56 protein-coding genes are annotated in these 54,326 nt (G+C 69.1%); 17 read left to right on the forward strand and 39 right to left on the reverse strand.

The features are described from left to right. Window positions 1–155 precede the first annotated feature (155 nt). The 6 genes from glnK to A8M77_RS25400 all read left to right on the forward strand — a co-directional run bounded on the left by glnK (window position 156) and on the right by A8M77_RS25400 (window position 6,026). A complete protein-coding gene (gene glnK, locus A8M77_RS25375) occupies window positions 156–494 on the forward strand; it encodes a P-II family nitrogen regulator (RefSeq protein ID WP_077000246.1) in 339 nt (112 codons plus the stop codon). A gap of 26 nt (window positions 495–520) precedes the next feature. After that, the gene (locus tag A8M77_RS25380) at window positions 521–2,047 is read left to right on the forward strand and encodes an ammonium transporter (RefSeq protein WP_192871677.1); all 1,527 of its coding nucleotides are present in this window, start codon (window positions 521–523) and stop codon (window positions 2,045–2,047) included. A gap of 147 nt (window positions 2,048–2,194) precedes the next feature. Beyond that, the gene (locus A8M77_RS25385) at window positions 2,195–3,094 is read left to right on the forward strand and encodes an SMP-30/gluconolactonase/LRE family protein (protein ID WP_086924293.1); all 900 of its coding nucleotides are present in this window, start codon (window positions 2,195–2,197) and stop codon (window positions 3,092–3,094) included. 29 nt (window positions 3,095–3,123) lie between these two features. Further along, window positions 3,124–4,221 (forward strand): glycolate oxidase subunit GlcE, encoded by a 1,098-nt coding sequence (gene glcE, locus A8M77_RS25390; protein ID WP_086924360.1) that lies wholly within the window; start codon window positions 3,124–3,126, stop codon window positions 4,219–4,221. Window positions 4,222–4,284: 63 nt separating this feature from the next. Continuing rightward, complete coding sequence (gene glcF / locus A8M77_RS25395; protein WP_086924294.1) at window positions 4,285–5,514, forward strand: glycolate oxidase subunit GlcF; 1,230 nt, start codon at window positions 4,285–4,287, stop codon at window positions 5,512–5,514. Between the two features lie 86 nt (window positions 5,515–5,600). Continuing rightward, window positions 5,601–6,026 (forward strand): carboxypeptidase-like regulatory domain-containing protein, encoded by a 426-nt coding sequence (locus A8M77_RS25400; protein WP_086924295.1) that lies wholly within the window; start codon window positions 5,601–5,603, stop codon window positions 6,024–6,026. A 1-nt stretch (window position 6,027) separates the two neighbouring features. Here the strand turns inward: A8M77_RS25400 and A8M77_RS25405 are convergent, their stop codons facing one another. From A8M77_RS25405 to lplT, 3 genes are read right to left on the reverse strand one after another with little or no spacing between them, the layout of a single operon-like run. Continuing rightward, window positions 6,028–6,513, reverse strand: coding sequence for a glutathione peroxidase (locus tag A8M77_RS25405; protein WP_086924296.1), 486 nt, complete (start codon window positions 6,511–6,513; stop codon window positions 6,028–6,030). After that, window positions 6,510–7,421: a DMT family transporter gene (locus A8M77_RS25410; RefSeq protein WP_086924297.1), complete on the reverse strand. Its 912-nt coding sequence runs from the start codon at window positions 7,419–7,421 to the stop codon at window positions 6,510–6,512. The genes A8M77_RS25405 and A8M77_RS25410 overlap by 4 nt, the downstream gene beginning before the upstream one ends. A gap of 20 nt (window positions 7,422–7,441) precedes the next feature. Further along, window positions 7,442–8,746 carry a lysophospholipid transporter LplT gene (gene lplT, locus A8M77_RS25415; RefSeq protein WP_086924298.1) on the reverse strand — a complete coding sequence of 435 codons (1,305 nt, stop codon included), beginning with the start codon at window positions 8,744–8,746 and terminating at the stop codon, window positions 7,442–7,444. Window positions 8,747–8,907: 161 nt separating this feature from the next. Between lplT and alr the strand changes: the two genes are divergently transcribed. From alr to A8M77_RS25435, 4 genes are all read left to right on the forward strand, one after another. Then, window positions 8,908–9,996, forward strand: a complete 1,089-nt coding sequence (gene alr / locus A8M77_RS25420) for an alanine racemase (RefSeq protein ID WP_086924299.1) — start codon at window positions 8,908–8,910, stop codon at window positions 9,994–9,996. Window positions 9,997–10,012: 16 nt separating this feature from the next. After that, window positions 10,013–10,735, forward strand: a complete 723-nt coding sequence (locus A8M77_RS25425) for a hypothetical protein (protein ID WP_086924300.1) — start codon at window positions 10,013–10,015, stop codon at window positions 10,733–10,735. Between the two features lie 161 nt (window positions 10,736–10,896). Continuing rightward, window positions 10,897–11,610 carry an NYN domain-containing protein gene (locus A8M77_RS25430; protein WP_238136966.1) on the forward strand — a complete coding sequence of 238 codons (714 nt, stop codon included), beginning with the start codon at window positions 10,897–10,899 and terminating at the stop codon, window positions 11,608–11,610. A gap of 26 nt (window positions 11,611–11,636) precedes the next feature. Beyond that, window positions 11,637–12,998: a Fic family protein gene (locus A8M77_RS25435; protein ID WP_086924302.1), complete on the forward strand. Its 1,362-nt coding sequence runs from the start codon at window positions 11,637–11,639 to the stop codon at window positions 12,996–12,998. A 53-nt stretch (window positions 12,999–13,051) separates the two neighbouring features. Here A8M77_RS25435 and A8M77_RS25440 read toward each other — a convergent pair whose 3' ends face one another. From A8M77_RS25440 to A8M77_RS25550, 23 genes are all read right to left on the reverse strand, one after another. After that, window positions 13,052–14,029 carry a 2-dehydropantoate 2-reductase gene (locus tag A8M77_RS25440; protein WP_086924303.1) on the reverse strand — a complete coding sequence of 326 codons (978 nt, stop codon included), beginning with the start codon at window positions 14,027–14,029 and terminating at the stop codon, window positions 13,052–13,054. 10 nt (window positions 14,030–14,039) lie between these two features. Then, on the reverse strand, window positions 14,040–14,831 hold the full coding sequence (locus A8M77_RS25445) for a class II aldolase/adducin family protein (protein ID WP_086924304.1): 792 nt from the start codon (window positions 14,829–14,831) through the stop codon (window positions 14,040–14,042). A gap of 19 nt (window positions 14,832–14,850) precedes the next feature. Continuing rightward, on the reverse strand, window positions 14,851–15,846 hold the full coding sequence (locus A8M77_RS25450; protein WP_086924305.1) for a Bug family tripartite tricarboxylate transporter substrate binding protein: 996 nt from the start codon (window positions 15,844–15,846) through the stop codon (window positions 14,851–14,853). 28 nt (window positions 15,847–15,874) lie between these two features. Then, window positions 15,875–17,599: a dihydroxy-acid dehydratase gene (ilvD, locus tag A8M77_RS25455; protein WP_086924306.1), complete on the reverse strand. Its 1,725-nt coding sequence runs from the start codon at window positions 17,597–17,599 to the stop codon at window positions 15,875–15,877. A 4-nt stretch (window positions 17,600–17,603) separates the two neighbouring features. Further along, the gene (locus tag A8M77_RS25460; protein WP_086924307.1) at window positions 17,604–18,413 is read right to left on the reverse strand and encodes an aldolase/citrate lyase family protein; all 810 of its coding nucleotides are present in this window, start codon (window positions 18,411–18,413) and stop codon (window positions 17,604–17,606) included. Window positions 18,414–18,434: 21 nt separating this feature from the next. Beyond that, window positions 18,435–19,238, reverse strand: coding sequence for a 2-oxo-hept-4-ene-1,7-dioate hydratase (hpaH, locus tag A8M77_RS25465; RefSeq protein ID WP_086924308.1), 804 nt, complete (start codon window positions 19,236–19,238; stop codon window positions 18,435–18,437). Window position 19,239: 1 nt separating this feature from the next. Then, entirely contained in the window at window positions 19,240–19,647 is a 408-nt protein-coding gene (locus A8M77_RS25470) for a 5-carboxymethyl-2-hydroxymuconate Delta-isomerase (RefSeq protein ID WP_086924309.1), read from the reverse strand. A 12-nt stretch (window positions 19,648–19,659) separates the two neighbouring features. Further along, the gene (gene hpaD, locus A8M77_RS25475) at window positions 19,660–20,538 is read right to left on the reverse strand and encodes a 3,4-dihydroxyphenylacetate 2,3-dioxygenase (protein WP_192871678.1); all 879 of its coding nucleotides are present in this window, start codon (window positions 20,536–20,538) and stop codon (window positions 19,660–19,662) included. Window positions 20,539–20,540: 2 nt separating this feature from the next. Further along, window positions 20,541–21,998: a 5-carboxymethyl-2-hydroxymuconate semialdehyde dehydrogenase gene (gene hpaE / locus A8M77_RS25480; protein WP_086924311.1), complete on the reverse strand. Its 1,458-nt coding sequence runs from the start codon at window positions 21,996–21,998 to the stop codon at window positions 20,541–20,543. A gap of 8 nt (window positions 21,999–22,006) precedes the next feature. After that, a complete protein-coding gene (locus A8M77_RS25485; RefSeq protein ID WP_086924312.1) occupies window positions 22,007–22,984 on the reverse strand; it encodes a Bug family tripartite tricarboxylate transporter substrate binding protein in 978 nt (325 codons plus the stop codon). 41 nt (window positions 22,985–23,025) lie between these two features. After that, window positions 23,026–23,778, reverse strand: a complete 753-nt coding sequence (locus A8M77_RS25490; RefSeq protein ID WP_086924313.1) for a fumarylacetoacetate hydrolase family protein — start codon at window positions 23,776–23,778, stop codon at window positions 23,026–23,028. Next, window positions 23,775–24,398: a fumarylacetoacetate hydrolase family protein gene (locus A8M77_RS25495; RefSeq protein WP_086924314.1), complete on the reverse strand. Its 624-nt coding sequence runs from the start codon at window positions 24,396–24,398 to the stop codon at window positions 23,775–23,777. Before A8M77_RS25495 ends, A8M77_RS25490 begins: the two co-directional genes overlap by 4 nt. Next, on the reverse strand, window positions 24,395–24,826 hold the full coding sequence (hpaR, locus tag A8M77_RS25500) for a homoprotocatechuate degradation operon regulator HpaR (protein ID WP_086924315.1): 432 nt from the start codon (window positions 24,824–24,826) through the stop codon (window positions 24,395–24,397). Before hpaR ends, A8M77_RS25495 begins: the two co-directional genes overlap by 4 nt. 250 nt (window positions 24,827–25,076) lie before the next feature. Further along, window positions 25,077–25,682, reverse strand: coding sequence for a glutathione S-transferase (locus A8M77_RS25505; RefSeq protein WP_086924316.1), 606 nt, complete (start codon window positions 25,680–25,682; stop codon window positions 25,077–25,079). Continuing rightward, window positions 25,679–27,403, reverse strand: a complete 1,725-nt coding sequence (locus A8M77_RS25510; RefSeq protein WP_086924317.1) for an FAD-binding protein — start codon at window positions 27,401–27,403, stop codon at window positions 25,679–25,681. The genes A8M77_RS25505 and A8M77_RS25510 overlap by 4 nt, the downstream gene beginning before the upstream one ends. Beyond that, window positions 27,400–28,128 (reverse strand): SDR family NAD(P)-dependent oxidoreductase, encoded by a 729-nt coding sequence (locus A8M77_RS25515; RefSeq protein ID WP_443272493.1) that lies wholly within the window; start codon window positions 28,126–28,128, stop codon window positions 27,400–27,402. Before A8M77_RS25515 ends, A8M77_RS25510 begins: the two co-directional genes overlap by 4 nt. A gap of 13 nt (window positions 28,129–28,141) precedes the next feature. Beyond that, window positions 28,142–28,894 carry an SDR family NAD(P)-dependent oxidoreductase gene (locus A8M77_RS25520; protein WP_086924319.1) on the reverse strand — a complete coding sequence of 251 codons (753 nt, stop codon included), beginning with the start codon at window positions 28,892–28,894 and terminating at the stop codon, window positions 28,142–28,144. Between the two features lie 30 nt (window positions 28,895–28,924). Next, the gene (locus tag A8M77_RS25525) at window positions 28,925–29,635 is read right to left on the reverse strand and encodes an ABC transporter ATP-binding protein (protein WP_086924320.1); all 711 of its coding nucleotides are present in this window, start codon (window positions 29,633–29,635) and stop codon (window positions 28,925–28,927) included. Between the two features lie 4 nt (window positions 29,636–29,639). Beyond that, entirely contained in the window at window positions 29,640–30,407 is a 768-nt protein-coding gene (locus tag A8M77_RS25530) for an ABC transporter ATP-binding protein (RefSeq protein ID WP_086924321.1), read from the reverse strand. Further along, entirely contained in the window at window positions 30,404–31,399 is a 996-nt protein-coding gene (locus A8M77_RS25535) for a branched-chain amino acid ABC transporter permease (RefSeq protein WP_086924322.1), read from the reverse strand. The genes A8M77_RS25530 and A8M77_RS25535 overlap by 4 nt, the downstream gene beginning before the upstream one ends. Then, window positions 31,396–32,298: a branched-chain amino acid ABC transporter permease gene (locus A8M77_RS25540; RefSeq protein WP_086924323.1), complete on the reverse strand. Its 903-nt coding sequence runs from the start codon at window positions 32,296–32,298 to the stop codon at window positions 31,396–31,398. Before A8M77_RS25540 ends, A8M77_RS25535 begins: the two co-directional genes overlap by 4 nt. Before the next feature lie 34 nt (window positions 32,299–32,332). Beyond that, window positions 32,333–33,541: an ABC transporter substrate-binding protein gene (locus tag A8M77_RS25545; protein ID WP_086924324.1), complete on the reverse strand. Its 1,209-nt coding sequence runs from the start codon at window positions 33,539–33,541 to the stop codon at window positions 32,333–32,335. A gap of 50 nt (window positions 33,542–33,591) precedes the next feature. Further along, window positions 33,592–34,449 carry an SDR family NAD(P)-dependent oxidoreductase gene (locus A8M77_RS25550; protein ID WP_086924325.1) on the reverse strand — a complete coding sequence of 286 codons (858 nt, stop codon included), beginning with the start codon at window positions 34,447–34,449 and terminating at the stop codon, window positions 33,592–33,594. A gap of 174 nt (window positions 34,450–34,623) precedes the next feature. On the opposite strand from A8M77_RS25550, the gene A8M77_RS25555 reads away from it, so the two are divergent. The 3 genes from A8M77_RS25555 to A8M77_RS25565 all read left to right on the forward strand — a co-directional run bounded on the left by A8M77_RS25555 (window position 34,624) and on the right by A8M77_RS25565 (window position 37,359). After that, a complete protein-coding gene (locus A8M77_RS25555) occupies window positions 34,624–35,352 on the forward strand; it encodes a GntR family transcriptional regulator (protein WP_086924326.1) in 729 nt (242 codons plus the stop codon). A gap of 58 nt (window positions 35,353–35,410) precedes the next feature. Beyond that, window positions 35,411–36,808, forward strand: a complete 1,398-nt coding sequence (gene radA / locus A8M77_RS25560) for a DNA repair protein RadA (RefSeq protein WP_086924327.1) — start codon at window positions 35,411–35,413, stop codon at window positions 36,806–36,808. Between the two features lie 71 nt (window positions 36,809–36,879). Then, complete coding sequence (locus A8M77_RS25565) at window positions 36,880–37,359, forward strand: glycerate kinase (protein WP_086924328.1); 480 nt, start codon at window positions 36,880–36,882, stop codon at window positions 37,357–37,359. A gap of 5 nt (window positions 37,360–37,364) precedes the next feature. On the opposite strand, the gene A8M77_RS25570 is transcribed toward A8M77_RS25565, so the two are convergent. Then, window positions 37,365–38,348 carry a recombination-associated protein RdgC gene (locus A8M77_RS25570; protein ID WP_086924329.1) on the reverse strand — a complete coding sequence of 328 codons (984 nt, stop codon included), beginning with the start codon at window positions 38,346–38,348 and terminating at the stop codon, window positions 37,365–37,367. Window positions 38,349–38,469: 121 nt separating this feature from the next. On the opposite strand from A8M77_RS25570, the gene A8M77_RS25575 reads away from it, so the two are divergent. Together A8M77_RS25575 and A8M77_RS25580 are read left to right on the forward strand one after the other, a co-directional pair. Continuing rightward, a complete protein-coding gene (locus A8M77_RS25575; protein WP_086924330.1) occupies window positions 38,470–39,408 on the forward strand; it encodes a branched-chain amino acid transaminase in 939 nt (312 codons plus the stop codon). Window positions 39,409–39,426: 18 nt separating this feature from the next. Then, window positions 39,427–39,636 carry a zinc-finger domain-containing protein gene (locus A8M77_RS25580; RefSeq protein WP_086924331.1) on the forward strand — a complete coding sequence of 70 codons (210 nt, stop codon included), beginning with the start codon at window positions 39,427–39,429 and terminating at the stop codon, window positions 39,634–39,636. On the opposite strand, the gene A8M77_RS25585 is transcribed toward A8M77_RS25580, so the two are convergent. From A8M77_RS25585 to A8M77_RS25625, 9 genes are all read right to left on the reverse strand, one after another. Then, a complete protein-coding gene (locus tag A8M77_RS25585) occupies window positions 39,602–40,876 on the reverse strand; it encodes an O-antigen ligase family protein (protein ID WP_086924332.1) in 1,275 nt (424 codons plus the stop codon). The genes A8M77_RS25580 and A8M77_RS25585 overlap by 35 nt on opposite strands. 46 nt (window positions 40,877–40,922) lie before the next feature. Then, window positions 40,923–42,107: a sensor histidine kinase gene (locus A8M77_RS25590; protein ID WP_086924333.1), complete on the reverse strand. Its 1,185-nt coding sequence runs from the start codon at window positions 42,105–42,107 to the stop codon at window positions 40,923–40,925. An 8-nt stretch (window positions 42,108–42,115) separates the two neighbouring features. Then, a complete protein-coding gene (locus A8M77_RS25595; RefSeq protein WP_086924334.1) occupies window positions 42,116–42,832 on the reverse strand; it encodes a response regulator transcription factor in 717 nt (238 codons plus the stop codon). A 150-nt stretch (window positions 42,833–42,982) separates the two neighbouring features. Then, window positions 42,983–44,602, reverse strand: a complete 1,620-nt coding sequence (locus A8M77_RS25600; protein ID WP_086924335.1) for an NAD(P)/FAD-dependent oxidoreductase — start codon at window positions 44,600–44,602, stop codon at window positions 42,983–42,985. 5 nt (window positions 44,603–44,607) lie between these two features. Then, complete coding sequence (locus A8M77_RS25605) at window positions 44,608–45,411, reverse strand: beta-ketoacyl synthase chain length factor (protein ID WP_086924336.1); 804 nt, start codon at window positions 45,409–45,411, stop codon at window positions 44,608–44,610. Then, complete coding sequence (locus A8M77_RS25610; RefSeq protein WP_238136967.1) at window positions 45,408–46,604, reverse strand: beta-ketoacyl-[acyl-carrier-protein] synthase family protein; 1,197 nt, start codon at window positions 46,602–46,604, stop codon at window positions 45,408–45,410. Before A8M77_RS25610 ends, A8M77_RS25605 begins: the two co-directional genes overlap by 4 nt. An 86-nt stretch (window positions 46,605–46,690) precedes the next feature. After that, window positions 46,691–47,134, reverse strand: a complete 444-nt coding sequence (locus A8M77_RS25615; RefSeq protein WP_086924337.1) for a type II toxin-antitoxin system VapC family toxin — start codon at window positions 47,132–47,134, stop codon at window positions 46,691–46,693. Then, complete coding sequence (locus A8M77_RS25620; RefSeq protein WP_086924338.1) at window positions 47,131–47,448, reverse strand: FitA-like ribbon-helix-helix domain-containing protein; 318 nt, start codon at window positions 47,446–47,448, stop codon at window positions 47,131–47,133. The genes A8M77_RS25615 and A8M77_RS25620 overlap by 4 nt, the downstream gene beginning before the upstream one ends. A 24-nt stretch (window positions 47,449–47,472) precedes the next feature. Then, window positions 47,473–48,837 (reverse strand): AmpG family muropeptide MFS transporter, encoded by a 1,365-nt coding sequence (locus A8M77_RS25625; protein ID WP_086924339.1) that lies wholly within the window; start codon window positions 48,835–48,837, stop codon window positions 47,473–47,475. A 36-nt stretch (window positions 48,838–48,873) separates the two neighbouring features. On the opposite strand from A8M77_RS25625, the gene A8M77_RS25630 reads away from it, so the two are divergent. Beyond that, window positions 48,874–49,710 carry a M48 family metallopeptidase gene (locus tag A8M77_RS25630; protein WP_086924340.1) on the forward strand — a complete coding sequence of 279 codons (837 nt, stop codon included), beginning with the start codon at window positions 48,874–48,876 and terminating at the stop codon, window positions 49,708–49,710. 13 nt (window positions 49,711–49,723) lie between these two features. Further along, window positions 49,724–50,635 carry an AraC family transcriptional regulator gene (locus A8M77_RS25635; RefSeq protein WP_086924341.1) on the forward strand — a complete coding sequence of 304 codons (912 nt, stop codon included), beginning with the start codon at window positions 49,724–49,726 and terminating at the stop codon, window positions 50,633–50,635. A gap of 14 nt (window positions 50,636–50,649) precedes the next feature. On the opposite strand, the gene A8M77_RS25640 is transcribed toward A8M77_RS25635, so the two are convergent. The 3 genes from A8M77_RS25640 to A8M77_RS25650 are packed head-to-tail and all read right to left on the reverse strand — an operon-like array spanning window position 50,650 to window position 54,210. Further along, window positions 50,650–52,446 carry a cytochrome c biogenesis protein DipZ gene (locus A8M77_RS25640; RefSeq protein ID WP_086924342.1) on the reverse strand — a complete coding sequence of 599 codons (1,797 nt, stop codon included), beginning with the start codon at window positions 52,444–52,446 and terminating at the stop codon, window positions 50,650–50,652. Between the two features lie 24 nt (window positions 52,447–52,470). After that, window positions 52,471–53,787: an ATP-binding protein gene (locus A8M77_RS25645; RefSeq protein WP_086924343.1), complete on the reverse strand. Its 1,317-nt coding sequence runs from the start codon at window positions 53,785–53,787 to the stop codon at window positions 52,471–52,473. A gap of 6 nt (window positions 53,788–53,793) precedes the next feature. Beyond that, window positions 53,794–54,210, reverse strand: a complete 417-nt coding sequence (locus A8M77_RS25650; protein ID WP_086924344.1) for an organic hydroperoxide resistance protein — start codon at window positions 54,208–54,210, stop codon at window positions 53,794–53,796. Between the last annotated feature and the right edge of the window lie 116 nt (window positions 54,211–54,326).

A 54,326-nucleotide genomic window follows, 5' to 3' on the forward strand; every position in this document is an offset into this window, starting at 1 on the left:
CCCGGGCATCGACCTGGGCTTCGGGCCCATCGGCGAACGCACATGGTCGCCCAACAAGGCGCGATTCATCGTCACGCTGACCAAGACGCTCTGAACGCAGCGCCGGCAGCCATCCATCCTGAGGAGCAACACATGAGATCGACGGGGGAACCATCATGAAGCTGGTCACAGCCATCATCAAGCCATTCAAGCTCGACGAGGTGCGCGAGGCGCTCTCCGCCATCGGCGTGCAGGGCATCACCGTGACCGAGGTCAAGGGCTTCGGCCGCCAGAAGGGCCACACCGAGCTCTACCGCGGCGCGGAGTACGTGGTCGACTTCCTGCCCAAGGTCAAGATCGAGGCTGCCGTGGCCGACGACCTGGTCGAGCGCGTGATCGAGGCGGTCGAGGCTGCCGCGCGCACCGGCAAGATCGGCGACGGCAAGATCTTCGTCTACGACCTGGAGCAGGTCGTGCGCATCCGCACCGGCGAGACGGGACGCGAGGCGCTTTGATCCGAGGCAAGAAAGAAAACACGCAAATGAAAAAACTCCTCGTCTCTCTGGCTCTCGGCCTGAGCCTGCTGGCGGCCGGCACGGCCGGCTTCGCACAGACCCCACCCGCGCCGGCCGAAGCACCGGCGGCCTCGGCCCCGGCGGCGGCCGCACCTGCCGCGCCCGCCGACGCCGCGGCGGCACCCGCGCCCGCAACGGCCGCAGCCGCAGCCGCGGCGCCCGCGCCCTCGTTCAACAAGGGCGACACCGGCTGGATGCTGCTGTCGACGCTGCTGGTCATCATGATGACCATCCCCGGCCTGGCCCTGTTCTACGGCGGCCTGGTGCGCAGCAAGAACATGCTGTCCGTGCTGATGCAGGTCATGGTCACCTTCTCGATGATCGTGGTGCTGTGGATGATCTACGGCTACAGCCTGGCGTTCACCGAGGGCAACTCCTTCATCGGCGGCTTCGATCGCCTGTTCATGAAGGGCATCTTCGATCCCGCTGCCGGCACCTTCGCGCCGGGCGCGACCTTCAGCAAGGGCGTCTACATCCCCGAGCTGCTGTTCGCCGCCTTCCAGGCCACTTTCGCCGGCATCACCTGCTGCCTGATCGTCGGAGCCTTCGCCGAGCGCATCAAGTTCTCGGCCGTGCTGCTCTTCATGGTGCTGTGGTTCACCTTCAGCTATGCGCCGATCGCGCACATGGTCTGGTTCTGGATGGGCCCGGACGCCTACGCCAGCAAGGACGTGGTCGATGCGATGAACGCCAAGGCCGGCCTGATCTGGCAATGGGGCGCGCTGGACTTCGCCGGCGGCACCGTGGTGCACATCAACGCCGCGGTCGCGGGCCTGGTCGGCGCCTTCCTGGTCGGCAAGCGCATCGGCTACGGCAAGGAAGCCTTCACGCCGCACTCGCTGACGCTCACCATGGTCGGCGCCTCGCTGCTGTGGGTGGGCTGGTTCGGCTTCAACGCCGGCTCCGCGCTCGAAGCGGGCACCAGCGCCGTGCTGGCCTTCATGAACACCTTCTCGGCCACGGCCGCGGCGGTGCTGGCCTGGTCCATCGGCGAAGCGCTGATGCGCGGCAAGGCATCCATGCTGGGTGCCGCCTCGGGCGCGGTCGCCGGCCTGGTGGCGATCACCCCGGCCGCCGGCAACGTGGGCCTGATGGGCGCCATCGTGATCGGCTTCGTCGCCGGCTTCGCCTGCCTGTGGGGCGTCAACGGCCTCAAGAAGATGCTGGGTGCGGACGACTCGCTGGACGTGTTCGGCGTGCACGGCGTGGGCGGCATCGTCGGCGCGCTGCTGACCGGCGTGTTCAACACCCAGGCGCTGGGCGGCCCCGGCCTGGTGGGCGACTGGGTCACGGCCAGCGTCACCTCCAACGGCATCGGCGAGCAGGTGTGGATCCAGCTCAAGGCCGTGCTGCTGACCGTCGTGTGGTCCGGCGTGGTCTCCTTCATCGCCTACAAGATCGTCGACCTCACGATCGGCCTGCGGGTCAGCGAAGAGGAAGAGCGCGAGGGCCTGGACATCTCGGCCCACGGCGAAACCGCCTACAACCGCTGAGCACGGCGCGGGCCGCCAACGGGCGGTCCCGCACGCGGCACACGACAAAACGAACCGATTTCAGTTTCATCAAGGCAAGTCTCCTTTGGATGTTCGGCCCGCAAGCGCATGCGCAAGCGGGCCATTTTTTTGACCTAAGCTGCGGGCATGTGGACTTCCCTGAACGACAGCCTCTGTGAACTCGGCGAATCGCCCTTCTGGCATCCGCATGAGCGCGCGCTCTACTGGCTGGACATCCCGGGTCGCGCGGTGCTGCGCACGCGCGGCGAGACCGGCAGCGCCACGGTCGAGCGCTGGCACCTGCCGACCGAGCCCGGCTGCATGGCCCCGGCGGCGCGCGGTGGGCTGGTGATCGCGCTGCGCGACGGCATCTATCGCGCGCATGAGTGGGGTGGGGCCATGACGCTGCTGGCGCGCGTGGACCATGACGTGCGCACCATGCGCTTCAACGACGGCAAGTGCGATCCGCTGGGGCGCTTCTGGGCCGGCACGATCAACGAGGCCAAGGACCGGGCCAGCGCCGCGCTCTACTGCCTGGATGCGCGCGACGGAACGCCGCGGCTCGAGCGCATGGCGGAGGGCGTCACCACCGCCAACGGCCTGGCCTTCGCGCCCGACGCGCACACGGTCTATTGGGCCGACACGCCCGCGCACCGCGTGAACGCATGGGATTGGGAGCCCGAGGCCAACCAGCTTTCGCGTGCACGCGTGTTCCGCCAGTTCGAGCCGAAGGCGGCAGGTTCTCCCTATCAGGGCCGGCCCGACGGCGCGACCGTCGATGCCGAGGGCCACTACTGGGCCGCCATGTTCGAGGGCGGCCAGCTGCTGCGCTTCTCGCCCGCCGGCGAGCAGGTGGCGGCACTGCCCGTGCCCGCGCAATGCCCCACCATGCCCTGCTTCGGCGGCGATGATCTGCGCACCTTGTTCGTCACCAGCGCGCGCCGCGGCCGGCCCGCGCAGGAGGTGGAACGGTTACCCGCGTCCGGCCACGTCATCGCCATGCGAACCGAAGTGTCAGGACTGCCCGTCCATTTCTTCCAGGAATGACCCTGGCCGCGGGCGGTACGATCGCCCGCATGGATCCAGCCCTTCGCCAGATCAGCGAGCGCATCCGCGCCGCCGCCGCCGAGCGCACCGTGCTTCGCATCCGTGGCGCCGGCACCAAGGATTTCTATGGCGAACCGCCGCAAGGCGAAGCGCTCGCCACCACGCAGCTCGCCGGCATCGCCAGCTACGAACCCAGCGAGTTGGTCGTGACCGTCCGCGCCGGCACGCCGCTGGCCGAGCTCGAAGCCCTGCTGGCTGCGCAGGGCCAGTGCCTGCCTTTCGAGCCGCCGCGCTTCGGCGAAGGCGGCACCGTCGGGGGCATGGTGGCCGCAGGATTGAGCGGCCCCGCCCGCGCCAGCGTCGGAGCGGTCCGCGACTACGTGCTCGGCGCGCAGTTGCTCAACGGCCGCGGCGAACTGCTCGACTTCGGCGGCCAGGTCATGAAGAACGTCGCCGGTTACGACGTCTCGCGCGTGCTGGCCGGCTCGCTGGGCGCCCTGGGTGTGATCACCGAGGTCAGCCTCAAGGTGCTGCCCGTCGCGCCGGCCGAGGCCACGCTGGTGTTCGATTGCCATCAGGCCGACGCGCTGCGCCTGCTCAACGGCTGGGGCGGCCAGCCGCTGCCGCTCAACGCCAGCCGCTGGAGCCACGAGCAGGGCCGCGGCCGGCTCTGGCTGCGCCTGCGCGGTGCCGCCGCCGCGGTGGCCGCCGCCTGCGAGCGCCTCGGCGGTGAGCGGCAGGACGATGCGCAGGCCCGCGCCGACTGGGCGGCCGCGCGTGACCTGCGCCTGCCCTGGTTCGATGCGGCGCAGGGGCGCGAGCTCTGGCGCCTGTCGGTGCCGCAGACCGCACCGGTGCTGGCGCTGGAAGAGCCGCCGCTCATCGAATGGCATGGCGCACAGCGCTGGTACCGGGTGACGCCCGGCGACGGCGATCGGCTCAGAGACGCGGCGCGCTCCACGGGTGGCCATGCGTCGCTGTTCATGACTGCGGACGGCGTCGGCACCGTGACGCGTCGCTTCGATGCGCTGAGCGCGCCGCTCAAGCGCATCCACGAGGCGCTGATGCGCGAGTTCGATCCCCACGCCGTGTTCGACCGCGCACGACTTTTCCCCGATCAGACATGAGCCCCCACGCTCCCCACTTCGTGTATTCGCTGCCCCCCGAGGGGACCCGGCGGGAGGCCTGAAATGCAAACCGAACTCGCCCCCGAATTCCAGGGCACGCCCGAGGGCCGCGAGGCCGAGGCCATCCTGCGCAAGTGCGTGCACTGCGGCTTCTGCACCGCCACCTGCCCCACCTACCAGCTGCTGGGCGACGAGCTCGACGGCCCCCGAGGCCGCATCTACCTGATCAAGCAGGTGCTCGAGGGCAAGCCTCCGACGCGCAGCACGCAGCTGCATCTGGACCGCTGCCTGACCTGCCGCAACTGCGAGAGCACCTGTCCCTCCGGCGTGCAGTACGGCCACCTGGTCGACATCGGCCGGAAGATCGTCGACGAGAAGGTGCCGCGCCCGGCGCTCGAAGGTGCCATTCGCTGGACCCTCAAGGAAGCACTGCCCTCGCCGCTCTTCGGCCCCGCGATGAAGCTGGGCCAGTCGGTGCGCGGCCTGCTGCCGGAGAAGCTCAAGGCCAAGGTGCCTGTGCCGCAGCCTGCCGGCGAATGGCCCAAGCGCAGCCATGCGCGCAAGGTGCTGATGCTGGCCGGCTGCGTGCAGCCCTCGATGGCACCCAACATCAACAGCGCCACCGCGCGCGTGCTCGATGCCGCCGGCATCGAGGCGGTGGTCGCGCCGTCCGCCGGTTGCTGCGGCGCGGTGAAGTTCCACCTGAACGACCAGGACGGCGGCAAGGCGCAGATGCGCGCCAACATCGATGCCTGGTGGCCGCATGTGGAGAGCGGCGCGGTCGAGGCCATCGTGATGAACGCCTCCGGCTGCGGCGTGACCGTGCGCGAATATGGCCACGTGCTGCGTGACGAGCCGGCCTATGCGCAGAAGGCTGCGCGCATCGGCGCGCTCACGCGCGACCTGAGCGAGCTGCTGCCCGAGCTGGTGCCGCTGCTCAAGGAGCGGGTGAAGACGCCCGCGGGGGTCTTCGCCTACCACCCGCCCTGCACCCTGCAGCACGGCCAGCAGCTGCGCGGTGGCGTCGAGGCGAACCTGCGCGCGCTGGGCTTCGACATCCAGGTGGCGCGGACCGAATCGAACCTGTGCTGCGGCTCGGCCGGCACCTATTCCGTGCTGCAGCCCGCGCTGGCCTATGCGCTGCGTGACCGCAAGCTCGGCCACCTGGATGCACTCGGGCCGACGGCCATCGTCTCGGCCAACATCGGCTGCATCACCCATCTGCAAAGCGGCAGCGCGGTGCCGGTGCGGCACTGGGTCGAGCTGCTGGACGAGGCGCTGGCGCCGGCCTGATCGCACAAGCGAAAAGGTGCTGGTCCGACCCGGCTGCGGCGCCGGGCCGGCGACGATTCCTCCCTGTTCACTGCGGGAGCCGAACCATGCAGAAGCGCTTCTTTCAATCTCTGGCCCTGGGTTGCACCCTGGCCGCCGCACCGTGGATGGTGCAGGCCCAGACCATGCAATCCGGCGCCGACGCCATGCCGGCCATGAAGGTGCAGGGCGCCGCGCGCTATGCCTGCGGCGGCATCGGCTCGGATGAATCCAACGCCATGCGCGCCGCCATGAAGGACCATCCCCTGGCGCTGCTGTTCGCGCGCGCCAGCGGCGAATACCTGGCCAATGTCGACGTGACCATCAAGGCTGCCGGCGGCGACACCGCGCTCGCCATGCGCGCCTCCGGGCCCGTGTGCCTGGTCGACCTGCCGGCCGGCCGCTACACCGTCGAGGCCAGCACCGAGGGCATGACCAAGAGCCACACGGTGACGGTGGGCCGCGGATCGCAGACGGCCGATTTCCGCTTCTGAACTAGGCCGCCAGGGCCGCCTCGATGTCCCGCGCGATCGACGCCGGCGTGTCCACCGGCGCGTAGCGCCTGATCACCTGCCCGTCCTTGCCGACCAGGAACTTGGTGAAATTCCACTTGATGGCCGTGCTGCCCAGCAGGCCGGGCGCTTCCTTGGTGAGCCACTTGTAGAGCGGCGTGGCACCGGCGCCGTTGACCTCGATCTTCTCCATCATCGGAAAGCTCACGCCGTAGTTCTGCACGCAGAAGGCGCCGATATCCTCGTTGCTGCCCGGGTCCTGGTTGCCGAACTGGTTGGACGGAAAGCCGAGCACCGCCAGGCCCTGGCCGGCGTACTTCTTGTAGAGCGTCTCCAGCCCCTCGAACTGCGGCGTGAAGCCGCATTTGCTGGCCGTGTTGACGATCAAGAGCACCTTGCCCTTGAACTTCGACAGCGGCACCTGCTTGCCGTCGATCTGCCGGGCCTCGAAGTCGTAGACGCTGGTCATGATGGCTTGTCCTCCAGGATGCGGGAATGCCGATCATCCTCGCCGCCGTTCGTTCGTGCAAACGAGGACCACAACGCCGCCAGCACGATCAGTGCGCCGCCGGCCCAGATGCGGGCGTCGAGCGTGGCCGCGCCCAGGGCCACCGAGGAGACGCTGGCGAACAGCACCTCCGACAGCATGATCACCGAGGTGGCGCTGGCCGTCATGCGGGCGGCGCCGTACTGCAGGCAGATGTTGGCGAACACGAAGCCCGTGCCCAGCAGCGCGGCCCAGGGCACCCAGCCGGCGCCGGCTGCGAGCGGCGGCGGCGCGGCGATGGCGCTGAGCGCGGTGCCGGCCACGGCGGTCAGGCCCGCCACGCCCGCGCAGCCGCAGAACATCGCAAACGCCCGCGATTCACCGGGCGCGCCGCGCAGCCGGCGCAGCAGGATGTTGGTCAGCGCGAAGCTGAAGCCGGCTGCCACGCCCAGCCAGTCGGGCAGGCTGGCGGGCACCGGCCAGTCGGTCTCCGGCGTCTTGAGCACCACCGCCACGCCCGCCAGCGCCAGGGTCATGCGCGCCAGCGCCGAAGGGGTGGGGCGCTCGCCCAGGAGCAGCCATGCCAGCAGCACGCTCCACAGCGGCATCAGGTAGAACAGCAGCACCACGCGCACCACGTCGCCCTGCGTCACGGCCCAGTTGAAGCCCACGTTGGTGAGGCCTGCCGCCAGGGCCAGCAGCACCAGGCCTGGCCAGGCGGCGAATGCACGCCAGACGTGGCGGCGCAGCCAGCCCATCGCCAGCACGATCACGGCATAGATCAGGCAGGTAGCCCAGACGGGGTGCAGGCCGTGGGCCTCGATCTGCCGGAAGGGGATCCAGGAAACGCCCCAGACGAAGGCGTTGAAGACGAGCGCAAGTGCGGGCAAGGCGGTAGCGGGGCGCGGCCTCAGTGATGCTTGTCGCTACGGGCGATGGCGAGCAGGTGCTCCACTTCCTCGGGGTAGCGCCGCAGGTTGTTCTCATGCCAGCGTTTGATCAGCCACATGAAGCCCGCCACCACGATCCCGAAGGCCGTGATGGCCGAGTAGGCCGACAGGCCGAGCCCCGTGCAGGCGCTGTAGAAGGCGCCCAGGACCAGGATGCAGGCCTGCTCGTTGAAGTTCTGCACCGCGATCGAGCGCCCCGCGCCCATCAGGTTGTGGCCGCGGTGCTGCAGCAGCGCGTTCATCGGCACGACCAGGAAGCCGCCCAGGCCGCCCAGCACGATCAGGAAGGGCACCGCGATCCAGATGCTGCCGATGAAGTTCATGCCGATCACGACGATGCCCATGCCGATGCCCAGCGGAATGACGCGCGTCGCCATGTCCAGCCGCATGCGCACCGAGGCGATGACCGCGCCCACCGCGGTGCCGATCGCGACCACGCCGGTCAGCGAGGAGGCCTGCGCCGTGCTGTAGCCCAGCGCCAGCGAGGCCCAGGCCAGCACGATGTACTTGAGGTTGCCGCCCGCACCCCAGAACAGCGTGGTGGTGGCCAGCGAGATCTGGCCCAGCTTGTCGCGCCACAGGCGCGAGTTGCAGTGCCAGAAGTCCGGCAGCAGCGCCAGCAGGTTGCGCAGCATGCCGTGCTGCGGATTGGCGCGCAGCGGCCGCATCTCGACGCCCGTGTCGGGGATGCGCGTGTTGAACCAGGCCGCGATCGCGTAGACGAAGATCAGCGCCGCGATCGCCGCCTCCGGCGGCGTGTCGATGCCCGTGTCGATGACGGGGAAGTCCAGCGCGAGCATGCGGCTGGACAGCGCGTGGCCCACCAGCTGGCCGCCCAGCACGATGCCCAGGATGATGGAGGCGATGGTGAGGCCTTCGATCCAGCCGTTGGCCTTGACCAGCTGCGAGGCCGGCAGCAGCTCGGTGAGGATGCCGTACTTGGCCGGCGAGTAGGCCGCGGCGCCCAGGCCCACCACGGCGTAGGCCAGCAGCGGATGGGTGCCGAACAGCATGATCACGCAGCCCACGACCTTGATCGCATTGCTGATGAACATGACGCGCCCCTTGGGCAACGCGTCGGCGAAGGCGCCCACCAGCGGCGCCAGCGCCACGTAGAAGATGGTGAAGATCGGCACCAGCGCGGCCCGCTGCCACTCGGGCGCGCCGCTGGTTCGCATCAGTTCCACCGCCGCAACGAAAAGCGCGTTGTCGGCCAGCGACGAGAAGAACTGGGCCGACATGATCGTGTAGAAACCGCGCTTCATCGAGGGGCTGGCTGGCCAGAGAGGTGGGCTGCTGGCAATAGTGGAATAAGGCCGCGGTACTGGCGGAATGCGCGGTTATAGCATGGGGGTGCAATGTCAAAATGACGCCACAAGCCCACACCGTACCGGTGTTTTTCCTCATGTACTGAACCGGTTTCATCGTGCCTCGTCCCATCCTCGCCACCATCCACACCGCCGCCCTGGCCCACAACCTCGCGCGTGCGCGCCGCGCGGCGATCGATTCGCGCGTCTGGGCCGTCGTCAAGGCCAATGCCTACGGCCACGGCATCGAGCGCGTGTTCGAGCCCTTCCGGGCCGCCGACGGCTTCGCGCTGCTCGACCTGGCCGAGGCCGAGCGCGTGCGCGCGCTGGGCTGGCGCGGGCCGGTGCTGCTGCTGGAGGGCGTGTTCGAGCCGCGCGACCTGGAGCTGTGCTCGCGCCTGGACCTCTGGCACACGGTGCACTGCGACGAACAGATCGACATGCTGGCGGCCCACAAGACGCAGGTGCCGCAGCGCGTGTTCCTCAAGCTGAACTCCGGCATGAACCGGCTGGGCTTCGCACCCGAGCGCTTCCGCGCCGCCTGGACCCGGCTGAATGCGCTGCCCCAGGTGGACGAGATCACGCTCATGACCCATTTCAGCGACGCCGACGGCCCGCGCGGCGTGGCCCACCAGCTCGAGGCGTTCGAGCGCGTCACGCGCGACCTGCCGGGCGAGCGCTCGATCGCCAACAGCGCCGCCACCCTGCGCCATGCCGGCACCACGCGCGCCGACTGGGTGCGCCCCGGCATCCTGCTGTACGGCAGCGCGCCGGACTTCCCCGAGCACGACGCGGCGCACTGGCAGCTGCAGCCGGCGATGACGCTCTCCACCCGGCTGCTCTCGGTGCAGACGCTCCAGGCCGGCGACACCATCGGCTACGGCTCGCGCTTCACCGCCGAAGGGCCGATCACCATCGGCGTGGCCGCGGTCGGCTATGCCGACGGCTACCCGCGCCACTGCGACACCGGCACGCCGGTGCTGGTCGACGGCGTGCGCACCCGCATGGTGGGCCGGGTCAGCATGGACATGATCACGGTGGACCTGACACCGGTGCCGCAGGCGCGCTTCGGCAGCGAAGTCACGCTGTGGGGGCGGGCCTCCAACGGCACCGTGCTGCCCATCGACGATGTGGCGCGGGCCGCCGGCACCGTGGGCTACGAGCTCATGTGCGCGGTGGCGCCGCGCGTGCCGGTCGCGGTGGACTGAGGAAGGGTCCGGCCGCTTGAAGATCCTCTCGAACTGGCGCTCGGTGCGCCTCTGGGAAACCGAGGTCGAGCGCGACCTGCACCGCAGGCACAGCCTGCGCACCCACGGTTTGCTGATCGGCACCACCACGCTGCTCTTGATGTGGCTGGTGTCGTGGCTGCAGATGCACGCCGGCGTCGAATCGCTGGCGCTGCGTTACTTCGTCACGCTGGGCGCCGGCTACCTGGTCTATCTCTGGATCCTGCGCTGGTGGGCGACCCTGCTGATCCGCCAGAACACGCAGTTCAACCCCGACCTGCCCGACCCGCAGATCGCCGACTGGCCCTCGGTGCGCGGCGGCGCCAGCCATACCGGCGGCGGGCATGGCGTCGGCGATCTGGCCGGCGGCACCCTCGATGTTGCGGCCGGCGCCGACGAGGGGGCGCTCATCGTGGTGCCGGTGGTCGCGATCTTCCTGATCGGCGCGGCGATCCTCTTCGGCGCCGGCGCGCTGGTGCTGCTGTACTTCGGCTCGGAGGCCCTGCTGGCGGTGGCGATCGAGCTCGCCTTCAGCTACGTCACCGCCACCGCCGCCGTGCGCGTGGCGCGCGAGGGCTGGCTAACGGCCGCGGTGCGGCTCACCTGGAAACCGCTGCTGGGCACGCTGTTCTGCGCGGTGCTGCTGGGCGCGGTGCTCGACCGCTTCATGCCGCAGGTGAACTCGCTGCCGGAGGCGGTGCGGGTGCTGCTCAAGCGCTGAGCATGGCGCTGCTCGTTTGGCGGCGGCGGTAGTGCTGGGTCTGGCGAATCCACCGACACTCTTCGGCTGAGAGCGATGAAGGAATCCTAGGAGAAGCAGCCCAGACACGATGCGAGCGCCGCCCCTGCGATGATCGGTCAATCCAAATAGAGGAGAACTGCTTGGCAAACAGCGAACCAACCCGACGACTTGCGATGCTCATCGATGCAGACAACGCGTCGGCGACGGTCGTGAAAGAGCTGTTGGAGGAAGTGGCGAAATACGGAACCGCCACCGTGAAGCGTGCCTACGGGGATTGGACCACCCCGAACCTGACGGGATGGAAGGACCACCTGCATCGTCATGCAATCCAACCCATTCAACAGTTCGCATACACGAGGGGCAAGAACTCAACTGACTCTGCGTTCATCATCGATGCCATGGACCTGCTGTATGCAGGCAACGTCGATGGGTTTTGCATCGTCTCCAGCGACAGCGACTTCACTCGGCTGGCAACACGCTTGCGTGAGGCAGGCAAGATCGTTTATGGTCTGGGCGAGCGGAAGGCGCCGGAGGCCTTCATTGCAGCGTGCGACAAGTTCATCTTCTTTGAGGTTTTGAAGAAACCCGTGGAGACCGCGGCACCAGTGCAGGTTGCGGGGGTCCCCGATCTCAAAGAACTCCTCATTCACGCGATCAAGGAAACGTCACGTGATGGTGGCTGGGCATCCCTGGCTGCGGTCGGCGGCTATGCCGGCAAGAACAACGCCTCATTCGACTCCCGCAACTATGGCTTCAAAAGGCTCAGTGAGTTGGTTCGCAATCAGGACTACCTTGAAGTGAAGGAACAACCAGACCCGGGAGGTGTTGTGCATTTGATGGTCAGGGTGAGGTGAGCGACGCCGCCTGACACGGAAACCTCATGAACCTTCAAGAAAAACTCGACTCGCTCGACGACATCCAGCGTGAGATCGAAGGCTTGCGCCCTATCGACGCGGAACAGGAAGGCAGAGTCATGGCCAAGTTCCGCCTCGACTGGAACTACAACTCGAACGCCATCGAGGGCAATACGCTGTCCATCGGCGAGACGGCTGCGCTGCTGAGCTACGGGCTGACGGCAAAGGGGAAGCCGCTGAAGGATCACCTGGACATCGAAGGGCACAACGCCGTGCTCGATGTCCTCGGGGATGTGGTGCGGACAAAGGAACCCGTCACCGAGCACCTGATCCGAAGCCTGCACCAGGTCATGCTGGGCGCGGACCGGGAGGTGAGTAGCGTGAACGACGACGGTCTGCGCGTGACGCGCACGATCGCTGCGGGTCGCTACAAGACCAGCGTCAATCAATTGGTGACTCAGACAGGGCAAACGCGGCGCTTCGCGTTGCCATCGGAGACGCCGGCCTTGATGTCCCAGTTGGTGGCCACCGCCAACGAGGAAAGACAAGCGCCGACGATGCATCCAGTGTTGTTTGCGGCCTCCTTTCATCATCAATTCGTGTCGATACATCCATTCGATGACGGCAATGGCCGTATCGCGCGCATCCTGATGAACCTGCTGCTGATGCAGCATGGCTATCTCCCTGCCATCCTCCGCCTGGCCGAGAGAAACGAATACCTCGCCGCCCTGGTGCAAGCCGACGCCGGGGAACTGGGCGCTCTGTTCGAGTTGATCACCGACGCCTGCATGCGATCGTCGGAGCTCTACCTGAGAGCGGCGAGGGGCGGTCCTGTCGATGACTTGCAAGATTTCGACAAGCAGCTCGCGCTACTGACGCAGTCCGCATTGGCTGAGCGGCTGAGTGGTGACGGCAAGGAGGGAACTCCCTCGGATCACCTGCAAGTAGTAGACACCTTGCTGGTGCCAATGTTCGAGTCGGTAACGAAAAGGCTTGAGACTCTGAGGCCGTTGTTCGCCGGGGTTCTGCTTCACCTCGAGGGTAGATTTACCCCCGAAGGGCTGATCCTGAAACCCAGCTTGGAAGAGTACCGTGCGGTTGTTGTTCCTGCGCTGGCGTCAGGTGTCAGGGCGCTCACTGAAGCGCGCCTGTTCTTTCAAGGCAATAGCTATGTCGGCGACTCTTCAAAGACGTTCGTAGTCTCCGTCAAGTGCTCGTTCCATGCGCGTCACTACGCCATCCAGGCGATGGGCTACTTGCAGGCGGCTCAGGAGATCTTCCGGGCGACTTACGACGAGGCAATCACGAGCGCCGAGGTCGATGCGGTCTCGAGAAGCGCACTGGAGATCGTCGTCAAGGCGGTAGAAAGACTCATCGCGAAGAACTAGCGAGGTCTTGTACGACGCCTTCTGGCTGCAGCCCCCCTGCCCGATCCTGGCACTCAGTAAAGGCCGAGCTGCCGCGCCTGCAGCCGTGCCAGCCCCAGCAGCGCGTCGGTGAAGGGCGTCTTCACTCCCGCGCGCTGCCCCAGCTCGCGCACGGCCGAGACCAGGGCGTCCAGCTCGACCGAGCGGCCGGCCTCCACGTCCTGCAGCATCGAGGTCTTGAAGGCGCCGAGCTTGCGCGTGACCGCATGCCGGTCTTCCGGGCTTTCGGCGATCGGCACGCCGACGCGCTCGCCGATCTCGCGCGCCTCCAGCATGATGGCCGAGATGAAGCCGCGCACCAGCTCGTCGTTCAGAATCAGGTCGGTGGTGGCGCGGGTCAGGGCGCTGATCGGGTTGACCGTCATGTTGCCCCACAGCTTGTACCAGACGTCCTTCTGGATCTGCGGCGACAGGCGCGCCTCGAAGCCGGCCTGCTTGAGCAGCGCCTCGAGCTCCTTCGCGCGCGGCGTGGCCTCGCCCGAAGGCTCGCCGATGATCAGGCCGTTGCCGAAGTGGTGGCGCACCACCCCCGGCCCGTCGAGCGAGCAGCTGGCGTGCACCACGCAGCCGATCACATGACGGGCGGGAATGGCGGCGTCGATCTTCCCGCCCGGGTCCACCGCCTCCAGCTGCGTGCCGGCCAGCGGGCCGCCGAAACCGCCCTGAAGAAACCACCACGGCACCCCGTTCATGGCGGTCAGCACGATGGTCTCGGGGCCCAGCAGCGGCGCGATGCGCTCGGCGACGCCCGCCAGCGCGGGTGCCTTCACCGCGACCACCACCAGGTCCTGCACGCCCAGCTCGGCCGGGTCGGCCACCGCGTTCACCGCGACACGGGTGCGCTGTTCGCCGCGCATCACGCTCAAGCCATCGCGCTGCAGCGCGTCCAGCGTGGCGCCGCGCGCCACCACGTTGAGCCGGCAGCCGGCCTGCGCGAGGCCGACGCCGATCCAGCCGCCGATCGCGCCGGCGCCGTAGATGCAGACTTTCATGGTTCGGTTTTCAGTGCTTGTAGGAATCGTCGATGCGGTCGACCTGGCGCACCAGCGCGTCGAACACGTCCTGCCCGCCGCCGTGCTTCGGGTTGAACTGCAGCGCGTCGCGGGTGCACTTGCGCGCGATGTCCTCCGACACGGGAATGGGCACGCCCATCGAGAGCGTGGCCATCTGGATCTCGCAGGCGCGCTGCAGGGTCCAGAGGATGGCGAAGGTCTGCGGCAGGGTCTGGCCCCAGGCGAGCAGGCCATGGTTGCGCAGGATCACGGCCGGCCGGTTGCCGATGCTCTTGAGCAGGCGTGGGCCCTCGTCGGCATGGATCGTGATGCCTTCGAACGCGTGGTACGCCACCATGTCGTGCAGCTGCGCGCTGTAGAAGTTGGTCTGCTGCAGGCCGCCCTGCAGGCAGGCCACCGCCACGCCGGCGGTCGTGTGGGTGTGCATCACGCAGTGGGCATCGGGCAGGCCGTCGTGGATGGCGGCATGCACGGTGAAGCCGGCCGGGTTGACCGGATGGCGCGAGCCGTCCAGCACCTTGCCCTGCAGGTCGATCTTCACCAGGTTGCTGGCCGTGACCTCGGTGTAGTGCAGGCCGAAGGGATTGATCAGGAACTGCTTCTCGCCCCCCGTCACGCTGTCGGGCAGCCGCACCGTGATGTGGTTGTAGATCATCTCGGTCCAGCCCAGCATCGCGAACACGCGGTAGCAGGCGGCCAGCTGCAGGCGCGCCTCCTGCTCGTCGGGATGCATGGCAGAGCGAACCGGCGCGACGGCCGGCGTGGCGAGGGGGGTGTTCATCGGCAGTTCCTTTTCATGTCTAGCCCTCCGCCGTGAAGCCGATCTGCTTCACGATCGGGGCCCACTTCGCTGTGTCTTTCTTGAGAAGGTCGGCGAGCTCGGCCGGCGAGGAGGACATCGCCTCCAGGCCGAAGGTGGCCAGGCCGTCGACCACGTCCTTCTGTGCGAGCGCCGTCTTCATCGCCGCATTGGCCCGTGCCACCACCTCGGGCGAGGCCTTGGCCGGCAGCAGGAAGGCGAACCATTCGCTGTGCGTCACGTTCTTGATGCCCTGCTCCTCGAAGGTGGGCACGTCGGGCGCGAAGCGGCTGCGCTTGGCGCCGGAGACGCCGAGGATGCGCACCTTGCCCGAGGCCAGGTGCTGGGTGATGTCGCCGATCGGGCCCGACACCGCCGCCACGTTGCCGCCCAGCAGGTCGAGCATGGCCGGCTGCGTGCCGCGGTAGGCTGCGTGCTTGAGCTCCACGCCCGCGTTCTTGCCCAGCAGCGCGCCGATGAAGTGCGGCGTGGAGCCGGCCGCCGGCGAGCCGTAGTTGGCGCCGTCCGGATTCGCCTTGGCCCAGGCCAGGTACTCGGGCACCGATTTCACCGAGGCCGGCACCGCCGGCCCGACCGCGAAGCCGAAGTCGAACTGGCAGGCCACCGTCACCGGCGTGAGGTCCGCCGCCGGGTCGTAGGGCAGCTTCTTGTAGATGTGCGGATAGATGGTGAGGATGGAGGTGGGTGTCTGCAGGATGGTCGCGCCGTCGGCGGGCTGGCCCTTGACGTACGTCACCGCGATCTGGCCGCCGGCGCCGGTGCGGTTCTCCACCACCACGGCCTTGCCGTAGTCGGGTTGCAGCCGCGTGGCGACGCGGCGGCACAGCGTGTCGGAGGTGCCGCCGGCGGCGAAGCCGGTGATCAGGCGCGCAGTCTCGAAGGGTTGCTGGGCCTGGGCGAGGGCGTGCTGGCCCAGGCTCGCGAGCAGGGCCGAGGCGCCAGTGGTCTGCAGCAGGTGGCGGCGTGTGAAGGTCATGATGCGGATGTCTCCTGTTGAGGGCATTTCAGGATTCGTCGCGCAGCCAGGTGACTGCGCCCGAATGGGTCACGGCGCCCTGGTGGCTGGGGCGCACGGTGAGCGCGTATTTTTCCAGCAAGCCCGTGTGGCGGACCCCCGTGTTTGCCTGACGTCCTGCCAGCCGCGCGGCGATTTCCTCGCCGCTCAGCTCGACCGTGATGCTGCGCGCCTCGGCGCGCGCATCGATGGCCACGATGTCGCCCTCGCGCAGCGCGGCGATGGGCCCGCCGTCCGCCGCCTCGGGGCCCGCGTAGCCGATGCACAGGCCGCGCGTCGCGCCGGAGAAGCGGCCGTCGGTCAGGAGCGCCACCTTGTCACCCATGCCCTGGCCGTAGAGCAGGGCGGTGATGCCCAGCATCTCGCGCATGCCGGGGCTGCCCTTTGGGCCCTCGTTGCGGATCACGATCACGTCGCCGGCCTGGTAGCGACGGTTCTGCACGGCGGTCTGCGCTTCTTCCTCGGATTCGAAGACGCGCACCGGCCCGCGGTGCACCAGCGTCTTCAGGCCGGCCGTCTTGAGCAGCGCTCCGTCGGGGCACAGGTTGCCCTTGAGCACCGCCAGGCCGCCGTCGCGCGTGATCGGGTCGCCGGACTTGCGCACCACCTCGCCATCCGGGTCGGGTGCGCCCGCCACTTCCTCGGCCAGCGTGCGGCCGGTGAAGGTGAGCGCATCGCCGTGCAGGAAGCCCTGCTCCAGCAGCGTGCGCAGGATCACGCCGGCGCCGCCGATGTAGAACACGTCGCGCGCCAGGTAGCGGCCACCCGGCCGCAGGTCGGCGATGAGCGGCGTGCGTGCGAACACTTCGGCCACGTCGTCCAGGTGGAACTTGATGCCGGCCTCGTGCGCGATCGCCGGCAGGTGCAGCGCCGCATTGGTGGAGCCGCCGGTGGCCGAGACCACCGCGCACGCGTTCTCCAGCGCCTGGCGCGTCACGATGTCGCGCGGCAGCGGGCCGTCGCCCATCACCGCCTTCATCAGCTGCTTCGCCGCGCGTCGCATCAGCGGCGCGCGCTCGCTGAACACCGCGGGCACCATGCTGGAGCCGATCGGCGCCAGGCCCAGCGCCTCGGACACCATGCCCATGGTGTTGGCAGTGAACTGGCCCGCGCAGGCGCCGGCGGTGGGCAGGCAGGCACGGCTCATCGCTTCCAGTTCTTCCTGCGTGGCGTCGCCGGCGAGCACCTTGCCGATGGTCTCGTAGGTGTCGACCACGTTGAGGTCGCGGCCCTGGGGCCCGGGCATCTGGCCGGGCAGCGCGGAGCCGCCGTGCACGAACACGCTCGGCACGTTGCAGCGGACCATGCCCATCATCAGGCCCGGCAGGTTCTTGTCGCAGGCGCCGATGGCGAAGATGCCGTCCCACTGGTGGCCGCGGGTGGAGGCCTCCACGCTGTCCGCGATCAGCTCGCGCGAGATCAGCGAGAAGCGCATGCCCGAATGGGCCATGGTCAGCCCGTCGCTCACCGACACCACCGGGCATTCGTGCGGCGTGCCCCCGCCGGCGTAGATGCCGGTCTTGGCATGCTGCGCCTGCTCGCGCAGGTTGAGGTTGCAGGGGCTCATCTCGCCGCCGGTGTGGAACACGCCGACGTGCGGCCGCGCGATGTCCTCGTCGTCCTGGCCCAGCGCATGCAGGAAGCTGCGCGTGGTGGCGCGGATGGTGCCCTCGCGGATGGTCGCGGAGCGGAAGCGCTTGGGGTCGTCGCTCATGGGTTCAGTAGGTGCCGCCCGAGGGCGCGGCCTTCGCGGCCGACTTGAAGCGTGCCGCCAGCGCGCTGGTGCTGCGCACCAGCAGGTTGGTGTCGAGGCCGACCGCGACGAAGAGGGCGCCCAGTTCCAGGTATTTCTGCGCCAGCGCCTCGTCCGGCGTCAGGATGCCGGCGGCCTTGCCGGCGCGGCCGATGCGCGTGATCGCGTCCTCGATCGCGGCCTGCACCTCGGGGTGGCCCGAGTTGCCGACGTGTCCCATCGAAGCCGAGAGGTCGGCCGGCCCGATGAAGACGCCATCCACGCCGTCGACTGCCGCGATGGCGCCCAGGTTGTCCAGGGCCTGCCGCGTCTCGGCCTGCACCAGCAGGCAGACCCGGTCGTTCGCTTCCTTCGCATAGGCCGGGAAGCGGCCCCAGCCCGAGGCCCGCGCGCCGCCCATGCCGCGAATGCCCTGCGGCGGATAGCGCATGGCGCGCACGATGGCCTGCGCCTGCTCGGCCGTGTCGACCATCGGCACCAGGATGGTCTGCAGGCCCAGATCGAGGTATTGCTTGATCAGCGCGGTGCCGGCGTCGCCATGGCCCAGCGGCACCCGCGCGATCGCGTTGACGCCCGGGTAGGCCGCGATGGCCTGCGCCTGCTGCAGGATGCTGCGCAGGCCGTTGGGCGAATGCTCGCCGTCGATCAGCAGCCAGTCGAAGCCGGCGCCGGCGCAGATCTCGGTGCTGTAGGCATCGGCCAGGCCGAGCCAGAGGCCGATCTGCGCGCGCTTGGCGTCGAGGGCCTGCTTGAAGGGGTTCGCGGGGGTTTGCATGGTGTGCTCTTCTCCGGACCTTCAGACGAAACGGAAAGCAATGGAGCCCAGCGGGCCGTAGTCGGCGTGGAAGGTGTCGCCCGGCTTGGCGGTGGTCGGCCGCGTGAACGAACCGCCCAGCACCACCTCGCCGGCCTCCAGGCATTCGCCCCAGGGCGCCAGCTTGTTGGCCAGCCAGGCCACGCCGGTGGCCGGGTGGTTGAGCACGGCGGCGGCCAGGCCCGATTCCTCGATCACGCCGTTCTTGTAGAGCAGGGCGCCGACCCAGCGCAGGTCCACCGCGTCGGGCCTCACCGGCCGCCCGCCGGTCACGATGCCGGCGTTGGCCGCGTTGTCGGCGATGGTGTCGAAGACCTTGCGCATCGCGCCGGTCTCGCGGTCGAACTGCTCGATGCGCGCATCGATGATCTCGATGGCCGGCACCACGTAGCCGGTGGCGGCCAGCACATCGAAGATCGTCACGTTGGGCCCTTGCAGCCGCTTGCCGAGGATGAAGGCCAGCTCGACCTCGATGCGCGGCGCGATGAAGCGGGTGAAGGGAATGTCGCCGCCCTGCTCGAAGAACATGTCGTCCAGCAGCGTGCCGTAGTCCGGCTCGGTGATCTGGCTGGCCTGCTGCATGGCGCGCGAGGTGAGGCCGATCTTGTGGCCCCTGACCACCCGGCCCTCGGCCAGCTTGGCCTTCACCCATTCGCGCGAGATGGCATAGCCGTCCTCGATGCTCATCTCGGGGTGGCGCATCGAGAAATGCCGCACCTGCACGCGCGATTTCTCGCTCTCGTGCAGTTCGGCCGCGAGTTGCTGGATCAGCTTCTTGTCGAGCATGTCAGGGTGCCTGGAAAAGGGGATGCAGGTTGCCGCACTTGCCGTCATACACCTGGCCGGGGCTTTCGTCGATCTGCAGCGTGATGCCGACGTGGTGCTTGGCGAGCAGCGGCTCGACGTGCTGCTTCAGTCGCGCTAGCAGCGCATCGCCGACACGCTTCTTGACAGCATCGGACCGCCCCGCCGCCATGCGCAGATTGAGATAGACGAAGCCGTGGTCGCCCGAGCCGTCGGCCACCGCGTAGTGCGCGGCCGGATAGGCGAGCACGCGCGTGCCGCCGACAGGGAAGACCGCACGGTCCTGCTCGTCGCGCTGTTCGAGCATGGTGTCGGCCAGGGCGCGGCACAGGGCAGGCAGCGCGGCGTCGGCTTCGACGTTCGGCGTGTAGAGGATGACGAGATGGGGCATCGACTTTTCTCCTCAGGCCTCGGCCGCTGCAGTCGGTAGTGGCGTCACCGGGAAGATCGCATTGATCTGCCCCGTGCCCGAGCTGCCGAAGTAGGGCGTGACGATCTCCACCGGTGCCTTGTAGCGGTCCCAGCCCAGCAGGCCCAGCAGCATCGCGGTGTCGTGCATGTCGCCCTCGCCCCAGCATTTTTCGGCGTACATGGGCAGCATGCCGACGAAGGTCTTCCATTCGCCGGCTTCCCACAGCTGGACCACACGGCGGTCCACCTGCTCGAGGAAGGGGTCATAGACCTTGTGCATGAATTCGGGCGCGCGGCCGTTGTCCGCGAAGTGGTGCGACAGCGAGCCGCTGGCGAACACGGCCACCGTGCCGTCGTAGCGCTCCTCGATGGCGCGGCGCACCGCCAGGCCGAAGCGGCCCGATTCGGTGAGGTCGTGCCAGTCGCACCAGCCGCTGATGCTGATCACCTTGTAGTGCTGGTCGGCGTTCATGTAGCGCATGGGCACCAGGGTGCCGTATTCCAGCTCCAGCGTGGTGTCGCTGTGCGCGCGGCTCTTCACGCCCATCTCGTTGGCGACGTCGGCGATCAGGTGGCCCAGCGCCGGGTTGCCCGGGTAGGCGTAGGGCATGTTCTTGATGAAGTGCGGCAGCTCGTTGCTGGTGTAGGTGCCGCCGAACTCGGGCCCGCAGTTGATGTGGTATTCGCTGTTGACCTGCCAGTGGACGTCGAAGACCACGATGGTGTCCACGCCGAGTTCGCGGCAGCGGCGGTCGATCTCCTTGTGGCCATTGATCGCAGCGTCGCGGCAGCCGAAGTTCGGGCCGGGGAACTCCGACAGGTACATCGACGGCACGTGCGTGATCTTGGCGGCGAGTGCGAGCTTGCCCATGATCAGACCCCCCAGTGCGGGATGTGATGCGAGCCGAGCGACACGGCGACGTTCTTCGGCTCGCAGAAGACCTCGTAGCTCCAGGTGCCACCTTCGCGGCCCGTGCCCGAGGCCTTGGTGCCGCCGAAGGGCTGGCGCAGGTCACGCACGTTCTGGCTGTTGACGAAGCACATGCCGGCCTCGACGGCGGCGGCGACGCGGTGCGCGCGGCCGATGTTCTCGGTCCAGACGTAGCTGGAGAGGCCGTAGGGGATGTCGTTGGCCAGGCGGATCGCGTCGGCCTCGTCCTTGAAGGGAATCAGGCAGGCCACCGGGCCGAAGATCTCGTCCTGCGCGATCTTCATGCGGTTGTCGACATCGGCGAAGACCGTGGGCGCCACGTAGTTGCCCTTCCTCACGCGGTCCGGCAGCGTGGGCACTTCCAGGCCGCCGCACAGCAGCGTGGCACCTTCCTTCGGGCCCAGCTCGATGTAGCTGCGCACCTTCGCCAGGTGGGCTTGCGAGATCATCGGCCCGACGATGGTCTTTTCGTCGAGCGGGTCGCCGACCACGATGCGCCTGGCGCGCTCGGCGAACTTCGCGGCGAAGTCGGTGTAGATGCTCTGCTGCACCAGGATGCGCGAGCCCGCGGTGCAGCGCTCGCCGTTGTTGCTGAAGATCATGAACACGGCCGCGTCGAGTGCGCGGTCGAGGTCGGCGTCCTCGAAGATCACGAAAGGGCTCTTGCCGCCCAGCTCCATGCTGAATTTCTTCAGGCCCGCGCTCTTGACGATGCGGTTGCCGGTGGCGGTGGAGCCGGTGAAGGAAATCGCGCGCACGTCGGGGTGCGCCACCAGCGGCTCGCCGGCCTCCTTGCCGTAGCCGTGCACCAGGTTCAGCACGCCGGGCGGAATGCCCGCTTCCAATGCCAGCTCGCCCAGGCGCGCGGCGGTCAGCGGCGAGAGCTCGCTCATCTTGAGCACGGCGGTGTTGCCGAAGGCCAGGCAGGGCGCGACCTTCCAGGTGGCGGTCATGAAGGGCACGTTCCACGGCGAGATGAGGGCGCACACGCCGACCGGATGGAACAGCGTGTAGTTCAGGTGCGTCTCGGTCGGGTAGGTGTGGCCGTCCACCCGGGTGCACATCTCGGCGAAGTAGTAGAAGTTGTCGGCCGCGCGCGGCACCAGCTGCTTGCCGGTCTGGGCGATCACCTGGCCGCAGTCGTCCGTCTCGGTGCGCGAGAGCTCGGGCACCTGGGCGGCGATCAGGTCGCCCAGCTTGCGGATCAGCTTCGCGCGCTGCGGCGCGGGCAGGCCGGCCCACTTGGGAAAGGCTTCCTTGGCGGCGGCGACGGCGGCGTTGACCTCGGCCTCGCCGCCCGAGGCGACCTCGGCCAGCACTTCCTGCGTGGCCGGGTTGACGGTCTCGAAATAGTCGGTGCCGGCGACCGGCTTGCCGTCGATGAGGTGATCGATCTTCATGGGGTCCTTCAATCCAGTTTGATGTCGCGCGCCTTGATGAGGGCGTGCCACTTCTTGCGCTCCGACTCGGTGTAGCGCGTCATCTCGGCGGCGTCGGCGGGTTTGGGGTCCCAGCCGGCATCCTGCAGCTTCTGCCGCACGCCGGAGTCGTTCATGGTCTTCATCAGGTCGGCGCCGAGACGGGCCTGGATGTCCTTGGGCGTCGCGGCCGGCACCACCACGCCCTGCCAGGCAAAGGCCTCGACGGCGGGGAAGCCGAGCTCCTTGGCGGTCACCACGTTCGGCAGTTGCGGCATGCGCTCGCCCTGCAATGCGATCAGCGGGATGGCCTTGCCGGCCTTGACGGCGCTCACGCCGCTGGGCAGGTCGAGCACCATCAGCGGCACCTGGCCGCCCATCAGGTCCTGCAGCGCGGGGGCGCCGCCCTTGTAGGGCACGTGCAGCACCGACACGCCGGCCTCGCGCTGGAACAGCTCCAGCGCCAGGTGGTGCGGGCTGCCGAGGCCGGGCGTGGCCACGCTGTACTTGCCGGGCGAGCGCTTGAGTTCGGCCAGCAGGGCCTTTGCATCGGTGAAGCCGGTGTTGGGCGATGCAGTGATGATGAGCGAGGAGCGGCCCATCATGCCGATGAGCGCGAAGTCCTTCTCCGCGTCGTAGGGCAGCTTCTTGTAGAGCGCGGGGTTGTAGACCAGCACGCCGTTGTCGGCCGACATGATCGTGTAGCCGTCGGCGGGCGAACGGGCCACGTGCTCGGAGGCGATGATCGCGGCCGCGCCCGGGCGGTTGTCGATCACCACCGGCTGCCCGAGGCTCTGCGACAGCTGCGCGCCGGTGGTGCGCGCGAGGAAGTCGGTGCCGCCGCCGGCCGGGTAGCCGACCACCCAGCGCACCTGCTTGTTGGGATACGGTTGCGCCGGCGCATCGAAGGCGAAGAACGAAGCGGCCAGCGCGAGCAGCGCCGCGGCGAAGCGGTGGATCCGGGTCATGCGTTGTCTCCTGGTTGTTGAGCCTGTCGTTCGCCGCGTGCTCAATGCGCGACGATGGTGTTGGTCAGCGCGCCGATGCCCTCGATCTCCGTCACCACCACGTCGCCGGGGCGGCAGTCGACCACGCCGTCGGGCGTGCCGGTGAGGATCAGGTCGCCGGGCGACAAGGTCATGAAGCGCGAGAAGTACTCGATGAGGAAGGGCGCGTCGAAGATCATGTCGCGCGTGTTGCCCGACTGCGTGACCTGGCCGTTGACGGTGGTGCGCAGGTCCAGCGACATCGGATCGGGCACGTCCTTCGCGTCCACCAGCCAGGGGCCGATCGGCGTGCAGGTGTCGCGGTTCTTCACGCGCAGGTTGGGGCGATACCAGTTCTCCAGGTAGTCGCGGATCGCGTAGTCGTTGGCCACCGTGTAGCCGCCGATGAAGTCGTAGGCGTCGCCCCGGCGCACATGGCGCGCGGTCTTGCCGACCACGATCACCAGCTCGCACTCGTAGTGCATGAAGGAGACGCCGGCCGGGCGCCGGGTGGTCTGGCGGTGGCCGGTGAGCGTGCCCTGGCCCTTGACGAAGACCAGCGGTTCCTCCGGTGCCTTGAACTCCAGCTCCTTCGCGTGGTCGGCGTAGTTCAGGCCCAGGGCGAGGATGGTCCGCGGGCGCGGGGTGGGCGCCAGCGGCGGCAGCCACAGGACGTCGTCGAAGCCGGCCGTGCGGCCGTCGCCGAGCAGCAGTCGGCCGTCGCGTTCGGTCGCGGCCTGCTCCACGCCCTCGAAGACGATGCGCGCGTGCTTCATGCCGCTTCTCCCACGAGGGTGTTGGACAAGGTCTCGAAGCCCGGCGCGCTGATCTCGATGCGGTCGCCCGGCTTCGCGAGCGGCCGGCCGGCGTCGCAGCCCAGCATCAGCACGTCGCCGTGCGCCAGCGTCATGAACCCGGTCACGTCGGCCAGGAGCTGCGAGGCGTCGCGCACCAGCTGCGAGAAGTCGACCGACTGGCGCAGCGCGCCGTTGATGCGCACTTCCAGCTTGAATTCGGCCGGGTCCGCCACCTCCTGCGCGTCGCGCATCGCGGGGCCGATGCCGAGGAAGCCGTCCAGGCACTTGAACTTGACCGGCGGGCGGAAGAAGCTGGCATGGGGGAGCGACAGGTCGTTCATCGGCACGAAGCCTTCGACGTCGCCATCCGCGCCGATCACCATCGCGATGGTGGCGCCGACTTCGACCTCGGGCACCGAGGCCGGCACCGTGATGGCGCTGCCGTGCGGGCTCCAGGTGTTGGCCGTCTTCACATAGAGCACCGGCGCCTTCGGCGGTGCCTTGTAGGGGGGCTGGCTCATCTGCGGCGCGAGCGCCTCGACCTCCGCGCGGAAGTTGAGAAGCACACCGTAGACGGTGCCGGTGGGCAGGAAGCTCATGGTTGTTCCAGTTCGATCACTTCGTCGAGCAGCAGGTAGAGCTGCGCCAGCTTCTGCTTGCCGAGGGACTTTTCCATCCAGGCGTAGTGCGCCTCGATCGATTGTGAGAGGCTTTCGACCATGCGCATGCCCTTGGGCGTGGCCTCGACCACGGTGCGGCGCTGGTCGGCGGGGTCGCGGCAGCGGCGGATCAGGCCGTCGCGCTCCATGCGGGTGAGCACGCCCGTCAGGCTGGGGCCGAGGATGAAGGCCTCGCGCGCGACGCGCCCGGTCTCGACCAGCCCGTGCTCGCCCAGCACCCGCAGCACGCGCCATTGCTGGTCGCTCAGGCCGTGCTCGCGCAGGCTGGGCCGGGTGTGGGCCATGACGGCTTCGCGCGCCTGCAGCAGCAGGCGGGGGAGGTTGCGGTGGACGAAGGCAGTGCTCATGTCAGGGGCTCGATTATTTAACATGTTAAATTTTTTGCAAGCCCTTGACAGGCGATGAGCGCGCGGGGTTTTCCCTAGGGCTTCGGAGGGGGCAGCGGGGGGAGCGGCAGGCGGGGCTGATACCGCTCGGCGAGCGGTGCGCGCGCGTGCAAGGGTGCGCGCCCGGGCCGCGTGGGGGGCGCATTCATCCCGGCCCGCAGCGCACGAGCCGCCGGGCCGGGGTCGTCGAAGCCGACGGTTCAGTGGCTGTTCAGAGCGACCACTCGGCCCGCATGCTGGGCCGCGCGCCGAAGCCGTCGTACCACTGCGCAACCTGGGGATGCCGGTCGCGCCAGCCGAAATCCGCAAAGCGCAGGTCCAGGTACCAGAGCGCGCAGCCGACGGCGATGGCGCCAATGTCGACCCGTCCCTCGAGAAGGGCCGGCCGGGCATTCAAATGCGCGAGCGAGGTCTCGGCCTTGTCCAGCTGGGCGGCCCGCCACTCGGCCCATCGCTGGGGCTCCGGCCGCGCGACGTCCTCGTAGCGGGCCAGCAGCGCCGCATCGAGGATGCCGTCGCCCAGCGACTGCAGCGTGAGGGCGTCCCAGCGCTGCGCGCCGGGGGCGGGAAACAGCACCCCGCCGGCCAGATCGTTGAGGTATTCGCAGATCACCCGGCTGTCGTAGAGCACGCGGCCGTCGTCGGCGAAGAAGGTCGGCACCTTGCCGAGCGGGTTGCTCGCGATGATCTCGCGGTCGCGCTGGACCGGGTGCGCGTTGGAGGGCAGCAGCTGCAGCCGCTCCGAGAGCCCGAGCTCATGCGCGGTGACGAGGCACTTGCGCACGTAGGGAGAGAAGGGGGAGAAAAGGATTTTCATGCGATCTCCAGGGCGGCTTGGGGCTGTGTCGCGTGCTGCGCGGCGTGGCGGCCGGCGATCCAGCCGAAGGTGAGGGCCGGGCCGAGGGTGATGCCCGGGGCCGGGTACTGCCCGCCCATCACGGACTGCATGTCGTTGCCGGCGGCGTAGAGGCCGGGAATCGGCCGGTCGTCGGTGTCCAGGGCCTGCGCATTCTCGTTGCAGCGGATGCCGCAGGCCGTGCCGATGTCGCCCGCATACACCTTGACCGCGTAGAAGGGGCCTTTGCGAAGCGGTCCCAGGCAGGCATTGGGCTGGTGCGCGGCGTCGCCGAGGTAGCGGTTGTAGGCCGTGCTGCCCTTGCCGAACTCGGAATCCACTCCGGTTTCCGCGAAGTGGTTGAAGCGCTGCGCCGAGGCCTTCAGCCCCCCTGCATCGATGCCCAGGCTGGCCGCGAGCGCGTCCAGCGAGTCGGCGCGGAAGAGGTAGCCCGCGCGCACCAGGTGCTCGCGCGGGCGGCCGCCGGGCAATGCCAGCCCGAGGCCCCAGCGCTCCATGAAATCGCTGTCGCACACCAGGAAGGCCGGCAGCGTCGGGACCTGCTGGTGCGAACGGTACATGCCCAGCACGAACTCGTGGTACGAGGTCGACTCGTTGACGAAGCGCTGGCCGGCGGCATTCACCGCCATCAAGCCGGGCTTGGCACGGTCCCAGACCAGGTGCGGATAGCGCAACTGCGTGCCGTCCGGCCGCTCGAGGATGGAGACGGGTGCCCAGAAGGCCGGCGCGAAGAAGTCCTTGCCGAGCGTCGCGCCGGCCGCGCGCGCCATCTCGATGCCCTCGCCCGCATTGTCCCGTGGCGACATGGACCAGGGCCCCGTCGGCTGCGGGTAGAGCCTGGCGCGCAGATCCGCGCTCCACGGAAAGCCCCCCGTGGCCACCACCACGCCGCGCTTCGCGCGAACGCGCATCGGCTTGCCGTCGCGCTCGATCACGGCGCCCGCCACGCGCCCCGATTCGACCAGCAGCTTCTTCAAGGGCGCGTCGAGCCAGTAGTCGATGCGCCGGTCCAGCACCGTCTTGAAGAGCCTCGCTGCCAGCGCGTTGCCGAGCACCAGGCGCGTGCCGCGGTGGTAGCCGCGCAGGCGGTCGCCGAAGAAGCGCAGCACCAGCTTCATGCCTTCCTTCCACGACGTGAAGGAGCGCGTCACGGCCAGGAGGTGATTGGCGTCGGTCATGGTGATCATCATTCCGCCGAGCACCATGAATTCGGGCAAGGGGTCGCGCAGTTCGCGGAAATGCGCGCCGAGCAGGCGTCCGTCGAACATGCGCGGGTCCAGGGAACGACCTCCCATCGCCGCGCCTTCGCGGTCGGGGTAGTAATCGGGCGAATAGGTGCGCGCCGCCAGCTGGACCTCGGTGTTCTTCTCGAGAAAGTCGACGGCCGCCGCGCTCGATGCCAGGAAAGCGCGCTGCATCGCCTCCGGCGCCGCATCACCCACGGTGTTGCGCATGTAGGTCCAGGCTTTCTCGAAGCTGTCGGGATGCCCGGCCTTCGCGCTCTGGGAATTCAGCGGCGCCCACACCGCGCCGCCGGAGATCGCGGTGGAGCCGCCGATGCGATCGGTCTTCTCCGCCAGGAGCACCGTGCAGCCTTCGATGTGCGCCGTGATGGCGGCCGTCATGCCGCCGGCGTCCGCACCGACGACCAGCACGTCGACTTCCTTGTCCCACGCTGTCATGCGATCGAGCTCCCGAGCGACTTGCCGCCGTCGACGAAGAGCACCTGCCCGGTGATGAAGCCCATCTCCGGCGACACCAGGAAGGCCACCGCCCGCGCGATGTCCTCCGGCCGGCCCGCCTGGCCGGTCGGTTGCAGCGCCAGCTGCGCGGCGAGCCGCTCGGGCGTGAGGGCCCGCAGCAGCGGCGTGTCGATCAGCCCCGGCGCGATGGCATTGACCAGAATGCCGCGCGAGGCCAGCTCCATCGCGCTGGCGCGCGTGTAGCCGACGATCGCCGCCTTGGAGGCGACATAGTGCGGGTGGTTGCGCGCCCCGATGTAGGCGCGCGAGGCGATGTTCACGATGCGGCCGCCGTCGGGCATGCGGCGCGCCGCTTCCTGGGTGAGCGTCGCCGCCGCGATCAGGTTGACTTCGTAGGCGCGGCGGAAGTCGTCGCTGCCGACCTCCATGAACTTGCGCTCGTCGAACACGCCCGCGTTGTTGACGAGGGCAGTGACCGGCGGCAACTCTTGCACCATGGCCCGCACCGCCGGCTCGTCGGTAAGGTCGATGACGCGCACCTGCACATCGAGGCCGAGCCCCTGCAGGCGCGCCGCCTCCTTCATCGCCAGGTCCTCGACCCGGTCCACCATCACGACGGAGAAGCCGTCACGGGCCAGGCGCTCGACCGTGGCCAGTCCCATGCCGCTGGCGCCGCCCGTGACCAGCGCGACAGGTTTGCTCATGTTCATGTCTCCCTCAAGCAGAAAGAAAGCCGCCGTCGACGGGCAGCACGACGCCGTTCACATAGCTGGCCATGCCGGAGGCCAGGAACACCACCGGCCCCACGATCTCCTCCGGCTCGCCGCCGCGCTTCATCGGAACGCGGTCCATGTACCAGTCGGTGCCGCCTTGCACCTGCAGCTGCGGCTTGACCATGTCGGTGAGCATCAGGCCGGGCGCCACGGCATTGGCGCGCACGCCGAAGGGGGCGAGGTCGCGGGCCAGCGCCTGCGTGAACGACCGCACCGCTCCCTTCGATGCGATGTAGCCGGCCGACGAGATGCCGCTGACGAAGGCGACGATGGACGACAGGTTGACGATGCAGCCGCGCGACTGCTTCAGCGCGGGCACGAAGGCGTGCGTGACGTTGAACAGGCCCTGCAGGTTGACCTGGATCAGGCGGTCCCACACCTCGGCCGCGTTCGGATCGTCGATGCGCGCCTTGCCGGAGATGCCGGCGTTGTTGACGAGCACGTCGATCGGGCCGAGCCGCGCGCCCAGCGCATCGGCCAGCCGCTGCGTCGCGGCGCGGTCGGTGACGTCGACAGCCTCGGCCCAGGCCTGGCCGCCCCGCGCGCGGATGGCGCCGGCGACGGCCTCCGCCGCCTCCAGCCGGACATCCGCCACGATCACGCGCGCCCCTGCCTTCACCACGCCGTGCGCCATGGCCGCGCCCAGGCCGCCGCCGCCGCCGGTCACCAGGACGAGCTTGTTCTCCAGCAGAGTCATGGAATGCGTCTCCAGCAAAAGGGGTGGCGTTCAGACGCCCAGGTACGCTCGGCGCACGGCCGGGTCGTTCAGCAGCTGCTTCGAAGGCCCCTGCAGGTTCATCTCGCCGTTCTCGAGGATGTAGGCGTAGCTCGACACGCGCAGCGCGAGCCGCACGTCCTGCTCGACGACGAGGATGGTCAGGCCCTGCTCCCGGTTGAGGCGCAGGATGATCTCGAAGATCTGCTCGACCAGGATCGGCGACAGGCCCATCGAGGGCTCGTCCAGCAGGATCATGCGCGGACGGCCCATCAGCGCGCGGCCGATGGCGAGCATCTGCTGCTCGCCGCCGGAGAGCGTCGACGCGCGCTGCTCGGCCCGCTCCTTCAGGCGCGGGAACATGGCGTAGACACGTTCGAAGTCTTCCCCCACCTCGCGGCGCGAGGACTTGCGCAGGAAGGCGCCGAGCTCGAGGTTCTCCCGCACGCTCATGTCCTTGAAGACCTGGCGGCCCTCGGGGACCTGCACCAGCCCGCGCCGGACGATGTCGTCGGAAGGAAGGCGCCCGATAGGCTGGCCGTCGAAGTGGATCTCGCCGGCCGACGGCTCGATCAGATGGGAGATCGCGTTGAGCGTCGTGCTCTTGCCGGCGCCGTTGCTACCGAGCAGGGCCACGATGGCACCGCGCTCCACCTTGAGCGAGACGTTCTGCAGCGCCTGGATGGCGCCGTAGGACGCGCTGACGCTGCGCAGTTCCAGCATGGTGTCAGTCATTCGCCGCTCCCTTGCCCAGGTAGGCCTCGATCACCCGCGGGTCCTGGCTGACCTCGGCCGGCGTGCCTTCGGCAATCTTCTGGCCGAAGGACATGACGGTGATCCGGTCGGAGATCGACATCACCAGCTGCATCACGTGCTCGACCAGCAGCACGGTGATGCCGTCGCGCTCGGCCAGTTCGGAGAGCAGCCGGTCGAGGCTTTCGATGTCGCGGTTGCGCAGGCCCGCGGCCGGCTCGTCCAGCAGCAGGAGGCGCGGCTTGAGCGCCAGCGCCCGGGCGAGCTCCAGCAATTTCTGGTGCCCGAAATCCAGCTCGCGGGCGGTGGTGTTGCGGTCGTGCGTGAGGCCGACGCGCTCGATCAGGCTGTCCACCAGGTCGCGCGTTTCCCCGCTGGGGCGCCGCAGCAGGCGACCGACCGTGTCGGCCGCGTGCGAGTAGCAGCCGAGCAGCACGTTCTCGTAGACGCTCAGCTCGCCGAAGAGCTCCAGGTTCTGGAAGGTCCGCGCGATGCCGAGGCCCGCCATCCGGTCGGCCCGCGTGTGGCTGACATCCCTCCCGTCCAGCGCGATGCGCCCCGAGGTCGGCTGGTAGTAGCGTGAGATGCAGTTGAAGGTGGTGGACTTGCCGGCGCCGTTGGGGCCGATCAGGGCGTGGATCGTGCCCTTCCGTACCTGGAAGGAGAGATCGCTCACGGCCGTCAGGCCGCCGAAGCGCACGGTGATGCCCTGCACGTCGAGGAAAGGCGCAGCTGCGGTCATGCGTGGCCTCCCTTCGCGACGCCCGCGCCCGCAACGCCGCCGTGCGAGGCCTCCGGTGCGGCTGCCCGCGCCACGCGGCGCTTGCGGTCGGCAAACAGCCCGCGCGGCTTGAACATCATGAAGCCCATGAGGATGGCGCCGTAGATGATCTCCTGCAGCGACAGCGCCTGGCGCAGCAGCTCGGAGATGATCCCGAAGGCGATCGCGCCCGCCACCGCACCGCGCACGGAGCCGATGCCGCCGACGACCACCATGGTCAGGACCAGGATGGTGGTCTGGAAGCCCAGGCTCTCGGGATGGATGAAGGAGACGAACAGCGTGTACATGCCGCCGGCGATGCCCGCGAAGGCGCCCGAGATCGCGAAGGCGGCCTGCTTCATGGCCCGCGCGTTGATGCCCATTGCGGTGGCGGCCACGTCGCTCTCGCGCACGGCCCGCAGCGCGGAGCCGAACTGCGAGCGCGACAGGGCCACCGTGAGCCACAGCATGAGCGCCGTGAGCACGATCACGAAGGGGTAGGCCTGCAGGTCGTTGGTCAGCTTGAGCCCGAACAGCTCCGCCGGCTGCAGCCGCATGCCGTTGGACCCGCCGGTGACGCTTTGCCAGTTGAGGAACACCCACTGCATGGCCTCCCCGAAGGCGAAGGTCGCCAGGGCCAGGTAGATGTCGCGCATGCGCAGCGCCAGGAAGCCGATCAGGTAGCCCAGCACCGCCGAGAGCAGCCCGCCGGCGGCGATCGAGACCACGAAGGGCGGATGCCAGGTCGCATTGATCAGGCCCGCGGTGTAGATGCCGATGCCGTAGAAGGCCGTGTGCGACAGCGCGAACTGGCCGGCCTCGCCGATCACGACGTGCATGCCGAGGGCCAGCACCACGAACACCATCAGCAGGTTCACGACGTACAGGACATAGCCCGTGACCGTGAAGGGCAGCACGCAGAGGACGGCGAGCAGCACCAGCAGCGCCGCCTGGTCGAACGAGGGTTTCTTCATACCTTCTTCACCTGCACCTTGCCGCCGAGCAGTCCCTGGGGCCGCACGATGAGCGTCACGAGAATGGCCAGGAAGGGCGCCACGACGATCGCGTTGGTGGAGACGAACAGGCCCACCAGGTTCTCCACGATGCCGATGATCAGCCCCCCCAGTACCGCGCCCGGCAGGCTGGTGAAGCCCCCGACGATGGCTGCGGCGTAGGCCAGGATGGCGATGTGCGCGATGTCCGGCGTGACCAGCACCTTGGGCGTGATCAGCAGGGCGGCGATCGCGGAGATCAGCCCCGACATGGCCCACACCAGCATGCGGATGCGCGACAGCCGGATGCCGACGATCTGCGCCGCCCGGGGATTCATGCCGACGGCGCGCATCGCCTTGCCGATGCGTGTGTAGGTGAACATGAGGTAGATCAGCACCATGACGACCACGGCCACCACGAAGATCGCGATGTCGAGCCGGGTCAGCGCGGCATCGCCGATCAGCACCGCATCGCCGGAGACGAGCGCGGGCAGCGAGCGCGGGGTGTCGCCCAGCCCGGTCTGCCGCACCAGTCCCTTGAGCAGGTATGCCAGCCCGAGCGTGGCGATGACCAACTGGACGCCGACGCCGCGCGAACCGGTGACGCGCTCCATCACGAAGCGCTGGAACATCGCCGCGCCGAGCGCGACGATGGCCAGGGTCAGCGGGATCACCACCCCGTAGGGCAGCCCGGCGAGCAGCAGCAGGCTCAGCGCGACGTAGCCGCCGATCATGAACATCTCGCCCTGCGCGAAGTTGGGCACGTCGGTCGTCTTGAATACCGCCACGATAGCCAGCGCCAGCAGGGCGTAGACGCTGCCCGTCACCAGGCCCGACAACAGGCCCTGCTGCAGGAACAGCCAAACGTCACTGAAAGTCATGGTGGGGCGCTGGTGCGTGCCGGTTGCGGGTGGATCACTTGGGCTCGTAGACCCAGGCGCTGCGGAACGAGCCCGGCACCGGCGTCTTGTTCTCGCCGTCGAACTTCAGGTAGATGGCCGATTTCTGGCCGGCATGGTCGGTCGGCGTCAGCTCGATCGGCCCGGCCATCACCTTCGAGTCGAACTTGGTCTTCGACATCGCGTCCAGGAACTTCTCGCGGCTCAGCTGCGGGCCGGCGGCCTTGAGGGCATTGACCACCGCCATCGCGGACGGGATGCCGTAGGGCATGTAGGTCTGCGGGTAGCCGGGCTTGGCGGCCAGGTCGGGGTAGTACTCCTTGTACATGTCGTAGACCCACTTCAGCTTGGCGCCGCCGGGGACATCGAGCATGACTTCCTGCAGGTAGACGTTCTTGAAGGCGTCCTTGTTGCCGACGTTCTCCACCAGCTGCTTGAGGTCCGCCGTGCCGTTGACGGCGATCACGATGGGCTTGGTCCAGCCCAGCTCCTGCGCCTTCTTCACCAGCAGGCTCACCGGGCGCGCGTAGGTGGTGATGACCAGCACGTCGGGATTGCTCGCGCGGATCTTGAGCATCGGCGCGGTCACGTCCGTGATGTTCGGGTTGATCGACTGCAGCTGCAGATCGACGCCGAGCTTCTTCGACTGGAATTCCGCGGCCTCGAGGTTCCAGCCGCCGTAGGCGTCGTCGTGGTTGATGTAGCCGATCTTCTTCGCCTTCAGGTGCTCGGCCGCGAACTGCACCATCGAGCCGCCGACTGCGCGCTGGGAGATGGAGAACGCGCCGTAGATGTACTTCGAGGGCGGGTACAGCGCCCCGTCGCCGGAGGCGTTGAGCATCACCAGCGGGACCTGCACGCGCTCCACGTACTCGCGCGCGCCGACGACGGGGCCGGAGCAGGAGCCGCCATTCAGGAGGAAGACCTTGTCCTGCTCGGTCAGCTTCTTCACCGCGGCCAGCAGGTCGTTGGCGTTGCAGCGGTCGTCCTCGACCACCAGCTCGATCTTGCGGCCGTTGACGCCGCCGTCCTTGTTGACCTTGTCGTAGTACATCTTCGCCGCGTTGATCACGTCGAAGCCGTAGGCCATCGAGTTGCCGGACAGGGGGCCGAACATGCCGATCTTGATCGTCTTGTCCGTGAGTCCCGGATCGTTCTGCGCGCTGGCGCCGAGCGCGGCGACGGTGGCCGCGAAGGCCACGAGGAGCGATTGGGTCATCTTCATGGTGTCTCCAGTTGAAGTTCGTGGTTGAGGGTGGCGGGCGACGGGTCGCCTCAGGCGTCGGAAGCGTTGGATGAGGGGAGGGCGTCTTCCTTCTGGAAGCCGGGGCGCGGGATCAGGCTCAGCCAGGCCTGCGTCAGGCCGCCGTCGACCAGGATTTCCTGGCCGCTGATGTAGCTGGCGCGATCGCTCGCCAGGAACAGCACGGCGCCGGCGATGTCCTGGGGCGTGCTGATGCGGCCGGCCGGGACGATCTGCTCGCGGCGTTGGCGCACGGCCGGGTCTTCGTAGATGCCTTCGCTCATCGGCGTGCGGATCATGGCGGGGCTCACCACGTTGCTGCGGATGCCGTGCTCGCCCAGCTCGACGGCGAGCAGTTGCGACAGCATCTTCACCCCGGCCTTGCTCACGCTGTAGGCGCCGCTGTAGGGCTGCGGGATGCTGCCGGAGATGGAGGCGACATGCACCATCGCGCCGCCGCCGTTCTCCATCATCTGGCGGCCGAACGCCTGGGCGCAGAGCAGGTAGCCGGACAGGTTGACCGCCAGCAGCTGGTTCCACTTGTCGAGCGCGATGTCCATGACCGCGTCCGCATAGAGTGCCGCGGCGTTGTTGACCAGCAGGCCGGCGGGGCCCCATGCGTCTCGGACCTGCTCCGCGGCGAGCTGCACGCTCTCGGCGCTGGTCACGTCGCAGGCGACCTGCATGACCCGATCGGCGCTGCTGTCCAGGTCGGCCAGCACGCTGCCGAGGGTTTGCGTGTTGCGATCGAGCAGGGCGACACGCGCGCCGGCTTGCAGCAGCTGCCGCGCGATCTCGGCGCCGATGCCGCCGCCCGCGCCCGTGACGACGCAGACCCGGTCGCCCAGTTCGAGCCAGGTGCTGTCGGTCTTTCCGGGGGCACTCGCCATGACGCTCATCTCCTGACGCGAACTGAATACGTTGGACGGAATGGAGCGATTATGTATACATGATGATCCTCAAGAGGCGGGGTTAACCCGCAACAAGCCTGAAATAATCACAATATGTATACACACGTGCTGCGCCGGCTATACTGGCCCGCGACCACGGAATGAAGGCACGCCATGCAGACACTGGCCCAGAACGTCACCGACACGCTGCGTGACTGGATCCTTCATGGCCAGGTACGACCCGGCGCACGGCTGGAGGAAATTCCCCTGGCCGAGCAGCTGGGTGTCTCGCGCACACCGGTGCGCGCTGCGCTCGGCACCCTCGCGACCGAGGGGCTGATCGACCATCAACCCAAGCGCGGCTACCTGGTCCGCGGCTTCGACGTGGATGAGATCGTCGCCGCCTATGAAGTCCGGTCGGTCCTCGAGGGCCTGGCATGCCGGAGCGCCGCGGCACGCGGACTGACCGAGGAGCAGGCGCGCCGGCTGCGGGCCAGCCTCGAAGAAGGCGACCGGATCCTGGCGTCCGGCGTGCTGCGGCCCGAGGACCACGAGCCCTACCAGCAGATGAACGTCACCATCCACGACACCTTGCTGGTGGCCTCGGGCAACCCGTGGGTGACCCGCTTCGCGGAACAGGCGCAGAACATTCCGTTCGCCTCCGACCGGATCGTGCTGTGGGACGACCACGGCATCATCCTGCGCTCCCACGGCGACCACCACCGGATCGTCGAGGCCGTCATCGCCCGTGACTGCGTCCGCGCGGAGCAGCTGATGCGCGAGCACGTCTACTACGCCGGCATCATCCTGCGACGGAACTACGAGAAGCTGCTCGAGGCGGGCGACGCGGCGCCTGGTGCCAAGCCGCCGAGGCGAGTGGGCGCGGTGGCCGCAGTGCTCTGAGTCTCGTCGTCGCGGGAAGCGGGGGCCATCATGCGACGCCGATCCCTACACTCGGGCGATGGCCAAGGAAAAAAACCTCTTCGTCTGCTCCGATTGCGGCGGCACCAGCCCCAAGTGGCTGGGCCGCTGCCCCAGCTGCGGCGCCTGGAACACGCTGATCGAGCAGGCCGCCAGCCCGGCAGCCTCGGGCGGCGGCAACAACCGCTTCGGCACCGCGTACGCATCGCTGGCCGGCTCGGCCGAACTGGCCGTGCTGTCGGAGATCGAGGCCAGCGAGGTCGCGCGCACCCCCACCGGGCTGGACGAGCTGGACCGCGTGCTGGGCGGCGGTATCGTGGCCGGCGGCGTCACGCTGATCGGCGGCGATCCGGGCATCGGCAAGTCGACGCTGCTGCTGCAGGCGGCCGATGCGCTGCAGCGCGGGGGGCAGAACGCGCTCTACGTCACCGGCGAGGAAAGTGGCGCCCAGGTGGCGCTGCGCTCGCGCCGGCTCGGGCTGGAGCTCTCGCAGGTGCAGGTGCTGGCCGAGATCCAGCTCGAGAAAATCCTGGGCACGCTGGATGCGCACCGGCCCGCGATCGCGGTGATCGACTCCATCCAGACCATCTACTCCGACCAGCTCACCTCCGCGCCCGGCTCGGTCGCGCAGGTGCGCGAATGCGCGGCGCACCTCACGCGCTTCGCCAAGGCCAGCGGCACGGCGGTCGTGCTTGTGGGCCACGTGACCAAGGAAGGCGCGCTGGCCGGCCCGCGCGTGCTGGAGCACATGGTCGACACGGTGCTGTACTTCGAGGGCGACACGCATTCCAGCTTCCGCCTGGTGCGCGCCATCAAGAACCGCTTCGGCGCGGTCAACGAGATCGGCGTGTTCGCGATGACCGAGCGCGGCCTCAAGGGCGTGGCCAATCCGAGCGCGATCTTCCTGAGTCAGCATGCCGAGCCGGTGCCGGGCAGCGTGGTGCTGGTCACGCTGGAAGGCACGCGGCCGATGCTGGTGGAGATCCAGGCGCTGGTCGACAACGGCGGGCCCAGCCCGCGCCGCCTGTCTGTGGGCCTGGATCGTGATCGCCTCGCGATGCTGCTGGCGGTGCTGCACCGGCATGCGGGCGTGGCCTGCATGGACCAGGACGTGTTCGTCAACGCGGTGGGCGGCGTGCGCATCAGCGAGCCGGCGGCCGACCTGGCGGTGATGCTGGCCATCACCTCCAGCCTGCGCGGCAAGCCCTTGCCCAAGGGCTTCATCGCCTTCGGCGAGGTGGGGCTGGCGGGCGAGGTGCGGCCGGCGCCGCGGGGCCAGGAGCGGCTGCGCGAGGCGGCCAAGCTGGGCTTCAGCGTGGCGGTGGTGCCCAAGGCCAATGCGCCGCGCAAGGGCGCGAAGGAGATCGAGGGGCTGACCATCCACCCGGTGGAGCGCATCGAGGAAGCCATGGACGTGGTGCGCCAGTTGTCGCACTGAGAGGGCCTGTCAGCGCGTATGCCAGGGGTTGCGAACAGGCTCCGGCCGCGGCCCGGCGACAATTGCCCCCCATGAATTACGGGAAAGTCTTCGTGCCCATCGCGGGCCTGCTTCTGCTCGCCGGCGCCTACCGCGCGTACGGCTGGTCCGGGGTCGCCTTCGCGGGCGGCGCCATCGTCATGTTCCTGCTGATGCACTTCAACCGCACCATGCAGGTGTTGAAGCGGGCGGCCGATCGGCCCGTGGGCTCGGTGGCCAGCGCCGTGATGCTCAACGCCAAGCTCAAGCCCAAGGTGAACCTGCTGCACGTGATCGCGATGACGCGTGCGCTCGGCGAGCAGCGTACGCCCAAGGACACGCAGCCGGAAGTGTTCCGCTGGACCGACAACGGCGGCTCCTGGGTGGACGCCACCTTCGTCAACGGCAAGCTGACCGAATGGACGCTGGTGCGGCCGCAGGCGACGGACGAGGAGCCGGCGCAGACGGCCGATGCGCCGTCGGCCGACGCCGTGAAGCCGGGCGCGGCCGACGCGCTGCGCCCGCCGGTCTAGTCAGATCAGAAGGGGGCCGATTCGTCGGCCAGTTCCTCGGTCGCGGGAGCCGCGGCCTTCGGTGCCCGTGCCTCCGGCGGCGCGGCGCCCAGCTGCATCTCCCCGCCCAGTGCCTCGATCAGTTCGGGCATCAGCTGGCCCAGCTCGCCGGTCGCGATCGCGGCGTCGGCGTCGAAGTTGTCTTCCTTGGCCGAGCCAGGCGCACCTTCTGCAGTGCCTTCGAGGAAATTGATCTTGCGCAGCTGCAGACCCTCGGTCAGCTCGAAGGACACGCGGTCGTCCCAGGTCATGGCCAGGCGCGTGGGCCGCTTGCCGTCGGCGATGTGCTGGCGCACCTCCTCGATGTCCAGCGGGTGCTTGGCATAGCGCACCACCGCCTTCGATTCGTCGGTGGCCTTGAGCTCGCATTCGCGGTCGATGGTGAAGCCGGCCGGCGGCTCCTGGGTCGAGAGCCAGTCGGCCATGGCCACCGCCGGCTCGACCTGCGTGTTGACCAGCGCCACGCCGAAACCTTCCAGGGCCTTCACCAGGCTGGTCACGACCTCGTCGGCGCGCTGCGCGTTGCTGGCATTCACCACCAGGCGGCGCGCCGTCGGGTCGATCCACACCGCGATGCGCACGTGGCGCGTGAAGGCCAGCGGCAGCAGTTCGAGCGTGATGTCGTCCTTGAGGACTTTCATTTCCTTCTTGCCGGGCTTGCGGCCGGTGGTGGCCTCGATCTGCGCGGCGCGCTCCTCGACCTTGCGGCGGACCACCGAGCCGGGCAGTGTCTTGCTCTCGATCATGTATTCGAGCAGCCACTGGCCGCCGACCGACTCGACCAGCGGGCCGTGCGCTTCGCCGCGCGGCTCCACCCAGCCGGCGGCCTTTTCCTGCGAGGGACTGCAGGGCACGAAGCGCGCGCCGTCCAGGCGCTGTTCCACCTCGGTCAGCGGCTGCGACCAGCCTGCCTCGATGCGATAGACGATGACGTTCTTGAAGACGGACACGAGAAGAGAACCCTTTTCCTGGCTGGTTGGCAAAGCCGTGCATTGTCGGCGGGACGGCGCCGGGGTGCGCCGTAAAATCGCAAGCTTTTGCGACTTCCCTTCCCCCAAAGGACAAAAACACATGAGCGCGCTGCCTCCCGCACTGGACGACCGTGACGGCAAGATCTGGATGGACGGTGACCTCGTGGACTGGCGCGAGGCCAAGGTCCACGTGCTCTCCCACACGCTGCACTACGGCTGCGGGGCCTTCGAGGGCGTGCGTGCCTACAAGACGGCCGAGGGCACCGCGATCTTCCGCCTGGCCGAGCACACCGAGCGTTTGTTCAACAGCGCCAAGATCCTGCGCATGAAAATCCCCTTCTCGGCGGAGCAGCTCAACGAGGCCCAGAAGCAGGTGGTGCGCGTCAACGAGCTGGAGAGCTGCTACCTGCGTCCGCTGGTCTGGATCGGCTCCGAGAAGCTGGGCGTGAGCCCCAAGGGCAACCGCATCCACGCGATGGTCGCGGCCTGGGCCTGGGGTGCCTACCTGGGCGACGAGGGCCTGAAGCGCGGCATCCGCGTGAAGACCTCGAGCTACACCCGTCACCACGTCAACATCACGATGACGCAGGCCAAGGCGGTGAGCAACTACAGCAACTCCATCCTCGCCAACATGGAGGCGGTGGACGACGGCTACGACGAGGCGCTGCTGCTCGATTCAGCCGGCTTCGTCTCCGAAGGTGCGGGCGAGAACATCTTCGTGATCAAGAACGGCGTGGTCTACACGCCCGACCTCTCGGCCGGCGCGCTCAACGGCATCACCCGCAACACCATCCTGCACATCTGCAAGGACCTCGGCGTCGAGGTGGTGCAGAAGCGCATCACGCGCGACGAGGTCTACATCGCCGAGGAAGCCTTCTTCACCGGCACCGCGGCCGAGGTCACGCCCATCCGCGAGCTCGATCGCATCGAGATCGGCCAGGGCTCGCGCGGACCGGTCACCGAGAAGATCCAGAGCGCCTTCTTCGACATCGTGAACGGCCGCAATCCCAAGTACGCCCACTGGCTCACCAAGGTCTGAGAGAAGAAGAGAAGCACCATGAGCGCCAATGCCGTGATCGAACTGTCGGGCCAGGACCTCAACCACCAGGGTGGTGTGTTCTGTCCCAATCCCAAGGCCCAGATGAAGCTCTGGAGCGCCCACCCCAAGGTCTACCTGGACGTGGCGCGCACCGGCGAGGCCAAGTGTCCGTACTGCGGCACCGTCTACCGGCTCAAGGCCGGCGAGGCGGCGGCGCACCGCCACTGAGCGCGGGCGTTCCCCGGCGCGGCAGCAGCCCGCGCCACGCGTCGCCCGGCTCCTGCGCCAGCCGCAGGTAGATGGTCGACACCCACAGCAGGCTGAGCCCGATCTGGGCATCGCGCAGGGCCGAGTTCGCGTTGGTCGCGATCAGCGCGATCAGCTGCGCGGCGAAGGCATAGCGTCCGTACAGGTCATCGCGCCGCCAGGCCACCCACACGCCGGTCAGCATGATCGCCAGCAGGCTGAGCGCGCCGGGAATGCCGGCCTGCGAGCCCATCCACAGGAAATCGTTGTGCGGCATGTTGTAGTCGGCCAGGAGCTTGGGGCCGCGCAGCTGCCACTGCTCGGTCCAGCCGCCGATGCCCCAGCCGGTGAGGGGCTTGTCGAGGATCATGCGGCCGGTGTCGCGGTACATGTAGTAGCGCACCACCCAGCTGCCCTCCGACACGGCACCGTGCTGGGCGGCCTCGAGTTCCTGCACGCCCAGCTCGAACTTCTGCTGCACCGCGGGCAAGTTCCACAGGCCCGCCGCCACGACCGCACCGCCGGCGATCATCACCAGCGCCAGCACCTTGAGCTGGCGCCGCCACTGATGCAGGCAGGCGGCCGGGATCGCCAGGAGCAGGGCCAGCAGCGAGGTGCGCGAGGGCAGGCTGAAGGTGATGATCACCGCCACCGCCAGCGTGAGTGCGAAGGCGAGCCCGGCGCGCAGCGGCCGGCGCTCCGACAGGGCCTGCAGGCCGAACACGGCCGCGGTCGCGCCCAGGATGGTGAAGAGCAGCGCATTGCTGATGGACTTGTTGCCGACCAGGAAGATCACGCCGCGGAAGGGCTCGACGACGGGGAACCAGGCGCGTTGCCAGACCGCGATCCAGAACGCCGCGATCAAGAGGATGTTGAACAGCGCCATCACCAGGAAGCCGCGCAGCGCCCAGATGGCCTCCTCGCGCGTCAGGGCCAGCGCCATGAACACCGTGGCCGCGATGCGCAGCCCGTGCACGAGGTTCGACGGCGTTTGTGGATAGACCGGCTCCAGCGCCAGGATCACCAGCGTCCACACCACGTAGATCGTGACCGGCCACCACATAGGACTGGCGCGCAGCCGCTGCACGCGCTCGCGCCAGCCGCCGGCCACGAGCAGGGCGACGATCATCAGGAAGGCCGCGAGGTAGGGAACGCCGACCGGCATGAACACCGTCAACCCCCAGAACATGGCCGCGGGGCGGACGAGCTGCGATCTCTGCATGGAGGCGGATTCTAGGGGGCGCTCCTTCGGCAACCTGACTGATCGGTCAGGTCGGGAGAGCAATGACGAAGCTGGCCCCGCCGCCCGGGCGGTCCTCGCAGCGCACGCTGCCGCCATGGCGCTCGGTGATCGACTTCACCAGCGCCAGCCCCAGGCCGACGCCGCCGTTGCGCTCGCTGGCGCCTGGCAGGCGGTAGAAGGGCTCGAAGATGCGCTCGCGCAGCGCGGCCGGCACGCCGGGGCCGCGGTCGTTGACGCGGATCTCGGCCGCGCCGCTGCGGGCGCCGAGCTCGACGCTGATCTCGCCGGCGCCGTAGCGGCGCGCGTTCTCCAGCAGGTTGCGGATCGCGCGGCGCAGCAGGCGCGGCACGCCGCGCACGGTGAGCGCATCGCTGCTCGAGCCCTCGGCCACGTCGAGATCGGCCTCGACGCGCGCGCATTCCTCGGCGGCCAGGCCGGTCAGGTCTACCGTCTCGACGGTGCCCATGTCGGCTTCCTTCGCGTCGAGCCGGCTGGCCAGCAGGATCTCGTCGATCAGCTGGTCGAGTTCGGCGATGTTGCGCGCGATCTCCTCGCGGGCGGTGGGGCTGGGCCGTTCACCCATCAGCTCCAGGCCCATGCGGATGCGCGCCAGTGGCGAGCGCAGCTCGTGCGAGGCGTTGGCCAGCAGCGACTTGTGCGAGCGCACCAACTCCTCGATGCGGGCGGCGGCGGCATTGAAGCGGTTGGACAGGTCGGCCACCTCGTCCTGCCCGTCCTCCGCCACCCGCACCGACAGGTCGCCCTCACCCCAGCGCTGCACGCCACGCTGCAGCACCTCCAGCCGCTTGGTGAGCCGGCGCACGATCGGGTAGACGCCCAGTGCGACGGCCACGCCGACCAGCGCGATCATCCAGCCCAGCCCGAAGGGGGTGCGCCAGGCGGCGATGCCGCCCGTGCCGCTCGGCCGCGCGCGGGGCGCCACGCGCAGCGAGAGCGCCCGGCCGTCCTCGAGCATCACGTCGAACTCCAGCCCTTGTCCGGGCACGCGCACCGCGCTGCCGGTGCCGATGCGGCGGTCATCCTTGTCGAGCACCACGACTTCGCGCGGCACGGCCGACATGCGCTCGCGTTCGCTTTCGGCGGCTTCCCGCACGATCCAGTTGGCCGTGAGGGTCAGGATGACGACGCCTCCCACCACCGCCAGCCAGATGCGGACGTAGAGATGGCGCCGGTACAGGTTGAGCAGCATGGCGCTCGCTAGTCCTGCTGCTTGGCGAAGACGTAGCCGACGCCGCGCACGGTCAGGATGCGCTTGGGGTTCTTGGCGTCGACTTCGATCGCCGCGCGGATGCGGCCCATGTGCACGTCGATCGAGCGGTCGAAGGCCTCCAGCTCGCGGCCGCGCACGGCCTCCATGATCTGGTCGCGCGTGAGCACCCGGCCGGCGCGCTCGGCCATGGTGACCAGCAGGTCGAACTGGTAGGAGGTCAGCTCCGCCGCCTCGCCGGCCACGGTCACGCTGCGCGCATTGCGGTCGATCTCCAGCGAGCCGAAGCGCATCACCGCGGCAGGTGCCGCATCGGTGGCGCCCTCGCTGCGCCGGCGCAGCACGGCGCGGATGCGCGCCAGCAGCTCGCGTGGCTCGAAGGGCTTGGGCAGGTAATCGTCGGCGCCGATCTCCAGGCCGATGATGCGGTCCATCGGATCGCCCTTGGCGGTGAGCATCAGCACCGCCACCTTGGCCAGGGCGTTGCTGGGCAGGGCGCGGATGCGGCGGCAGACCTCCAGGCCGTCGGTGTCCGGCAGCATCAGGTCGAGGATCACCAGGTCGGGCGAGCGCTGCTGCAGCATGTCGAGGCCGCTGGCGCCGTCCAGGGCATGGTGGAAGCCGAAGCCGGACTGCGTGAGGTACTCGCCCACCATCTGCGCGAGGCGGGCGTCGTCTTCGATCATCAGGAGCTGGGGGGGGCTCATCGTTCTCCTCGGACGGCACTGCCGTTTTTCAAAGCCCGGCACGGAGCCGGAAGGTCTGGGAACAAGCGTCGTCGCCCGTCGACAAGCAGGCTTGAACGCTCCGTAAAGTTGCCGTAAACCTCGCTGCCACTCGTATCCGCTCACACCTTCTCAGGCCGCGAAGAGCATGGGCGCGGCCGGGGCCGGCGGCGGCTGCGCGTGGTCGGCCAGGACCGTGCGCAGGGCGTCATTGTCCAGCCCCGGATGCTCGGCGCAGGCGCGCTGCAGGATTTCGCCAGCCAGGGCGCGCAACTGGGTCGTCGAGGCCCGCAGGCGGGCCTTGAAGGCCTCGTCGTCCAGGCGGTCGTTGAGGCTGCGGTTGAGCTCCGCGAACCAGGGCAGCGCGGCCTGGTCTCGCATCACGGCCGGGTTGCGCTTGGCGCTCTTCGCCGACCAGGCGCGCAGGAAATCCTGCATCGCGACGTTCAGGCGCTGGCAGTGCTGCAGCTCCTCGCGCACGGTGCCGAGCAGCGCCAGATCGGTGAGGCGCTGCTGGAAGAAGATCTGCGAGAGCACGCCCCAGTAGTAGGTGTAGTCCCAGATCACCTTCGCCGGCAGGACCTCCGGATCGCCGAAGAGCGCGTATTGGTCGCGGTAGAGCGCGAGCGTGCTCTCGTAGAAGGAGTGGTAGATCTGGTCGTAGAGCTGGGCGCGCGCCTGTACCGAACGCCCGGCGCGGTCGTGCGCGATCAGGTCGGTGATGTAGGTGTTGCTCATCGCGATGAAGTCGCTGCCCGGCGAGTAGAAGGGGTCGAGGAAGAGCCCCGCCTCGCCGGTCAGCGCCCAGCGCTGGCCCGAGAAGACCTGCTTGCAGCCATAGGAGAAATTGCGGAAGAAGGCGAAGTCCTGCAGCAGGTGGCGCTGGCCGTCGAGCTCGTCGTACAGGCGCGGCTGCCAGCGGCGGAACCAGTCCATCGCCTTGTCGAAGCTGTCCATGGATTCGAGCGGATGCTGCCGCGGGTCGGCCACGATGCCCACCGAGTGCGAGCCCGAGGCCAGCGGGATCAGCCAGACCCAGTAGCCGGTGCCCACCAGGTGATTGGTCGAGAGCCAGCGCGCCTGCGGCTCGCAGCGCGCGCGCCACTCGGCGTTGTCGGACCAGTGATCGATGGTGATGCGCGCGCCGATGCGGAACCACACGGCGTTGCAGTCGTGTGCATTGGCCTGCGCGAGCCCCAGCTTGCGCTTGAGCAGGCCGGCGCGGCCGCAGGCGTCGACCAGCCAGCGTGCCTCCGCCACGCGGGTCTCGCCGTCCTGGGTCCATTCGAGGCGGTGGAGTGCGTGCGGGTCCTGTGCGAGTTCGATGCGGCGCACGAGCGCATCGTCGACGAAGCGCACGCCGGCGCGGGTGGCCTCCTCGGCCAGGTAGTTCTCGAAGATGCCGCGGTCGATCTGGTAGCTGGGCACCGACAGGAAGCGGCTGGCGCCGATCTCGGTCACCTGGTCGATGTCGCGCCGACCCTCGCTGAAGAAGAAGCGGAAGCCGAACTTGCGCAGTTGCGCGCCGTGCATGTGGGTCTTCAGGCCCAGCACCGTGTCGAAGTAGTGGGCGCCGATCTCCACCGAGGACTCGCCCACCTTGTGCGCGGCATGCGGCACCGGATGGGACCGGCGCTCCAGCACGATGACGTCGATGTCGTCGAAGCGCCGCTTGAGCTGCAGCGCCAGCGTCAGCCCCGCGAGCCCCCCGCCCATGATGACGACATCGTGGCGGGAGGGCGGGGGCGTCATGCTGGTCAGCCTTGTGGTTCGAGCCGCAGCCGCAGCGAGAGGCTGGCGCCCAGCGGCAGGTCCAGCGATTCGGTATCGGCCCGCGCCAGCGCCTCGAAGAAGGGCAGCGCGTCGGCCATGGCATTGGAGGCCAGCGCCTCGGCGGCGGGCGTCAGCGCCCGCTGCGCTCTCGGCGTGCCGGTGGCGAGCGACCAGTCGAAGGCCGCCACCGTGCGCTCGGTGCGCGCGGGCGCGACCACCACGGCCACCGCCAGCAGCTCGCGGCTGGTGACCACCGAGCCCAGCGCGCCGACGGCCGGGATGTCGAAGCCGGCCAGCAGCACCGCCTGCCCGTCCGCCGCGCACTGCGCCGCCGCTTCCAGCAGGCCGGCCGCGAAGCTGTGGCCATAGGCGGCCAGCGAGTTGCTCGACGCATTGCAGCCGGTGCCGATGGTCCAGTAGCCGACCGCGGCGTTGTGCACCGAGTTGTGGAACTTGATGGGCGACAGCAGCTTGGGGTCGCTGGCGAGCGTGCCGCACATGTAGTCGTTGATGCCCAGGTCGCCATGCGCCGAGGCGAACACGCAGGGCAGGTCCTTCGCCTCCCGGCCCGATGCGGCGACCGCCGCGGAGGCCACTTCCAGCGCCAGCGCGACGGTGTCCGGCGCGCGCCGCCGCTCGGCCGGCGCCAGCAGCTGCGGCGAGGGCCGCTTCGCCGGCGGATCGGCCGGCTGCCCCTCGCCGCGGAAGACCGCGCGGGCGCTGTCCCATCCGGGTAGCAGGGGTGACCAGAAGGCCGGGCCTTCGATGTACAGCGTGGGCGTCGTCATGCGGGCGCCCCCTTGCCGAACACCAGCGCGCAGTTGTTGCCGCCGAAGCCGAAGGAGTTGGACAGCGCGTAGCGCACTTCGCCCTGCGCCGGCTGCAGCCGGATCTGCGGGCCGCAGACGGGGTCTGGCACGGTGCTGTTGACGGTGCCCGGCATCAGGCCGCGCTCGATCGCCAGCAGGCTGATCACGGCCTCGACGATGCCGGCGGCGCCCAGGGTGTGGCCGGTGAAGCCCTTGGTCGAACTGGCATGGGTGCCCGGCGGGAAGCGGCGTGCGACCAGCGCGCCCTCGACCTCGTCGTTCTTGGTGCTGGCCGTGCCGTGCATGTTGATGTAGTCGATCGCGTCCGGCGTGAGGCCGGCACGCGCCAGCGCGTCGTCCAGCGCGCGCTCGGCGCCCAGGCCCTCCGGGTGCGGGGTGGACATGTGGTGCGCGTCGCTGGCCTCGCCATAGCCCAGCAGTTCCAGCCGGCCCGAGCCGCGCTCCAGCAGCGCGAAGCCCGCGGCCTCGCCGAGGCTGATGCCGTTGCGCTCGGCATCGAAGGGTCGGCAGGGCTGGGGCGACACCAGCTCCAGCGAGTTGAAGCCGAACAGCACGCTGCCGCACAGCGTATCGACGCCGCCGACGACCGCCGCGTCGACCAGGCCCAGCCGGATCAGCCGCTCGGCCGAGGCGAAGACCTTGGCGCTGGAGGAGCAGGCGGTCGACAGGGTTTCGGCCGGCCCTTCGAGGCCCAGCGCCTCCTGCACGAACATCGTGAGCGAATGCGGCGTGTGCACATCCGGCCGGCGCTGCTCCTCGGGGAAGCGGCCGTCGGCGTCCAGTTGCGTGTAGGCCAGCTCGGTCTCGCCGATGCTGGAGGTGGAGGTGCCCAGGATCAGCGCGATGCGCGCCGGGCCGTGGCGTTCGCGCGCGGCGGCCACCGCCTCGAGGAAGCCGTCGGCCTGCAGGCCGAGCCAGGCCAGGCGGTTGTTGCGGCAGTCCCAGCGGGCCAGGTCTTCCGGCAGGCTGATGTCTTCGAGGCCGTCGACGCGGCCGATCCAGGTGGGCAGGGGGGTGGCGCCGAAGTCGTTCGGACGCAGGCCGCTCCTGGATCGGGCGAGGGCATCGGCGAGGGCTTCCTTGCCGACGCCGACGGCGGAGGTGGCGGTGTAGGCGCTGATCTGGAGGGGTGGGATGCGGGTGGGAGGCACGGCGGGGTGGTCGGACGAAACGTGAAGAACATCACAGACTAACAGCTCCCCCGGCTTTCGCGGGGGCGTGAAATTCCTACGCGCTGTCAGGACAAAGTGCCCAGGTGCGCCTGGGCGGCCTCGGCGAGCCGGCGGTCGAAGGTGGCGAGCGGTGCCCTGATCTCGGCGGCGAGCCACAGGTAGGCAGCGTCATGAGCGGAGAGCCCGTAGCGTGCCGCCAGCTCGCACTGGGCGACCAGGTCGACGGGATGCAGCGCGATGTCGAAAGCAGCGTAGTCGGCGAGCGCCTGCGCCAGGGCCTCGGCCGGCCACTCCCGCCGGCGCTTCTTGAGCGCGACGCTCGCGATCTCATGGTCGAGCAGGTTCGGCGCGTGCAGGCTGCGGCCGATCAGGCGCGCCAGGGCTTCGTCGCGCTCCGGCTCATCGAACAGGATCGCGCCGAGCGCACTGCAGTCCACCACCAGCGGCGGACGCAGGTTGAAAGCCGCCGGAGGCTCGGCCACATAGATGGCGGAAACCGGCGCGCTCATCGGCTGTCGCGGTCGGCACGAATGATGTCGACCGTGCGGGGGCCGCCGCGGATGGGTTCCGGAAAGCGTGCGCGGTGCTCGGCCGCGATCTGTTCGATCGTCTTGCTGCCGCGCCGCAGGATCGGCCTGCCGCCCCAGCCCACGCCGGTGACTTCGGGGGGCGACGCGGGCGCCGGGGCGGGTTGCAACGGTTGGATGGCCTGTTCGATGATCGCCATCAACTCGCCCTGAAGCGAGCGGTGATTGCGCGCCGCGCGTTGCCGCAGACGTTCAGCCCAATCGTCCGGTACGTCCTTGATGGAAAGGGTCGTCATGGTTGAAGTTCCAAAACGGCGCCATTATGGTGCCGTTTCGGCGACCGGGCCAGCCCGCTGCTGCTGCGCTGGCGCTTTCTTCGCCGCCAGCACCACCAGCAGCAGCACCGGCACCCCCAGCGCGGCCGTGCCGACGAAGAAGGCGTGGTAGCCATAGGCGTCGACGAAGGCACCCGAATACCCGGCGATGAACTTCGGCAGCAGCAGCATCAGCGAGCTGAACAGCGCGTACTGGGTGGCGGAATAGCTGACGTTGGTCAGGCTCGACAGGTAGGCGATGAAGGCCGCCGAGGCGATGCCGCCGGCCAGGTTGTCGGCCGAGACCACCAGCACCAGGGCCGTGAGGTCGTGCCCGCGCGAGGCCAGGCCGGCGAACAGCAGGTTGCTGGCGGCGCTGAGCACGGCGCCCAGCATCAGCACCCGCATCACGCCCAGCCGCATCGACAGCACGCCGCCGACGAAGGCACCGGCCAGCGTCATCGCCACGCCGTAGATCTTGCTGACCGTGGCCACCTCGTCCTTGGTGAAGCCCATGTCCACGTAGAAGGGGTTGGCCATGATCCCCATCACCACGTCGCTGATGCGGTAGACCGCGATCAGCGCCAGGATCAGCGCCGCCTGCCAGCGATAGCGGCGGAAGAAGTCGGCGAAGGGCTCGATCAGCGCGCCCTCCAGCCATTGGCCCATGTTCTTCGCTTTCGGCAGCGCGACGCGGGCCGGCTCGGGCGACAGCAGCACGGTGACGACCCCGACCGCCATCGACGCGGCCATCGCCAGGTAGGCCGCTTTCCAGGCGCCGTTCTGGTAGCCGGCGCTGCCGGCGATCTCGGCCCAGGCCGCAATCCAGAGCACGCCGGCACCGGCCCAGATCATCGCCAGCCGGTAGCCGGTCTGGTAGGCCGCCGCCAATGCCGCCTGCTTGCGCGTGGCAGCCGATTCGATGCGGAAGGCGTCCAGCGCGATGTCCTGCGTGGCCGAGCCGAAAGCCACCAGCAGGGCGCACCAGATCAGGGGCGCGAGTCCGGCGCGCGGATCGTTGAAGGCCATGCCCGCCAGCCCGGCGATCACTGTCAATTGGGCCAGCAGCAGCCAGCCGCGGCGGCGCCCGAGCAGTGTCGTGAATGGCGGCACAGGGAGCCGGTCGACCAACGGCGCCCACACCCACTTGAAGCCGTAGGCCAGGCCCACCCAGCTCAGGTAGCCGATGGTGGTGCGGTCGATGCCGGCCTCGCGCAGCCGGAAGCTCAGGGTGCCCAGCACCAGCAGCAGCGGCAGGCCCGCGGAGAAGCCCAGCGCCAGCATGCGCAGGGTCGCGGGTTCGAGATACACCTTGAGCGCATCGCGCCAGGGCAGGGCAGGGGAATCGGGCTCGGCCGGGGATGCGGACATGAAGGAAAGTCGTGGAGGCTCTCTTATTATTCCCCCATGTGCCTGCAATGCCCCTCCCGTTCCGGCCCCTGGCAGGGTCGCCGTGCCTTTCTGCTCGCGGCCGTCGCGGGCGCGGCGGCGCCGGCCGCGCTGGCCCAGGTCGAGGTGGGCAAGTCCTCGGTGGCGCGCAACCTGGTGCCGGCCGAGAACATCGAGCAGGCCGGCGTGCAGCAGTACGGCGAGTTGCTGGCCCAGGCCAAGGCCAAGGGCGCGCTGGCCGGCGAGGGCAACCCGCAGCTGCAGCGCCTGCGCGCCATTGCGACGCACATCATCCCTTTCACCGCGCAGTGGAACGAGCGCGCCGCCCGCTGGAAGTGGGAGATCAACCTGATCGGCAGCAAGCAGATCAACGCCTTCTGCATGCCGGGCGGCAAGATCGCCTTCTTCACCGGCATCCTCGACCAGCTCAAGCTCACGGATGACGAGGTGGCCATGGTCATGGGCCACGAGATGGCGCATGCCCTGCGCGAGCATGCCCGCGCGCGCCTGGCCAAGAGCGCCGGCACCGGCGCGGCCCTGTCGATCGGCGCCCAGCTGCTGGGCCTGGGCCAGGCCGGCGACCTCGCCGCGCGGGCGGGCACGCAGCTGCTCACCCTCAAATTCAGCCGCAGCGACGAGACCGATGCCGACCTGGTCGGCCTGGAGCTCGCGGCGCGTGCCGGCTACGACCCGCAGGCCTCGGTCTCGCTGTGGAACAAGATGGCCAAGGCGTCGAAGAACGAGGGCGGGCTGAGCTTCCTGTCGACCCACCCCAGCGGCCCCGACCGCATCGCCAAGCTGCAGGCGAACGTGCCCAAGGTCGAGGGCCTCTATCGCGCCGCGAAACGCGGCTGAAGCGGAGCTGCATATGGACAGGGCCAATCCCGCCTTCGGACCCATCGCCGAGCTGGCCGCGCTGGTCGACCGCTTCACGCGCGTCGACGGCACCCATGCCACGCCGATCGAGCGCCTGCTTCTCGTGCGCCGTTCCGAGCCCAGCGAGCCGTTGCCCGGGCTGCACCAGCCGGCGCTGTGCATCATCGTGCAGGGTGCGAAGCAGGTGCTGCTGCGCGACGAGGTCTACCGCTACGACGCGTCCTGCCACCTGGTGGTGTCGGTCGACCTGCCCGTCATGGGCCAGGTCATCGAGGCGACCGCCGAGGCGCCCTACCTGTGCCTGCGGCTGGACATCGACCCCGGCGAGATCGCCTCGCTCATCCTGCAGACCGGCGTGCCGGTGGCGAAGCCGGCCGGGACCGACGAAGTGCGTGGCCTTTTCCTCGCACGCAGCACGCCGGCCCTGCTCGATGCGACCCTGCGCCTGGTGCGCCTGCTGGCCACGCCCGAGGACATCGGCGCGCTCGCCCCGCTGGCCGAGCGAGAGATCCTCTATCGCTTGCTGCGCAGCGAGCAGGGGCCGCGGCTCGCGCAGATCGCGACGGCGGGCACCCATTCGCACCGCATTGCCCACGCGATCGGCTGGCTCAAGCAGCACTTCGCGCGGCCGCTGCGCATCGAGGAGATCGCGCGCGAGGTGCACATGAGCGCCTCCTCGCTGCACCACCACTTCCGCGCCGTCACCTCCATGAGCCCGCTGCAGTTCCAGAAGCAGCTGCGGCTGCAGGAGGCGCGTCGCCTGATGCTCAGCGAGATGCTGGATGCCGCCACCGCCTGCCACCGCGTCGGCTACGAAAGCCCTTCGCAGTTCAGCCGCGAATACGCGCGCCTGTTCGGCGCCCCGCCGGGCCGCGACCGTCAGCGGCTGCGCGAGCTGGCCTGAGCCGCCGGGCCCGCTCAGCCGAAGGTGAAGGCGTAGGCCTGTGCGCCGGGGTCGAGGAATTCGATCTCGAAGAGCCGGTCCCGCGTGCCCGCCGACTGGCGCACCAGCTGATAGAGCCGCTGCCCGTCGATCGTGCCGATGCCCTGGGCGTCGACGTCGAAGCCGTGGTCCGCGAGCGGCGGCTGGCCGTCCAGCCGCACCCGGAAGCGCACGGGCTTGCCATCTGCCGAAGGGCCGAGCACCAGGTGCACGTCGCGCGCATGGAAGCGCAGCGCGATACGTCCATCCGCGCGCGCGAGCACCGCGCGCTCGCCTTCGACATTCCATTCGCCCGCCAGCGCCCATTGGTTCGTCCGCAGCGAGGACGGCTGCTGGTAGACCGCAGCGCGATCGCGCGTGATGCCGCCGGGCGAAGCGAATCCGTACGCGCCGTGCGCGTGGCCCAGGTAGGTCTCTTCGGTCAACACCGGCGCGCTGCCCGGCGCGGCCTGCACCCCCTGGCCCTGCGGCGCCGAGAGCGTGGACGGAACGCCGGAGCGCCCCGCTTCCGCCAGCAACTGCTGGAGCACCCGTTCCGAAGCCTCGTACTGCCCTTCACCGAACTGGTGGTGGCGGATGCGCCCCTCTGCATCCACGAAATAGAACGCCGGCCAGTACCGGTTGTCGAAGCCGCGCCAGACCGCGAAATCGTTGTCGATCGCCACCGGATAGTCGATCCCGAGGTCCTTGACCGCCCGGCGCACGTTGGCCGGCCGCTTCTCGAAGGCGAACTCCGGCGCGTGCACCCCGATGACCACCAGGCCCGCATCCTTGTACTTCTGCGCCCATTCGCGCACGTAAGGGAGCGTGCGCAGGCAGTTGATGCACGAGTAGGTCCAGAAGTCGACCAGCACCACCTTGCCGCGCAGCGCTTCGGCGCTCAGTGGCGGCGAGTTGATCCATTCGGTCGCGCCCGAAAGCGAGGGCAGCTTGCCTTCGACGCCGAGTTTGCGCGCCGGCCTCGGCGGCTCGGCGGCGGCCGTCTGCATCAGGGCGCCCTCCTCGAGGCGGACACTGGCGTCGGTGCCCGACGGCTCCGGCTTCCGCAGGCCGATCCGGTCGACCAGCGCCTGCTCCAGCTTCGAGGTCGTTCCGCTCGAGATCTGTGCGAGCACGCCGGTGTCCAGGCCCAGCGCGATGGCGGCCACGCCGGCCAGCACGGCAGCGCCCGCGCCGCGCCGGAGCCATTCGCCCGCGCGCAGCGAGCCCTTCATGGCGGCGAGCAGGCGGCCGCCGAACAGCAGCGCGGCCGCCAGCGACGTGCAGGCCCCGGCCGCATAGGCCAGCAGCAGCAGCGAGCTGCCGACACTGGCGCCGTTGAGCGCCGCGCCGGTCAGGATCAGGCCGAGGATGGGGCCCGCACAGGGCGCCCACAGCAGGCCCGTGCCCACGCCCAGCAGGAGCGGCGACAGGACGGAAGACCGTGCGCCCGTCCCTTCCATCTGCGCGTCGGACAGCCGCATGCCCAGGGCCACGAGCGGCCGCGTCAGGCGATCGGCGATGGACGGGAACAGCAGCGTGATGCCGAACACCGCCAGCAGCGCGATCGCCGCGTAGCGTCCGTACTGGTTGAGCTCGACCACCCAGCCGCCGCCCACCGCGGCCAGCGTGGCGATGCCGGCAAAGGCCAGTGCCATGCCCAGCAGCAGGGGCAGGCCGTGCGAGCGGAACGGCCGATCGGCGCGCGCGAACACGAAGGGGAGCACCGGCAGGATGCAGGGGCTCAGGACGGTGAGCACGCCGCCCAGGTAGGCCACGAGGAAGAGGAGCATGGCGGTCTTTCGGGGGGCGCGACGTCAGGCCGCGCCGGTTTCGAACAGCGTCACGCGGGCTTCGAGGCCGCCTTCGCTGCGGTTGGACAAATGAAGCTCCGCGCCCATCGCGGTGGCGAGCTGCTGCGCGATCGCGAGCCCGAGGCCGGTGCCACCGGTGCTGCGGTTGCGCGAGCCCTCGACACGGTAGAAGGGCTTGAGCACGGCCTCCAGCTCATCGGGCGGAATGCCGGGCCCGTTGTCGAGCACCGCGATGACCAGCCGGTCCGCGCCGACTTGGACGTGCACGCGCACGTCGGTGCCGAACTTCAGCGCGTTGTCGATCAGGTTCGTGAGGATCCGCCGCAGCGCGTTCGGCCGCGTCACGATCGGCGCGCCGATCCGGCCCTCCAGCAGCACGGGCTGACCCGCATCCTCATAGTCGGCGACCATGCTTTCGAGCAGCGCGTCGCCGTCGATGCGGGCCGGCGGCTCGGTCGCGCCGTGGAGGGTGCGCGCGTAGGTGACGCCTTCCTTCACCAGCGCGTGCATGGCGTCGAGGTCCTGCCGGAACTTCAGCTGGTCCTGCTCGTTGTCCATCAGCTCGGTGCGCAGCCGCATCCGCGTGATGGGGGTCTGGAGATCGTGCGAGATCGCCGCCAGGATCTCCACCCGCTCGGCCATGTAGCCGGCGATGCGTCCTTGCATCGCGTTGAACGCGCGTGCCGCGTGCGCCACCTCGGTCGGCCCGTTCTCGTCGAGCGTGCGCGCCTTCAGGTCGGGCCCCAGTTCATCCGCTGCCGCGGCGAGGCGGGCCAGCGGCCGCGTCGCCAGCCGGACCGCGAGCCAGGCGCAGACGGCCAGCACCAGGAGCTGCACCGCGAGCACCCACATGACCCAGTTCGACACCGGCATGCCGACCCGCCTGGCATCGACGGTCACCGGGCTGCCGTCGGTCAGCCGCACCTCGATGCGCAGGCCATCGCTTGCCGTGCTGGCCTGTGCCACCTTCACGACCTGGAAGGGCTGCAGCGCATTGACGATCGCGTCGGCGAACTCCTGCGAAGTCGGCGTCGCGGGCGCGGGGCCCGCGACGCCGCCGCCCAGCATGAAGCGGTAGTTGCGCCGCTCCAGCCTGGCCAGCCAGTCCCCCCGCTCGGCCGCCGGCAGCCGATCCAGCACGGCGATCGAGCTCGCGATGTCGCGCTCGATGCCGATCATCATCAGCTCGCGCAGCGCCATGCCGCGCTCGTAGCGGATCGATGCGAAGGTCAGCAGCTGCGCGATCGCGAGGCCGATCACGATGATCAGCGTCACGCGCGCGAACAGCGAGCGGGGGACCAGGCGGCGCAGGGTGGACATGGATCGTCAGACGAGGTTGAGCTGGACGTCGATATTGCCTCGGGTCGCCTTGGAATAGGGGCAGGTCTGGTGGGCGGTGTCCACCAGGGCCCGGGCGACTTCGCGGTCCACGCCCGGAAGGCTGACATTCAGGCGGGCCTGCAGGAAGTAGGCACCGTCCGTCGCGCCGAGGTCGATCTCGGTGTCGACCGCCAGGTCGGCCGGCAGCTTCACCTTCATCTGCGCGGCCGCGAAGCCGATGGCCCCGATGAAGCAGGCCGACCAGCCGGCGGCGAGCAGCTGCTCGGGGTTGGTGCCGCTGCCGGCGGAGCCGGGCGACGAGAGCTTGATGTCCAGGCGGCCGTCGCTGCTGCGGGATTCGCCTTCACGGCCTCCCGTGGTGTGGGTCTTGCCGGTGTAGAGGACTTTGTCGATGCGGGTCATGGTGGATTCCTTCAGTAGGGAGGGTTGATGAACTGACGAAGGAATTGTTGGGGCCGGCCCTCCCGAATGAAGCGAACTCCGTATGCCTGTGTATCCGGCGCGGATCCCGCTACAGT

This window comes from Variovorax sp. JS1663 (assembly GCF_002157355.1).
In the GTDB taxonomy this organism is placed as follows: Bacteria; Pseudomonadota; Gammaproteobacteria; order Burkholderiales; family Burkholderiaceae_C; genus Variovorax.

Bases quoted from the DNA above. Each gene is read 5' to 3' on its own strand.
- A8M77_RS25450 (WP_086924305.1), bottom strand. From the start codon at position 15,846: ATGACCTTCACACGCCGCCACCTGCTGCAGACCACTGGCGCCTCGGCC.
- A8M77_RS25515 (WP_443272493.1), bottom strand. From the start codon at position 28,128: ATGAGCAAACCTGTCGCGCTGGTCACGGGCGGCGCCAGCGGCATGGGA.
- hpaR (WP_086924315.1), bottom strand. From the start codon at position 24,826: ATGAGCACTGCCTTCGTCCACCGCAACCTCCCCCGCCTGCTGCTGCAG.
- A8M77_RS25580 (WP_086924331.1), top strand. From the start codon at position 39,427: ATGAGCGCCAATGCCGTGATCGAACTGTCGGGCCAGGACCTCAACCAC.
- A8M77_RS25540 (WP_086924323.1), bottom strand. From the start codon at position 32,298: ATGACTTTCAGTGACGTTTGGCTGTTCCTGCAGCAGGGCCTGTTGTCG.
- A8M77_RS25530 (WP_086924321.1), bottom strand. From the start codon at position 30,407: ATGACCGCAGCTGCGCCTTTCCTCGACGTGCAGGGCATCACCGTGCGC.
- A8M77_RS25435 (WP_086924302.1), top strand. From the start codon at position 11,637: ATGAACCTTCAAGAAAAACTCGACTCGCTCGACGACATCCAGCGTGAG.
- A8M77_RS25495 (WP_086924314.1), bottom strand. From the start codon at position 24,398: ATGAGCTTCCTGCCCACCGGCACCGTCTACGGTGTGCTTCTCAACTTC.
- glcE (WP_086924360.1), top strand. From the start codon at position 3,124: ATGGATCCAGCCCTTCGCCAGATCAGCGAGCGCATCCGCGCCGCCGCC.
- A8M77_RS25635 (WP_086924341.1), top strand. From the start codon at position 49,724: ATGGACAGGGCCAATCCCGCCTTCGGACCCATCGCCGAGCTGGCCGCG.
- A8M77_RS25605 (WP_086924336.1), bottom strand. From the start codon at position 45,411: ATGACGACGCCCACGCTGTACATCGAAGGCCCGGCCTTCTGGTCACCC.
- glnK (WP_077000246.1), top strand. From the start codon at position 156: ATGAAGCTGGTCACAGCCATCATCAAGCCATTCAAGCTCGACGAGGTG.
- hpaD (WP_192871678.1), bottom strand. From the start codon at position 20,538: ATGGGCAAGCTCGCACTCGCCGCCAAGATCACGCACGTGCCGTCGATG.
- radA (WP_086924327.1), top strand. From the start codon at position 35,411: ATGGCCAAGGAAAAAAACCTCTTCGTCTGCTCCGATTGCGGCGGCACC.
- A8M77_RS25640 (WP_086924342.1), bottom strand. From the start codon at position 52,446: ATGCTCCTCTTCCTCGTGGCCTACCTGGGCGGCGTGCTCACCGTCCTG.
- lplT (WP_086924298.1), bottom strand. From the start codon at position 8,746: ATGAAGCGCGGTTTCTACACGATCATGTCGGCCCAGTTCTTCTCGTCG.
- A8M77_RS25385 (WP_086924293.1), top strand. From the start codon at position 2,195: ATGTGGACTTCCCTGAACGACAGCCTCTGTGAACTCGGCGAATCGCCC.
- A8M77_RS25405 (WP_086924296.1), bottom strand. From the start codon at position 6,513: ATGACCAGCGTCTACGACTTCGAGGCCCGGCAGATCGACGGCAAGCAG.
- A8M77_RS25625 (WP_086924339.1), bottom strand. From the start codon at position 48,837: ATGTCCGCATCCCCGGCCGAGCCCGATTCCCCTGCCCTGCCCTGGCGC.
- ilvD (WP_086924306.1), bottom strand. From the start codon at position 17,599: ATGAGCGACGACCCCAAGCGCTTCCGCTCCGCGACCATCCGCGAGGGC.
- A8M77_RS25485 (WP_086924312.1), bottom strand. From the start codon at position 22,984: ATGACCCGGATCCACCGCTTCGCCGCGGCGCTGCTCGCGCTGGCCGCT.
- glcF (WP_086924294.1), top strand. From the start codon at position 4,285: ATGCAAACCGAACTCGCCCCCGAATTCCAGGGCACGCCCGAGGGCCGC.
- A8M77_RS25620 (WP_086924338.1), bottom strand. From the start codon at position 47,448: ATGACGACCCTTTCCATCAAGGACGTACCGGACGATTGGGCTGAACGT.
- A8M77_RS25440 (WP_086924303.1), bottom strand. From the start codon at position 14,029: ATGAAAGTCTGCATCTACGGCGCCGGCGCGATCGGCGGCTGGATCGGC.
- A8M77_RS25650 (WP_086924344.1), bottom strand. From the start codon at position 54,210: ATGACCCGCATCGACAAAGTCCTCTACACCGGCAAGACCCACACCACG.
- A8M77_RS25490 (WP_086924313.1), bottom strand. From the start codon at position 23,778: ATGAAGCACGCGCGCATCGTCTTCGAGGGCGTGGAGCAGGCCGCGACC.
- A8M77_RS25590 (WP_086924333.1), bottom strand. From the start codon at position 42,107: ATGCTGCTCAACCTGTACCGGCGCCATCTCTACGTCCGCATCTGGCTG.
- A8M77_RS25470 (WP_086924309.1), bottom strand. From the start codon at position 19,647: ATGCCCCATCTCGTCATCCTCTACACGCCGAACGTCGAAGCCGACGCC.
- A8M77_RS25545 (WP_086924324.1), bottom strand. From the start codon at position 33,541: ATGAAGATGACCCAATCGCTCCTCGTGGCCTTCGCGGCCACCGTCGCC.
- A8M77_RS25460 (WP_086924307.1), bottom strand. From the start codon at position 18,413: ATGCAAACCCCCGCGAACCCCTTCAAGCAGGCCCTCGACGCCAAGCGC.
- A8M77_RS25585 (WP_086924332.1), bottom strand. From the start codon at position 40,876: ATGCAGAGATCGCAGCTCGTCCGCCCCGCGGCCATGTTCTGGGGGTTG.
- A8M77_RS25600 (WP_086924335.1), bottom strand. From the start codon at position 44,602: ATGACGCCCCCGCCCTCCCGCCACGATGTCGTCATCATGGGCGGGGGG.
- A8M77_RS25565 (WP_086924328.1), top strand. From the start codon at position 36,880: ATGAATTACGGGAAAGTCTTCGTGCCCATCGCGGGCCTGCTTCTGCTC.
- A8M77_RS25575 (WP_086924330.1), top strand. From the start codon at position 38,470: ATGAGCGCGCTGCCTCCCGCACTGGACGACCGTGACGGCAAGATCTGG.
- hpaH (WP_086924308.1), bottom strand. From the start codon at position 19,238: ATGCTCGACAAGAAGCTGATCCAGCAACTCGCGGCCGAACTGCACGAG.
- A8M77_RS25510 (WP_086924317.1), bottom strand. From the start codon at position 27,403: ATGACAGCGTGGGACAAGGAAGTCGACGTGCTGGTCGTCGGTGCGGAC.
- A8M77_RS25520 (WP_086924319.1), bottom strand. From the start codon at position 28,894: ATGACTCTGCTGGAGAACAAGCTCGTCCTGGTGACCGGCGGCGGCGGC.
- A8M77_RS25645 (WP_086924343.1), bottom strand. From the start codon at position 53,787: ATGTCCACCCTGCGCCGCCTGGTCCCCCGCTCGCTGTTCGCGCGCGTG.
- A8M77_RS25505 (WP_086924316.1), bottom strand. From the start codon at position 25,682: ATGAAAATCCTTTTCTCCCCCTTCTCTCCCTACGTGCGCAAGTGCCTC.
- A8M77_RS25615 (WP_086924337.1), bottom strand. From the start codon at position 47,134: ATGAGCGCGCCGGTTTCCGCCATCTATGTGGCCGAGCCTCCGGCGGCT.
- A8M77_RS25445 (WP_086924304.1), bottom strand. From the start codon at position 14,831: ATGAACACCCCCCTCGCCACGCCGGCCGTCGCGCCGGTTCGCTCTGCC.
- A8M77_RS25380 (WP_192871677.1), top strand. From the start codon at position 521: ATGAAAAAACTCCTCGTCTCTCTGGCTCTCGGCCTGAGCCTGCTGGCG.
- A8M77_RS25535 (WP_086924322.1), bottom strand. From the start codon at position 31,399: ATGAAGAAACCCTCGTTCGACCAGGCGGCGCTGCTGGTGCTGCTCGCC.
- A8M77_RS25550 (WP_086924325.1), bottom strand. From the start codon at position 34,449: ATGGCGAGTGCCCCCGGAAAGACCGACAGCACCTGGCTCGAACTGGGC.
- A8M77_RS25525 (WP_086924320.1), bottom strand. From the start codon at position 29,635: ATGCTGGAACTGCGCAGCGTCAGCGCGTCCTACGGCGCCATCCAGGCG.
- A8M77_RS25595 (WP_086924334.1), bottom strand. From the start codon at position 42,832: ATGAGCCCCCCCCAGCTCCTGATGATCGAAGACGACGCCCGCCTCGCG.
- hpaE (WP_086924311.1), bottom strand. From the start codon at position 21,998: ATGAAGATCGATCACCTCATCGACGGCAAGCCGGTCGCCGGCACCGAC.
- A8M77_RS25630 (WP_086924340.1), top strand. From the start codon at position 48,874: ATGTGCCTGCAATGCCCCTCCCGTTCCGGCCCCTGGCAGGGTCGCCGT.
- A8M77_RS25555 (WP_086924326.1), top strand. From the start codon at position 34,624: ATGCAGACACTGGCCCAGAACGTCACCGACACGCTGCGTGACTGGATC.
- A8M77_RS25400 (WP_086924295.1), top strand. From the start codon at position 5,601: ATGCAGAAGCGCTTCTTTCAATCTCTGGCCCTGGGTTGCACCCTGGCC.